Source organism: Streptomyces sp. NPDC087270, assembly GCF_044744625.1.
Lineage (GTDB): Bacteria > Actinomycetota > Actinomycetes > Streptomycetales > Streptomycetaceae > Actinacidiphila.
Window position 1 is genome coordinate 57,058 of record NZ_JBIUYR010000008.1, and the last position, 55,859, is coordinate 112,916.

Consider the following 55,859-nt stretch of genomic DNA (forward strand, 5'->3'; position numbering starts at 1 on the left):
CCCGAACGGGGCGCCCCCGCCGGTGTGGTGGGGGCGCCCCGTGCCCGTTGCGACGCGACGTGCGACGCGTGGCGTGGGGCGCGTGTGTGGGGCGCGTGGTGCGAACGGGTCGTCGCTCAGAGGCTGTTGAGCTCGATGGCGTCCGCCATGGCCTGGTAGCCCGCTCCGTTGGGGTGCAGATGGTCGCCGGAGTCGTACTGCGGGAGCATCGTCTCCGGGTCGGCCGGGTTGCGGACGGCGGCGTCGAAGTCGACCCACGCGTCGAAGGCGCCGTCGTTGTGGCGGATGAAGTCGTTGATGCCGTCGCGCGCCGCCGCCCGGCTCGGGGTGGTGCAGCCGCAGCCCCCGGTCGGCGTGAGGGTGCCGACCACGACCCGCAGCCCGTACGCGTGCAGCGTCGCGGCGACCTGCTTCAGGCCGGCGATCACGTCGGCGGCCGAGGCGTCGGAGTCGACGTCGTTGATGCCCTCCAGGACGACGACGGTGCGCACACCGGCCTGGCTGAGGACGTCGCGGTCGAGCCGGGCGGTCGCCTTGACGCCCCCGGTGCCGGTGTTCGGCAGGCCGTTGAACAGGTCGGTGAGCACCTTGTTGCCGCTGATCCCCTCGTCGGCGACGGCCGGTGCCTTCGGGCCGTCCTTGGCGAGCAGGCGCCGCGCGAGGTAGTTCGGCCAGCGCTGGTTGCCGTTGACCGCGGACGTGTAGCCGTCGGTGATCGAGTCGCCGAGGGCGACGACGGTGCGGTGCGAGGGGCCGGTGACCTCGATGCCGGACAGCACCGTCCAGAAGTCGAAGAGGTTGTGCACGGGGAAGTCGGCGCCGTCGGCCGCGTCGTCGGTGCCGCCGTCGTCGGTCGAGTACATGTCCTGCAGGCCCAGGCTGTGCGTCGGGGCGAACTGGACGGTGCCCGGCAGGTAGAGGCTGACCAGCAGGTCGCTGTCGGCGGGCACGGCGAAGGGCAGCGGGTCGCTGTACGCCTGCCCGCCGGCCGGCATCGTGACCGTCTGCCTGCCGCCGAAGGTGAGCGTGACGGGGGTGGCGGCCGGCACCGCGCCGGACGCGCGCACCGCGATCGTGGCGTGGCCCACCGTCAGCGGCTTGGGCCCGAAGGCGTTGTCGAGCCTGATCCGCACCCGGTTGCCGCCCACGCTGGTGTGCTCCACCATCCGCAGGGTGCGGTCGGTCCACACGTACGGCGCCAGGCCGTCGTCGACGGCCGCGGACCAGGTGGCGGTCCACCCGGCCGGCACCGGCCGCAACCCGAGCGCGAACACGTGCAGTTCGGGCGCCGCGGCGCCGTCCGCCCCCGCGACCGTAGGCAGCGTCACCGCGGCCGGCCGCTTGCGGGCGTCGAGCGGCACTGACACCGCGTAGAGCTTCACGTCCAACGCGGTCGGGCCCGCCGGGGTGTTGCGGCGCGAGGTGCGCACCGCCATGGCGTCGCTCGGCCCGCTGTACCAGTCCGGCGCGCTCAACCGGTAGCTCTGCCTGCTGCCGTCGGCGTAGCTGATCGTGCCGGCGCCGGCCGCGTCCGCGGCCGTGCCGGTGACCAGGAACGTCAGCGCCGATCCGGCGCCGTGCAGGGCGATGCGCTGACCGTCGGCGATGACGTTGTCGGGCCGGCCGGGGGCGGTGTCCGGCATGGTGAGCCGGGTCCCGCCGACGGTGACGGCGGCGCCGGGACCCCAGCCGGCCGCCGCCAGGTCCTCGGCGACGAAGCTGTTGCCCAGGCCGTCGAGATCCGCCGAGGCGGGCGCGGCGGCCGCGCTGATACCGGTGTTGTCGAACGCGGCGGCGAGACTCGCGTAGTGCGGGGCGCCGGCCGGACCGGCCGCCGCTGCCGGTGGTGCCATGACGGCGACCAGCGCGGCGACCGGGAGGACGACCGCTGACATGATCCTTTTCAACTCACGCTCCTGACGGGTGATCCGGTGGGGGGCGAGGTGCGAGGAGGTGCGGGTGCGGATATCGGTACGGGTACGGGTACGGGTACGGGCGAGGTGGGGCTGCGGGTGGCGGCGGTGGCGCGGGCTACTCGACGGCGATGTCGAAGACGTGCAGCCGGGTGCCGGCCTGGTCGCCGGTGACGGTGGCGGGCAAGGTGACGTAGGCGAGGGACTTGCCGGCGGCCAGCGGGACCTTCGTCGCGTAGACGCTCACCGCCGTGGCGGCCGGGTAGCCGCTGCCGGCCGGGCGGTTCCAGGTCGGCGCGGTGGCGACCAGGTCGTCACCGGGCAGCGGGGTGCTCGGCGTCCAGTTGGTCAGGCCCAGGGTGAACGGCGCGGTGCTGCCGTCGGTGTAGGTGAGCGTGCCGGTGCCCGAGCCGCTGCCGTTGTTCGCCGCGCCGAGGAACCACAGCTGCGTACCGCTCCCGCTCACCGCGATGTTCTGCCCGGCGGCGACCACGTTGTCGGGGTGGCCGGCCGCGGCGGACGGCCAGGTGAGGGCCGCCGTGCCGTGCGGGACCGGTTGCCCGGGGGTCAGGCCGGCACCGGCGAGCGACTGGGCGGAGTAGCTGTAGCCGGAGCCGTCGAAGTTCGCGGACTGCGGCGCGGCGTCGTCGCTGACCGCGGTGTTGTCGTAGGCGGCGGCGAGCGAGCCGAACAGCAGCGGCAGGTCGAGGGAGCCGCCCTGGAGCGGGTGGTCCTGCCCGGCCGCGGTGACCGTGCCGGTGAGGTCGATCGAGGCGGACGCCGCGTCGTTCCCCACGCTGACGGTCAGCTGCTTCGTCACCGACGCCCGGGGCGCGAGCACCACCGACGTCGTCGCCGGATCGACGCTCACCCCGGCCGGCGCATCGGTCCCCACGCTCACCGACACGCGCTGGTCGGCGGTGTTGCGCAGCGTCAGCGTGGCCGGGTAACTGCCGCCGATCCGGGCGAGTTTCGTCGTCGAGGAGAGCGTCGCCGCCACCAGCGGGCCGACCGTGACCTGCAGCCCGCCGCGCGCGCGGTAGCCGCCGTCCGCGGACGCCTCGGCGGTCAGCCGCCACAGCCGGTCCTGCGCGCCCGCCGCGGGGGTCACCAGCCACGACGTGGTGAGCCGGGTGCCGGGCTTCACGCTGCGGAACTCCGCGGTGGTGCGCGCCTTCGCGGTCCAGCCGGCCGGCACGTCGAGGCCGAGCCTGACGTGGCCGAGGGTCTGGGTGCCGCCGGCGGTGAGCGTGGTGGTCACCACGCCGCCGTGCGCCGGGTCGAGGGTCGCGGGAGCCTGCGCGGTCACCGCGCGGGCGCCGGTGGAGCGGCGCAGCGTGTAACTGCCGCTCAGCGGCAGGTCGCGGGAGGAGTCGCCCACGTACATCCGGTAGGTGCCGTCGTTCGTCTTCCACGCGTGCGTGGCGTCGTCCCAGGTGCGCAGGTCGGACGGGTCGATCGTGAAGGTGACCCGCTGGGACCGGCCGGGCCGCAGCGTCACCCGCTGGAAGCCCTTGAGCTGCTTGGGCGGTTCGCCGGCGCCGGCCGGGTCGCCGACGTAGAGCTGCGCCACCTCCGAGGCCGTACGGCTGCCGGTGTTCCGGACCGTCGCCGAGACCCTCACCGGCCCCGCCGCGTCGGCCGCGCCCGGCGAGACGCTGAGCCCGCCGAAGGAGAACGACGAGTACGTCAGGCCGTAGCCGAACGGGAAGAGCGGCGTCAGGTGGTGGGCGTCGTACCAGCGGTAGCCGACGTCCAGGCCCTCGCTGTAGTGGTAGTCGGTGGTGTTGGTCGCCACGTCGACGGTGCCCGGGTAGCGGGACGGGTCGGCGGTCGGCAGCTGGGACATGCTCGCCGGCCAGGTCTGCGGCAGCTTGCCTGACGGGTCGACGTCGCCGAACAGCACGGACGCCAGCGCCGCGCCGTTCTGCTGCCCGCCGTACCAGGACTCCAGCACGCCGTCGACCGAGCCGAGCCACGGCATCAGCACCGGGGCTCCGGTGTTCAGCACCACGACGGTGTGCGGGTTGGCGGCGGCGACCGCCGCGACCAGGTCGTCCTGCGCGCCAGGCAGCGTCAGGTTCTGCCGGTCGCCGTCCTCGCTCTCGTCGTCGCTCACGACCACCACCGCGACGCTGTCCTGCTTGGCGGCGGCCGCCGCGGCCGCGATCGCGGCGGTGTCGGGCACCTGCCAGCCGAGCGTGACGGAGCCGTTGCCGGGCGGTGTGGTCGGGGTGCCGGCCACCGGCCCGCTCGGGCCGTTCACCGGCTGGTAGTTCTCCACCGTGATCGGTGTCCGCACCCCGCCCTTGAGGTGGATCGCGGAGACCCCGGGACCGTACTGCGCCCAGTCCTGGAAGACCGGCTGGCCGCCGACGGTCATCCTGACCCCGCCGGTGTCGGACATCGAGAAGGTGTACGTGCCGGTGACCGGCGCGGTCAGGAAGCCGGTCCAACGCACCGAGAAACCGGCCGGGTTGACGCCCGGCCCCGGCGCGGCCGTGTAGTGGTCGTCGATGTCCGGCTCGACCCGGGTGAGCGCGGGGGCGCCGGAAAGGTCGAGGTTGTTGTAGTAGCTGGCGGTCAGGCCCTGCTGCCCGCCGGCGGTGCTGAAGCGCGCCGAGGGGACGGTCGGCAGCTTGTCGGTCACCCCCGGCACACGGACGCCCGAGCGCCCCACGGCGGTCTGCCCGCCGCTGCCGTCGGAGGTGTACGCGGTCAGCTCGGCGATCGACCACCAACTGCTCGCCGACCCGGTCTGCACGATCCTGACGTACCGCGCCTGCCGGGCGGCGAACGTCGCGGTGACCAGCCGGCCGGTGCCGGTCCCCTCGGCGACCGGGGCGCCCCAGTCCTTGCCGTCGGCGGAGAGGTAGACCTGGTAACCGCGGGCGTAGTCCGTGCCGTTGCCGGCGTCCATGGTGATCCGGTCGATCGGGTGCGAGCCGCCCATGTCGGCGCTGACCCACTGGCCGCCGGCCATCGGTGTGCCGCTGGACCAGCGGGTGCCGAGGTCGCCGTCGAACATGTTGGCCGGCTGGTCGGAGCCGCTGGCGGAGGAGGAGGCCGCCCCCGTCCAGGAGCCGATCGTGTCCACCCGGACCGAGGAGCCCGCCCGCGCCGCGATGCCGTCCGCGACGGTGACCACCGACGACGGGTCGACCGGCACGTGCGAGCTGCCGCCGCCCCCGGTGATCGCGGAGTCCTTGGCGGCCGCTCCGATCACCGCGATCGACGGGGTGGCGGAGGTCTTCAGCGGCAGCAGCCCGCCCTTGTTCTTCATCAGTACGGTGCCCTCCGCCGCGATGTCCCGCGCGGTGGCGACGTGTGCGGGTGTCGTGGCGGTGGCACCGGGGGAGCCCGCGGTGGAGTCGAACAGGCCGTAGGCGAACTCCTCGGTGAGCAGCCGGGCCACCTTGTCGTTGAGCACGGCCATGCTGACCTGGCCGGAGCGGACGGCGTCCGACAGCGGCTGCCCGAAGTTGCCGGGGGCGGGCATGTTGAGGTCCAGCTCGGCGTTGGCGGCCTGCACGGTGCTGCGCGCGCCGTCCCAGTCGGTGACCACGAAACCGTCGAAGCCCCAGTCCTGCTTGGCGGTGTCCTTCAGCAAGGTGGCGTTCTCGTTGGCGTGCACGCCGTTGACCAGGCTGGTCGCGGCCATGATCGAGGCCGCGCCGCCCTCCTGCACGGCCTGCTCGAACGCCGGGTAGTAGATCTCGTGGAGCGTGCGCTCGTCGACGATCGCGTTGCCGTTGTTGCGGTTCTGCTCGGTGTCGTTGGCGACGAGGTGCTTGATGTCGGCCATCACGCCCTTGGACTGCACGCCCTTCACGTACTGCGTGGTCATCGCCCCGGACAGGTAGGGGTCCTCGCCCGCCATCTCGAAGACCCGCCCGCCGCGCGGATCGCGCTCCAGGTTGGTGTCGGGACCGAGGTCGACGCTGATGCCCTTGGTCTTCGCCTCGGCCCCGACCACCTGCCCGTACGACCGCTCCGCCGCCGGGTCCCAGCTGGCCGCGGCGGCCACCGGTGCCGGCAGCGCGGTGGTGCCGCCCATCACCACGCCGGCGCCGCCGTCGTTGAGGTTCAGGGCCGGCACGCACAGCCGCGGAACGGGGGCCACCACCCCCGCGTAGCCGGGCAGCCCGCTGCCGTGGGTCATCGACAGCTTCTCGTCGACCGTCATCCGCGCGAGCACCTGCGCGGCGCGCTGCGCGGGCGAGGCGCTCGAACCCACCCAGGGACAGCCGGCGCCGGCGCCGTCCGCCCCGCCCGCGGCGGCGGGGACCTGCCCCGCGGTCACGGTGAGCAGCAGCGCGGCCGCCACGCCCGCGACCCCGAGGGGCAGCCGTCGGCGGATCGGCGTCCGGCCCGGCCGGTGGTCGTGGGAACGGGGCATGCCTGGTCCTCCCGGGTGCTCCTCGCGCGACGCCAGCCACTGCCGGACTGTAACGTTTCAATGCGAACGCGCCACAACCTAGAGCCGTATACAGCGGCAGTCAAGACACGTGCGAGGGCCGGTGAACCCCGGCTGGTTGAAACGTCTTTGAAATCCGGACGGTCCGGCTCAACCCCGGCGGCCGCGGGCGGTGACGTGATCGGGGCCCGCGGCCGGCGACCCGGCGGTGCGGACGGTCAGCCCTGCCCGCCCGCGCCCTCGGTGTCCTCCGCGTCGCTCGCGGGCGCGGGGCCGACCGGGGTCAGGGCGATCACGGGGATCGTGCGGGTGGTGCGGTTCTGGTACTCGGTGAAGACCGGGTTGCGATCGGCCTGGCGGCGGTACTGCTCGTCGCGCTCGGCCCCGGCCAGTTCCTTCACCTCCACATCGAGCACCTGGTCGCCGACCTCGATCCGGGCGTGCGGCCGGGCGCGGAGGTTCCAGTACCAGTCGGGATGGCGGTCCGCGCCGGCCTTGGAGGCGAAGACCAGGTAGCGCTCGCCGTCGGCCAGGTACGTCATCGGGTTGACCCTGGGCCGGCCGCTGCGCGCGCCGACGGTGTGCAGAAGCAGCAGGGGCACGCCGGCGAAGTTCCCGCCGACCTGGCCGTCGTTGGCGCGGAACTCGGCGATGGTGTGGGCGTTGAAGTCGTCGGTGCCGGACATGGTCTCCCTGTCGGTCGGAGCGGACGCGCTCGTACGGGACGAACGTAGTGGGCGGCATCCGCCCGGCGCATGTCGCGAGCGGCGCGGGGGCCGGGGCCATGGCCGGGGGCCGGGCCGGGGCCGCTCCCGGTGGCGGCCGGGCGGGAGGGCTGTTTGGCTGGAGGTATCGGCTCTCGGCGCACGGAGCGAGGCGCGACATGAACGAGAACGGCCCGGCCAACGAGCGGCACGTCAGGGAAATGCGCGAGGAGGCGTTCGCGCTGGAGACGGACGCGGAGCGCAGCGGCGACCCGAAGGAGCGCAGGCGGCTCCAACAGCGGGTCAAGCAGATGGAGTTCGACTGCGAGCAGGAGAGCATGATGGCCGCGGGGGACATCTACCCGGCGCCGTGACGGGCCGTGCCCGACGGCGACCGCAGCGCCACCGCCGCCTACCCGCGCTCGCCGGACCCGCGCTCGCCCGAGCCGGACCCGCCGGACCCGCGTTCGCCCGAGCCGGACCCGCCGGGCCCGTGGCCGCGCCTGACCCGAGGCCCGTCCGCGGCCGGACCCTTCGCCTGACCCGCCGGGAGGCCCTACGCCGGCTTCCTGGCCGCCTCGCGCCGCTGCCGCTTGCCCAGGGGCGCCTGGGAGAGGTCCTCGGCCTGGGCGCGCAGCTTCGCGTAGCCGTAGCCGCGCTCGTCGAGCCAGGCGCGCGCGGCGGCCTCCGCGCGGGCGGTCGCCGCCACGATGTCCTCCTCGGCCTCCCCGGAATCCGCGAACCGGAAGGTGAACGCGGAGCGCGCCGCGAGGTCGTAGCTGAGGTGCCCTTCGGGGGTGAAGGCCGCGCGCAGGACGTCGTGCTCGGGTGCGTGCGCCAGCAACTCCGCGCGCTGCTCGGCGCTGAGCCCGTCGAAGACACCGCGGACGGTGATACGGAACGTACGAGTGGTCACCGCGTGACCGTAGCCGCAGCCGTCCCCGGTCCGCCACGGGGTTTCCCGGCCGGGAGTACCGCACGTTTCCCGGCCGGGGGTACGGTGCTCATGGCCGCGCCGTACCGAGCGGTGCCGCCCGCAGGGAAGGCACAGGCACCGATGACGCTCACACTCGACCTGCATCCGCTCTTCCGGAGCGACCGCGACATCGACCGGGCGGTACGGGAGATCATCTTCCGGGCCGCGGCCACGAAGGCGGACCGGGTGGAGATCATCGCGGGCAAGGGCTCGGGAAAGCTCAGGTCCCGGGTGCTGGCGACACTGCGGCAGCCCCATCTGAAGCGGCTTTACCGGAGTTTCGAGACCGACCCGTCCAACCAGGGCCGGATCGTGGTCCACTTCGGGTGAGCGGGACGCCGTTGCCGGATCTTCCGGGCAGAAGCGGGGCCGGTCAGGCGGGCGGGCGGTCCAGTTCCTCGTAGGTCGGCGGGGCGGCCCCGGGCCGGGAGCAGGTGATGCCGGCGGCCCGTACCGCGTACCGCAGCGCCCCGGCCACCTCGGGCGTCAGGGTGCCGGTGCCGGTGGCGTCGTGCAGCCGGGCGCGGGTCGCGGCGGTCGCGGACGGGCCGCCGGCGCCGAGCAGGTCCCGCTGCAGCAGGCCGCTGACCAGCGCGGACATGAACGAGTCACCCGCGCCGACGGTGTCCGTCACGCGGATCGGCGGCGCCGGGACGTCGAGGTGCCCGTGCCGCCACCAGGCGCGGGCACCTCGGGCGCCGCGGGTGAGCACCACCAGGGCGGGGCCGCGCCGGGCCCAGCCGGCGGCCGCGGTGTCGGGGTCCTGGTCCGGGTAGAGCCAGCCGAGGTCCTCGTCGCTGGCCTTCACCACGTCGCTCACCTCGACCAGGTGCTCCACCCGGGCGCGCTCGCGGGCGCGGTCGCCCAGCAGGGCCGGGCGGATGTTGGGGTCGTAGGAGACGGTGGCCCGCGCCCGGGACTGCTCGGCCGCGGCCAGCACCAGGTCGGCGCCCGGCGGCAGCGCGGCCGCGATCGAGCCGATGTGCAGGTGGGAGGGCGGACCGGCGCGCAGGGCCGCGACCGTCGCCGGCGCGAGGTCCCAGACCAGGTCGAACGCGTAGCCGACGCTGCCGTCCGCGCGCAGCCGGGCGGTGGCCGTCGACGTCGGGGCGTCGCCGACGGACCCGGGCAGCAGCTCGATGCCCCCGCGCTCCAGCCACTCCCGCAGCACCGTCCCGGTGCGGTCGCGCCCGATCCGGGTGGCGAGCCGCACCGGGTGGCCGAGCCGGCCCAGCCCGAGCGCGACGTTCGCCGGACTGCCGCCGGGATGTTCCCGCCGCTCCCCGCCCGCACCGGTCAGGACGTCGGTCAGCGCCTCACCGATCACCAGCGCCGGCACCGGGGGAGACGGCAGCGGCGGTGGCGGCGGTACGGGCGGCGGCCCGGGCAGGGGCACGGTCATGGGCGTTCCTCTTCCGGCGGCGGCCTGGCGACGCGGGCGTACGGGGGTGCGGGCATACGGCGACACGGGGATGCGGGGACACGGACGGCGACGGCGCTGCGGACACGCCTTACGAGGACACGCCCTACGCCGACACGCCCTACGGCAGGACCTGGATCTTGCGGCCCACGCCCGCCTGGAAGCGTTGCAGGGCCGCCGCGTAGTCCACCAGCGGCAGCCGGTCGCTGATGAACACCTCGGGGTCGAGCACCCCGCCGGCGAACAGTTCCGCGGCCCGCTCGTAGCTGTGCAGCACCGCCATGGAGCCGGTGATGGTGATCTCCTGGTTGTAGATCTTGTACGGCTCGATGGTGGCGCGGGCGGCGTAGTCGGCGACACCGAACTGGAGGAAGGTGCCGCCCTTGCCGACCCGGCCGAGGGCGTCCTGGATGGCGCCCGCGTTGCCGGTGGCGTCGATGACCACGTCCCAGCCGCGCGGCTGGTCGAGCTCGTCGGCGCTGGTGGCGGTCGCGGAGCAGCCGAGCTGCCGGGCGGTGCCCAGCCGCTCCTCGTTGACGTCGACCATGTCCACGCTCGCCGCGCCGGTGCGCTTGGCCAGCTCCATCATCATCAGGCCCATCGTGCCCGAGCCGTAGATCAGGACGTGGGTGGCGAGCTGGGAGCGCAGGATGTCGTAGCCGCGCACCGCGCAGGACAGCGGTTCGATCAGCGCGGCGTCGCGGGTGGCTATGTGCTCGGGGAGCTTGACGCAGTTCGCCGCCGGGGCGACCGCGAACTCCGCGGCGCCGCCGGGCTTGGTGACGCCGATCGCGTTCCACTGCTCGCACAGGTTGTTGCGGCCGATCCGGCAGTAGTGGCACTCGTGGCAGTACAGCGACGGGTCCACCGCGACCCGGTCGCCGGTGCGCAGGTCGCGCACCCCGGCGCCGACCGCGACGACCTCGCCGGCGAACTCGTGGCCCGGCACGATCGGCAGCGTCGGCGCGAACTCCCCCTGGAGGATGTGCAGATCGGTTCCGCACAGGCCGCAGGCCGCGACCTGGACGACGACCTCGGACGGCCCGGGCGCCGGGTCCTCCACGGTCTCGATGCCGACCTGGCCGGGAGAGCTGATGACGGCTGCTTTCACTTGACGGCTCCAAGAGAGAGGCCCTGGACGAGCTTGTCCTGGGCGGCGAACCCGGCGGCGAGTACCGGCAGGGAGATGCAGACGGCGGCGGCGCACACCTTCGCCAGGAACAGGCCCTGGCTGGTGACGAAGCTGGTCAGGAAGACGGGCGCGGTGCCCGCGGTGACGCCGGTGAGGACCCGCGCGAAGAGCAGCTCGTTCCAGCTGAAGATGAACGAGATCAGCGCGGTCGCCGCGATGCCGGGCGCCACGATCGGCGCGACGATCCTGGTCAGGATGGTGGGCAGCCCGGCGCCGTCGATGGACGCGGCCTCGATGATCGCGCCGGGCACGTCGGCGAGGAAGGACCGCATCATCCACACCGCGATCGGCAGGTTCATCGAGGTGTAGAGGATGACCAGCAGCCAGATGTTGTCGAGCATGCCGATGTTCTTCGCGATCAGGTAGACCGGCAGCAGGCCGGCGACCACGGGGAGCATCTTGGTGGACAGGAAGAAGAACATCGCGTCGGTCCACTTGCGCACCGGCTTGATGGACAGCGCGTACGCCGCCGGGGTGGCCAGCACCAGCACCAGCAGGGTCGAGACGACGCTGGCGGTGAGGGAGTTGATCAGCGGCGGCCACGGGCTGACCCCGGTGCCGGAGCCGAAGAACTCGCGGTAGCCGTGCAGGGTGAGCGGGGCGTCGATCTTCGGCGGGTTGGTGCCGGCGTCCTGCTCGCTGTGGAAGGAGGTCAGCACCATCCACGCGAACGGCAGGAAGAAGACGATCCCGCAGATCCAGGCGCCCAGCGCCAGCAGCCGGCGGGAGCGCCGTTCCTTCCGCTCGCGCGGCGCGATGCCGGCGACGGGCACGGCGGCCCGGGCGTCGAGGGTGGTGGCGGCCATCAGTGGGTCTCCTCCCTGAGCAGCGACGAGACCGAGCGCAGCGCGAAGGTCGCCACGATGATCGACAGGATCACCACGATCACGCCCTCGGCGGACGCCTGCCCGTAGTCATGGGCCTCGTAGAAGGTGCTGTAGACGGCGTAGGGGAGGTTGGCGGTGCCCAGGCCGCCGGAGGTGAGGGTGAAGACGGCGTCGAAGTTCTGCACCACGTACACGGTGCCGAGCAGCGCGGCCAGCTCCAGGTAGCGGCGCAGGTGCGGGAAGGTCAGGTAGCGGAAGATGTCCCAGCTGCCGGCGCCGTCCACCCGGGCCGCCTCGACCACGTCGGTGGGGCGGGACTGCAGGCCGGCCAGCAGGATCAGCATCATGAACGGGGTCCACTGCCAGATCAGCGACGCCTCGACGGCGAGCTTCGGCGACGTCGACAGCCAGTCGGGCTGCGGCGCGGAGTCGCTGCCGAACAGGCTCCACAGCCAGGTGAGCGAACCGTTGATGAAGCCGTAGGTGGCGTTGTACAGCGCGTGCTTCCACAACAGTGCGGAGGCGACCGGCACCACCAGGAACGGCGTGATCAGCAAGGTGCGCACCGCGCCCCGGCCGGGGAACTTCCGGTCCATCAGCAGCGCGAGGCCCAGTCCCAGCACCAGGCTGACCAGCACCACCGTGACGGTCAGCACGACCGTGGTGGTCAGCGCCGAGCGCAGTTGCGGGTCGGTGAACTCCTCCTTGTAGTTGTCGAGGCCGGTGAAGCCCTTGTCGCTCGGGTCCAGGGCGTTCCAGCGCATGAACGAGATCACCAGGGTGCCGACGAAGGGCAGTTGGGTGACCACGATCATGAAGACCAGCGCGGGCAGCAGCGGCGCCCGCCGGGCCCAGGCACCGCGCGGCCGGCGCGGTGCCCGGCCCGCGGCGGACCGGGAGACGACCGGCGGCGCGTGGCGGTGGCGGATGATCGACGGAGTACTCATCGTGTCGGATTCCCGCTCACTTGCCGGCGTACTTGCCGGCGACCTTCTCGGCGAGCTTCTGACTGGCCTTCAGCGCGCTGTCCACGCTGGTGCGGCCGGCGATGGCCGAGGAGAGCTGCTGGGAGACCTGGGTGCCCAGGTCGGTGAACTCCGGAATCCCGACGAACTGGATGCCGGGCGCGGGCCGCGGCTGCACCCCCGGGTTGGCCGGGTCGACGGCCTTCAGCGCGTTCAGCGTCGGCGTGGCGAAGGCACTGGACGCCTTGACATAGTCGGGGTTGGTGTACGTCGAGGCGCGCTTGCCGGCCGGCACCCGGGACCAGCCCAACTGCTTGCCGACCAGGTCCTCGTAGCCCTTGCCGGACGCCCAGGAGATGAACTTCCACGCGTCGGACTGGTGCTTGCTCGCCTTCTGCACGCCCCAGGCCCAGGTGTACAGCCAGCCGGAGTTCTTGGTCTGCTCCACCGGCGCGGGCACGTAGCCGATCTTTCCGGCGACGGGCGAGCCGGAGCCCTCCAGCGAGCCGGCCGCGGAGGTGGCGTCGTACCACATGGCGACCTTGCTCTGCTCCAGGTCGTTGAGGCACTCGGTGAACCCGGACTGCGCGGCGCCGGCCTCGCCGTGCTTGCGCACCAGGTCCACGTAGAACTGCGTCGCCTTGGTGAAGGCCGGGCTGTCCACCTGCGCCTTCCAGTCCTTGTCGAACCAGGTGCCGCCCATGGTGTTCACCACGGTGGTCAGCGGCGCGATCATCTCGCCCCAACCGGGCTGGCCGCGCAGGCAGATGCCCTTCATGCCCTTCTGCGCGCCGTCGGCCTTCGCCGCGAGGTCGGCGACCTGGGTCCAGGTCGGGTTGGCCGGCATGGTCAGGTGCTTCGCGGCGAAGACGTCCTTGCGGTACATCAGGAACGACGACTCGCCGTAGAACGGCTCGGCGTACAACTGGCCCTGGTAGGTGAGGGACTGCTGCATCGCGGGCAGGATGTCGCTCTGGTCGAAGGCGGTGTCGGCCTTCGCCTCGGACGTCAGCGGGGAGAGCCAGTTGTTCTTGGCGAAGATCGGCGCTTCGTAGTTGCTGATGGTGCCGACGTCGTACTGCCCGGCCTGGCTGGAGAAGTCCTGGGTGATCTTGTCGCGGACGTCGTCCTCGGGCAGCACCGTGAAGTTCACCTTGATTCCGGTGGACTTGGTGAAGTTCGCGGCGGTCAGCTTCTGCAGGTCGACCATCTGCGGGTTGTTGACCATCAGGACGTTGATGGAGTGCGAGCCGGAGCCGCCGCCGGCCCCGCCCGCCCCCGAACAGGCGGCCGCGAGCAGCATGCCCGACACCGCCAGAGCCAGCGGGGGCAGGGTACGGCGGCGCAGTCTGCGGGCGGCGCCGGTCGAGCCGGTGGAGGATGTCATGATTCGTCCCTTTCATGACTGGAGTCGGGGTGTGCGGGAGCATCCGGCGGGCCGATGGCGGCATGCCGGAACGGGCTGGTGGAACCGGGGGGTTGGGCCGAAGTCGAATCGGTGGGGGCGGGGTGGGGGGAGCGGTGGGGGAAGGCGGCGCGGGGAGGCGGCGCGGGGGAGGACGGGTGGTGGGGGACGGGGGAACGGCGAGCGGAACGGGGGCGGGCGGTGGAACGGGGGCGGCCGGCGGAACGGCGGGGTCGGTGGCGGCTGGTCGGGTCAGGGGCAGCGGGCGGACGGCGCCGCGGGTCAGGCCCGGAAGACGCGCGGGCCGAGCAGGGTGTAGCGGTGCGCCTCGGTGCTGGACAGGCCGGTGTCGGTCACGATCGCCTCGAAGTCGGCGACTTCGGCGAAGCGGCAGAAGCTGCTCGCGCCGAACTTGCTGTGGTGGCCCACGAACACCCGCCGGCGCGAGACCTCCAGCGCCTTGGCCTTGACGTCGGCGACGACCGGATCGGGTGTGGTCAGGCCCAGTTCACGGGAGATGCCGTTGGAGCCGACGAACGCCAGGTCGATGACGAAACCGGAGAGCATGGCGCAGGCCCACGAGCCGACGGTCGCCAGGGTCCTGGCCCGGACCCGGCCGCCGAGCAGCAGCACCGTGGTGTCCGCGGACTCCGCGACCGCCGCCGCGGTGGACAGCGACGCGGTGACCACCGTCAACGGACGGTCGCGCGGCAGCAGCGAGGCGAGCAACTGCGGTGTGTAGCCCTCGTCCACGAACACCGTCTCCGCCTCGCCGAGCAGCTTGACCCCCTCGGCGGCGATCCTGCGCTTGTCGGCGACGTGCAGGTTGACCCGCTCGGCGAGCGCGGTCTCGAATCCCGCGCCCTCGACCGGATACGCGCCACCGTAGGTGCGGCGCACCAGGCCGCGGCGCTCCAGCACTCCCAGGTCGCGCCGGATCGTCTCCGGGGCGACCGCGAGGTCGGAGGCGACCGCGGTGACCTCGACCTGGCCGTGGTGGCGGGCCAGGGTCAGGATGCGGTGCTGACGCTCCTCGGCTCTCATGCCCACCTCGCTTCTCGCTCCGGTCCGGGCACGGCCTGCCCGGTATCGCCCGTAGAAGATTTATACCGCTGGGCCTTTGCCCGTCCATGGCCCACAACGGACAACAAACGGTCCGGTTCGACCTGTTCGAATGAACAGTCGGCGCAGGTCGCGGAGGGGCGGTGCCCGAAGTCGCGGCGAAAAGCACCCAAAGTCGCGGCTCCGGCGCCCGGTTCGGGCGCTGCCCGGTACCGGGCGGATACATCTTCCCGGGTGTGCCCGGCGGCTCCTCCGGCCCGTTCGCGGCAGTGACGACGGCGGCAGTGACGGCCGCGGCGGGGGAGACCGCGGCCGTTTGCCGGTGGCGGTCGGGGCAAGGCGTCCGGGAGAAGCGGTGGACGGCGGTTGGAGGACCGTATGCGGACCGGGTTCGGTGTGCTGCTCGCCCTGTGGGGCGTCTTCTTCGTGGTCTTCAGCCGGCGGTTCGCCCGCGGGCAGTACCCGCACAGCCGGGTCGCCGCCCGGGAGGCCGCCGCGGGCGGCGTCGGCCCGCGGCGCGGCACCACCGCGCTCAACGTGCTGGCCGGCGCCGCCCTGGCCGTCTGCGGAGTGCTGCTGGCGGTCGGGGCGTTCTGAGCCCCGGGGCCGCCCGCGGGCACGAGGCCGACCCGGGGCCGCCACGGGCGGCGGTCCCCAGCGGCACGGGCGCGGAACCGTAAGCCGGTTCCGCGCCCGCAGCGCGTCATCGCGCCCGTACTCCGTCATGCTGCCCGTGGCGCGTCATCCACGCCCGGACCGGACCGGATGAGACGCGCCCGGACCAGACCGGACCAGACCCGACCGGGCCGAGCCGGTCAGCCGGTCCCGTCCGGCACCCGCATCAGCACGACCGCCGCCCGCGCCTCGACCTTGAGGGTGTCCCCGGCCGCGAACCGCACCGCGGGGTCGGCGTCGCCCGCGGAGCGCTCCGCGGTGTCCACCACCACGCTCCAGCCGTGCCCGAACTCGCCCGGCGGCAGCCGGAACGCCACATGCTCCCAGTGCGCGTTGAACAGCAGCAGGAACGAGTCGTCGGTGATCGCCTGCCCGTGCGCGTCCGGTTCGGAGATCGCGTCGCCGTTGAGGTGCACCGCGATCGCGTGCGCGTCCCGCCGCGCCCAGTCGCGCTCCGCCATCTCCCGGCCGTCCGGGCGCAGCCAGGTCAGGTCCCCGGGGCCGCCGTCGCCGCCGACGCCGCCACGGAAGAACCGGCGCCGGCGGAAGATCGGGTGACCGCGGCGCAGCGCGATCAACCGCCGGGTGAAGTCCAGCAGGTCGCGCTGCTCGGCATCCAACTCCCAGTCGGTCCAGGACAGTTCGTTGTCCTGGCAGTAGGCGTTGTTGTTGCCGCGCTGGGTGCGGCCCATCTCGTCGCCGTGCAGCAGCATCGGCACGCCCTGCGAGACCAGCAGCGTGGTCAGCAGGTTGCGCTGCTGCCGGGCCCGCAGCGTCAGCACGCCGCGGTCGTCGGTGTCGCCCTCGGCGCCGCAGTTCCAGGACCGGTTGTGGCTCTCGCCGTCCTGGTTGCCCTCGCCGTTGGCGTCGTTGTGCTTGTCGTTGTACGACACCAGGTCGCGCAGCGTGAAGCCGTCGTGCGCCGTCACGAAGTCCACCCCGGCGCGCGGCCTGCGGTGCTCGCCCGCGTACAGGTCGGAGGAGCCGGTCAGCCGGGAGGCGAACTCCGGCAGCACGCCGTCGCGGGCCCGCCAGAAGTCCCGCACCGTGTCCCGGTAGCGGCCGTTCCACTCGCTCCACAGCGGCGGGAAGTTGCCGACCTGGTAGCCGCCGTCGCCGACGTCCCACGGCTCGGCGATCAGCTTGACCCGCGACACCACCGGGTCCTGCTGCACCAGGTCGAAGAACGCGGAGAGCCGGTCCACCTCGTGGAACTGCCGGGCCAGCGTGGCCGCCAGGTCGAACCGGAACCCGTCGACGTGCATCTCGGTCACCCAGTAGCGCAGGCTGTCCATGATCAGCTGGAGCACGTGCGGGCTGCGCATCAGCAGGCTGTTGCCGGTGCCGGTGGTGTCGAAGTACGACGCCGGCTCGTCGTCCACCAGCCGGTAGTACGACGCGTTGTCGATCCCGCGGAAGGAGAGCGTCGGGCCCAGGTGGTTGCCCTCGGCGGTGTGGTTGTAGACCACGTCGAGGATCACCTCGATCCCGGCCGCGTGCAGCGCCTTGACCATCGACTTGAACTCGGTGACCTGCCCGCCGCAACCGCCCGCGGAGGAGTAGCCGTTGTGCGGGGCGAAGAAGCCGATGGTGTTGTAGCCCCAGTAGTTGGTCAGGCCGCGGCCGAGCAGATGGCCGTCCTGCACGTACTGGTGCACCGGCATCAGCTCCACCGCGGTGACGCCCAGCTTCGTCAGGTGCTCGATCACCGCCGGGTGGCCCAGGCCCGCGTAGGTGCCGCGGATCTCCGCGGGCAGGCCCGGGTGGGTCATGGTCAGCCCGCGCACGTGCGCCTCGTACATCACCGTCTCGTGGTACGGCCGCTTCGGCAGCCGGTCGTCGCCCCAGTCGAAGTACGGGTCGGCGACCACCGAGAGCATCGCGTGCGGCAGGCTGTCGGCGGTGTCGGGCGTGTCCGGGTCGCCGTCGCGGTATCCGAGCAGCGAGGGGTGGCCGTCGGCCTGGCCCTCGACCGCCTTGGCGTACGGGTCGAGCAGCAGCTTGGCGGGGTTGCAGCGGTGCCCGCGCGCCGGGTCGTACGGGCCGTGCACCCGGAAGCCGTAGCGCTGCCCGGGGCCGACGCCGGGCAGGTAGGCGTGCCGGATGACACCGTCGACCTCGGTCAGGGTCACCCGCGTCTCCTTGCGCGAGTCGTCGAGCAGACACAGCTCGACCTTCTCGGCGACCTCGGAGAAAAGCGCGAAATTGGTGCCGGTGCCGTCGAAGGTGGCGCCGAGCGGAAAGGGGTGGCCACTCCATTTGTGCATTTCCGAAACCTTACTGTCGGTACTGCCTCTCCCACTCGACATAGCGGCCCGACTCGCGGACGAGGCCCGTGACGAACCAAAGAACCACCGCCGAGTCATCCGTCCAGCCCAGCACCGGAATCACGTCCGGAATCGCGTCGATCGGTGAGAGCACGTACAGCGCGGCGAGCAGCGAGAACGCCGCCAGCCGGCGCCGGGACAGCCCCGGGTAGCGGCGGCCGAGCACCGCGGCGACCATCCGCGGCGTCGCGACCAGCCGCCGGGCCAGCCCCGGGGCCCCCGGGCGACGGGTCTCGCGGTACAGCCCCCAGGCCGAGCGGCCTGCGCTCAGGCGGGTGGGCGTCGTCGTGCGCGCGGACTTCGCCGTGCGGTCGGGCGTCGTCGTACCCGCCGGCGTGCGCACCGTCCTGGCCATGGCCGTCCTCCGTGTCCGTCATCCTTGGATTCCCCTCCGTCGTGGTGTGCCGTACCGGTCGTACGGGTCCTTCAGAGCGTTCCTGTCCGACTTCCGTGCATCCATCTACGCCGATCCGCGCAGATACCCGGGCGTCCCGGGTAGGAGAGCGTTGCAGCCGCTCATGCGGGGCAGTGGACGAGTGGTCATGGGGTGAAGGCCGTGGAGGACGTGCAAGCCCGCGGAACGGGTACCGACCGGGTGGACCTGGTGTGCCGGCCGGAAGCCGCCGCCGAGGCCAGAAGTGCGGCGAGAGCGTTCCTCGACGGACTGTCCCCCAGGGTGGGGGCCGCCGTCGCCGAGAACCTGCTGCTCATGGTCTCCGAACTCGTGACGAACGCGATCCGACACGCGGGAGGGGCACTCGAAGTCCGGTTCAGCAGCACCCCGGAGCGCCTGCACGTCGCCGTCGACGACGCCAGCCCGTCGATGCCCCGGCTGCGCCGTCCGGACTGGACCGGGCGCACCGGCGGCTTCGGCTGGTCCATGGTGCACAAGCTCGCCGACGGCCTGGCGATCCACCCGCGCGACGGCGGGGGGAAGACGGTGGCGGCGTTCCTGGCGCGGTAGCGGGGTGACCCGGTTCGGCGGCGCCGTTGCGGCGCCGCCGGCCGTAGCGCTGCTCGCCGTACCGCTGCTCGCCGTACCGCTGCCCGCCGTACCGCTGCTCGCCGTACCGCCGCCCGTCGGCGTCGCCCGGACCCGTACCGCTGCCCGTCGCCCGAACCCGTACCGGACGGCCGCACCGCCTCCGCACACGGCGACACGCCGCTCCGCGCGAGGGCGGGGCGGCGCGTGCTGCGCCGGCACCGGCCGTTACCGGTGGCTGTAGCCGCGCCGGTCCAGGGCGGAGATGCCCACGGCCGCCAGCCCGATCTGGATCAGCCACTCGATCCAGTCCACGCCGTGGGTATGGGCCACGCCCACCCAACTGGCGATCGCGGCGCCGACGAACGCGGCCACGATGCCGATCAGGATCGTCCACACCACCCCGATGTGCTGGCGGCCCGGCACGACCAGCCGCCCCAGCACGCCGATGATGATGCCGATCACGATGGCACTGATGATCCCCGAGATCTCCACGACAACCTCCGCATGTCACGTTCCGCCACGTTCTGTCATGTGCACTCTCAGGAGTCGCTTGCCCCCGCATCGGCCCCGCACACGGCCCGCCCCGCCGCGACGGCGAGTGCGCCGGCGCGTGCCCCGGGAGTATGCGGAAGGAGAGTGCCGCGGGATGTATTGACCCGTGCGGGACGGGGTATACGGCTCGCGTCGCGTACGACGAACGTACGGGGAACGGACAAGGGGCGCGGGGATGAACGACAGCACGACGGCCGAGCACGGCCGGGCCCCGGCGGCGACGCCCGACCTGTGGGTCGGCGCGGCGTACGACGGCGACACCGGCTCGATCGCGGTCGCCCGCGCCATGGCCGCGGCCTTCCTCGACCGCGCCCGCGACCGGCACGGCCTGCCCGTACCGGCCCAGGCGCACGCCGACGCCCAGCTCGTGGTGAGCGAGCTGGTCACCAACGCGGTGAAGTACGCCCCCGGGCCCTGCGTGCTCAACCTGGAGATCCGCGGCCCGGTGCTGGAGATCACCACCTGGGACACCGACGCCACGCTGCCGCTCGCCCGCGCCGCCGAGCCCGGCCGGATCGGCCAGCACGGCCTGGAGATCGTCTTCGCGCTCTGCGACGGCTTCGAGGTCCGCCGCGAACCGGTCGGCAAGCGGATCACGGTCCGCCTGGCGCTCGGCCCGATCGGCCCGTTCGACGTATAGGCCCGTTACGCCGCCGGCCCGGACCGGACCGGCCTGGCCCGAGCCCGGGCCCGAGCTCGGGCGAACCCCCTCGGCGTGCGGTGCGAACGGCGTTCAGCCGTCGCTCGTCCTGACCAGCGCTCCGTGCGCGTTGCGCTCGTACCTGCGCCGCTTGTTCTTCTCGATCTTCCGGGCGACCTCGGCGTCGAGGTCCAGCCCGTTCATCTGCGCCAGGGCGGTCAGATAGAGGAAGACGTCGGCCAACTCCTCCCCTAAGTCGGCATGCCCCTTGCGCCACGCGGTGAACGCCTCGCCCACCTCGGCGGTGAGCAGCCCGAACTCCAGGGCCACATCGTCGATGTTGAAGCCCTTGGCGAGCTTGTTCTCCCAGGCGAGCTGCTGGGCGGATGCGATGTCCACGGCTCCTCCGAAGCGGTGCGGCGCGTGCGGCCGCAGCCTAGCGGGCGCCCAGGTCCCGCCGTCTCGACCCACGCCCATCGCCGCCCGGCCGGCGGGAGTTCGCGGGTCGGCGTATCGGCGTACGCCCCGCCGCTATGATGCGGGCCATGGAGTGTTTTGCCACGTGGCGTACGCGCCGCTGAGGGACCGGCCCGACGCCGATGTCGTGGCCGGGAGCGGGCCGATGCCGTTGTTCGCTCGGTCACCACGCCTCACCGCGTCTCAGCACGCCCTCAGTCCGAAAGGCACACTCCCATGCGCATCCGTGCGTTCACCCCGCACGACCTGGCACCACTCACCGAACTGACCATCGCGACGTTCCGGCCGTTCTACGAGGACTCCTTCCGCCCGCTGGTAGGCGAGGCCGTCTTCGCCGTCCAACACGGGAACTGGCGTGAGGACTACCGCGAACAGATGGCCGAACTCCACGCGCCCGAACGGCACCGGTACGTCGCCCTCGCCGAAGACGAGGACGCCCTCGCGGGCTACGTGGCGTGGAGCGTCGACCCGACCCGCAAGAAGGGCGACGTCACGATCCTCGCCGTCTCGGCCCGGCACCGGCGGCACCGCGTGGGCACCGCCCTGTGCGAACACGCCTTTGCGCAGATGCGGACCCTCGGCGCCGAGGTCGTCGAGATCGGCACCGGGGGAGACGGGTTCCACGCACCGGCCCGGGCGCTCTACGAGGCGCTCGGGTGCACACCGGTTCCGCTCACCGTCTATTTCCGCCGGCTCTGACGCCTCCCGGACGGGCGCCTCCCCGCGCCCGTCCGGGTGCGGTACTGCCAGTGCCGGGTACGGCTCGCATCACGTCCCGGGACGCCCAGGCCGGTGTCCAGGCGGGCCACCACGGGGGGTGTCGTCGGCCGGGCAGAGCGCAGAGTCGCCGGGGTAGCCGGGGCAGCCGTCGAGGGTGTGTCGGGACTCCCGTGAGTTCTTTCTCCTCGGTCCGTCATCTTCTGACCTGCGGCGCTGCCCGTCGAAGTCGACACCCTCCGCGACATCCTCCACGACCAAGAGGTGCCCCGGGCCGCCCTGGCTGCCCTGGTCGTCTTCCACGCGCTCACCTCCGTGCAGCTGCGACGCCTGAAGACCACCGACCTGCGCGACGGACGCCTGTTCCTGCCGAACCGGACAGTCCTGCTCGCCGACCCCGTGCGTACCCGCGTGGCGGCCTACCTGGACTACCGAAACCACCGCTGGCCACGCACCGCCAACCCCCACCTGTTCGTCTCCCAGACCACCGGCTGCGGCGTCGAGCCGGTCAGCCACGTCTGGATCAACGACGTATTCGGCATGCCCACCAGTCGACTGCGGGAAGACCTCCTCCTCCACGAAGCCGAGGCCACCGGCGGCGACCCCCGCCGCATCTGCGACCTGTTCGGCCTGACCGTCGGAGCTGCCTTGCGCTACACCGGCACCACCGACCAACCCGGCATCGTCGAACACAGCCTCCGCACAGCGGGACCTGCACCGAGACCAGAGCCTGGGTAAAAGGCATGACCAGATGCGCCATAAACCCGCCCCGGTCTTGAACCTCGGATGGGCGCCCCCCGAATACGCGCTGGAGGGGCGCTGAGCGCAGTGTTCACGCCGCTCACAGCGCCGCCCTGGTCCATGCTGGGCCCCGTGAACATCGAAGACGTACGTGCGGCGCTCAGCGCGGGAGACCTTGCGGCACTGATAGGCCTCGACGAGTGCGGATGGATGGACGTGAAGTCTGCGCCCTACATGGTCGACAAGGGGCCCCACCACAAGGAAGAGCTCGTCAAGGACGTCGCCGGCTTTGCCAACACCGCGACCGGTGGGCTGCTCATCATCGGCTTCAAGGTGACCAAGGCCAACGGGGTGGAGACCGTCTCAAAAAGTCAACGCAGTGCCACGGACGCTGGTCGACACTGAGACGTACCGCAAGCTGATCGACGAGCGGGTCTACCCGCACATCGAGGGCCTGGAGCTGAGATGGGTCGAGTGCGGTGATGGCAAGGGAGTGTTGAGCATTGACGTCCCAGCTCAGCCCGCCAGCGCGCGCCCGTTCGTGATTCCGGCGCCTATCGGGACGGACTCGCAGTCAGTCACAGGTCTCGCTGTCCCCGTGCGACGGGGAGACCAGACTGTTTTCTGGAGCCGCCAGGAGGCTCACCGCCGGTTGTCCGCAGGGTGGATGGCCATCGGAGCCCCAACTGCTGACGACAGCGGCGTGCATCGGGCGACCGAGGAGTCCGTCGCACTCCACGGGAACACCGCGGACCGGTCCAAGACGCAGCGGATCCTCGCTGCGGTGCCCTTTGACGCGCCCTGGCTCCGCATGCTCCAAGGCCGGCCAACGATGCGCAGGGTCAGGGCGGACGTCACGCGAGCGATCGACACGGCCTGGGATGCCCTCATCACCGACAACGACATCAAATTCCTCGATCCTGAGCTGGCGAACGCGCACGCTACGTTCATGGACAGCCTCCGCCGACTGATCGACGAACTCGACGGCATGCACGACCCGGACAACGGCTCCAGCCCCCCGGCCTACGTAGAGGTCCCCCCGGAGTGGAAGCGCTCTGACCCCGAGCGGTACCAGCAGACGTTGGCCGACCTGTCTGGGGCTCGTGACGCCTTCCTTGAGGCGCGCACCGAACTCATGAACTCGCTGAACCGCAGGGGCCTCTTGAGCTGAGCGAGACCCAGTCCCAGTCCTGCTTCTGCAATGGACAGGGCACTTTCCCCGGCAGCGGGGCCCACGGGCGTCTGTCGGACCTGGATGGCAGAGTGACCGGTCATGGAAACGGAAGACTTCTGGCAGCTCATACAGGCCGCTCGCTCGCGCACCACGGCGGAAGGCTCCTTCGACCGGGCACTGGTCGAAACACTGACAGCACGTTCGAAGCGCGAGATCCTTGAGTACCAGGAGCGCTTCGACGCATTCCGTGGCGCCCTGTATCGCTGGGACGTCTGGGCAGCGGCATATCTGATCGGCGGCGGCTGCTCCGACGACAGCTTCACCGACTTCCGCGCCGGCGTCATTGCCGAAGGCCAGGCCTGGTATGAGCGCGTAGCCGCCAATCCCGACAGCCTGGCTGAGCACCCACTCATCGCCGCAGCAGCAGAGGCGGGCAAGGACCACGTCCTCTTCGACGAAGAAGTGAACTACGCCGCCGCCGATGCGTTCGGGCAACTGACCGGCGACAGGCACGACTTCTACGAGGCATGGGACCAGTACCGGAAGGCCCAACCTCATGAGCAGGCCGAGCAGGACATGGGCGAGGACTTCGACTTCGACGACGACGAACAGATGCACCGCCGACTGCCGCGCCTCGCTGCGCTCTACCTCCCGGGCAATTCTGTATGAGGATGGGAAACGAACACCCTGACGATCGGCCAGCTACCCGCTGATCAGCGGGTTCCGCCAGTGCCCCTCAGTTCGGCAGGCTCGGAGAAACCCAGGCCTGCTCCGGTGCCGTTCAAGAGGCACGATCCGTGAGTTCGGCTACGTGGCCCCTCCAGAAAACTTGAACCCACGGCCTTTGACCCGAACTCCCACGTGTTCGGACCCCGTCGCATGTGACTGATGGAAGGCCCTGCGGCCCCAGCAGCTGGTCTCCCCACTCCGTTCGGGTGTCCCTGGCGCTCAACAGCTCAGCTGTGTAATCCGCCGGTCGGCCGCGAGGAATCGTTACCGCCTCACCCGGCGGAGTGAGCGTGTGCGTGATCGGGCCTGGTTGTGGGCAGTGCTCGGGCTGAGAACACCGCCCCTCGAAAGGACTCGTGAGGCGTCTTCGCCATGCCGTGGCCGCCGGCCTCGGCGCGCTCACTCTCCTGGTTGCCGTGCCGTCCTCGGCCAGTGCGGCATCAGGAACGCTGACCTATCGCATCTTTGTGAATGATTCCCAAACGGTGGTCAAGGAGCTGACGGACCCAGCAACGCCGAAGGCCCCGGCGGGCGGCGCTGAGCGGAACGCGCGCAGCAGCTGACCGCGCTCGGCATCTGACCACAAGGCACGCACGAGGCAGGGCCCGGAGCCATCGGTAGTGGCTCCGGGCCCTTGGGATTCTCCAGCGCTCGGCTGAGGGGCCGCCCATCAGCCCAGCCCGGGGTCAGGCCGGTGTGGCGGTGCGGAGGGTGTTCATGGCGCGAGCGCACGGCTCTCAACCAGGGAGTGACCGTGCGGCGCGGCCAGGGCTACACCTTTCGCGCAGGGCGACGCCGGTTACCCGAATTGAGCCACCAGCCCTGGGTTCGACGGCCCGGATGAACCCAAGTCCACCCCGGTACCGCTCCGGACACAGCACCCGCGAGTTCGGTCACGAACCGCCTGGGGAAATCTCGAACCCACGGCCTTTCCCCGGAACGCGAAGAACCACCAGCCCCGCGGCGCCGTCGTGAGGGCCACCAGCAGTGCCGCGGCGCAGGCGCGCACCGGCGCCGGGGCGCGCCGGGCGAGGTGCAGGGTCGCGGCACACGTCGAGCCGCCGAGGACGACGCCGGCGTGCTGCCCCGCGGTTGCGGCAGCGCGAGGAGGCGCGGGTCGCGTACCGGCCGTTCCGCCGCCGGATACCGGGACAGCGTCTCAGTCGGCGTGCAGGACGAAGAACAGGAAGCACAGGAAGCGGGAGCGGGCGGCGACTTCGTCGGGGAACAGGTCGCGGGCGGCCGGATCGGGCGCCGGCTCGCTGATGGCCGTGATCCGGAAGCCGGCCGCCGTGAACGCGTCGGTCATCGCGTGCAGCGGCCGGTGCCAGCGGCTCACCGGGGCGCTCTGGTCGCCGAAGGTCCACTCCTCGACCCAGTTGGTGGTGTCGAAGTACCCGTACTCGTCCTGGCGGCCGGCCTCGCGGTGCATCAGGTTGATGGCGAAAGGGTGCTCCACGGCCGTGATCAGCCGGCCGCCGGGCTTGAGTACGCGCCGCAGCTCGGCCAGCGCCGGACCCCAGTCCTTCAGATAGTGCAGCACCAGGGCCGCTGTGACGTCGTCGAACGTGTCGTCGGCGTAGGGAAGGGGGCTGCCCAGGTCGGCCAACTGAAGGTCCGCGTCGTCGCCGAGACGCTGCCGGGCCAGCTCCAGCATCCGGGTGCTCGCGTCGAAACCGCTCACGACGGCGCCGCGGTCGCGCAGTTCGGCGATCAGAGGGCCGGAACCGCAGCCCGCGTCGAGAATCCGGCGCCCGGACACCTCTCCGGCGAGGGCCAGCATCGCGGGCCGCTGGTAGTAGGCATTGATGAGGCCGGCTTCGTTCGCGGCCGTGTACCCCTCGGCGAAGACGTCGTAGGGGTTCACTTCCGGCCTATCCACAGGCGCGGCGGAGGGCGAGGCAAGCCCGGCGGAGGGTGTGTTCACCTGTTGGTGGTCCGAAGTCATGGTGCGAGAGACGTGTGCCGGCGTCCCTTCGGTTCCTGGCCGCACACCGTCTCCTCCCCTCGGGTAGGACCGACTCGCCCTACGCCACCGGGAAGTTCTCGGCGCGCTGGGTCCTCACACGCTGGGCGGCCAGACGGGCGGCCACTGGTCGCCGTCCTCCTGGCAGAACCGTCGCCCGGACACGTGCATGGCCAGTTCCGGCCGCCACTCCTCGCGATAGTCCGGGTCATCGTGGAACGCCAGCGCCAGGCGCCGGACACGCAGGCAGGGCCACTGCTCCACATCGATCTCGACGTAACTGGAGAACTCCGAGCCCGGCTCGATCCGTGAGCACGTGACGCAGCCCGTGAACATCACCATCCTCGACTCGAACCGCCCTCCGCCCCGCTCCACGTACCAGGCGGGCATGCGCTTCGGCTCGTGGTCGAGGAGCGACGCGAACCCGTCCTCGTCGATCCGCGACAGCAGGAAGCCGAGCAGCGCCTCCGCGTACGGCTCGAAGCTGGACACAGCGGAGTCCTTCGGGGGAATGGTGGCATCAGCAGCCCTGACGGCGTGGTGTGAGGGTGGGGGCGGCTGGACCGCGAGGCGGGGAGAACGGTTCGGGTCGGTCCTGTTGGTGTGACGCCGTCCCTGGCTCGTGCGGTTCCCTCGCGTGGTATCCGCAGGGGCATCTCGCGCCGACTCAGCGCGCCCAGAGCGGAGTCGGCGCCCGGGCGGACTGCCCACTGAGGCGTTCTCGGCAACCTGACTGTTGCGTTGCGTGACGATCGTCGGGCGGGCAAGACTCGCGGCTGGCTGACACCGAAGGGAAGCTGCGCCCGCTTGGTCAGTTCTCGTCCTTTGCCGGTCAGCACGATGACCTTGATCCGGCGATCGGTCGGGTGCTGCTGGCGCACGGCGAGACCGCGTTGTTCGAGGGCGCCGACCAGCAAAGTCACGTAGGAGTTGTCGCATCCGAGTCGCTTGCGAGCTGCCGCATGGGGATCGGTTCGTCCAGGGGGAGGACGAGCAGTGCCCGCAGGGGTGGCGTGGCTTTCGTGTTCATCCCCAGCCAGGCGGCGTCGATGGCCACCATCACCAAGGCGCGGACGGGGCAGGCGTCCTCGATCTTCAACGCCGGCAAGCAGCTGGGAGGCGCCATCGGCGTCGCGCTGCTCAGCGCCGTACTCGCCGCCGTGGGCCCGACCCAGGAGGAGGCCGTCCATGTCGACGTCCACCTGACCGCCTACCACGACGCGTTCCTCGCCGCGGCCGCAGCAGCCACACTCGCCGTCGCGGTCGCTCTCGCCATCCATGATGCTGACGCCTCCACCACCATGACGCGTCGCCGAAACCCCCGTGCGGCCGAGCGCCAGGCCGAGGAGCCCGCGGTCGCCGCCAAAGACGGCTGAAAGCACACGCAATTCGGGGTCTTCTCGGCAACGTGACAATCACGGTGCGAGAGGGCCTGTCGGATGGCTGGTTGGTGACCTGGCATCAGATATGCGTGACAGGCACCACGGAGAGAACCCGCAGGTCATCTCCGCCCCGGACGGCTGGCCGCTGTGGGTCTCACCGGTCCGCCCGGGCCGCGAGCACGACACCGCCTGCGCCCGCGCGCACGGCCTGGTCGACGCCCTGAACCGGGTCGCCGACGCCCTCGGCATCCCCACCCTGACCGACCTCGGCTACGAGAACGCCGCAGATGGCTTCCGCCACCCGGTCAAGAAGCCCAAGCGCGGCGAACTTGCCAAGCCCGACAAGGCGTTCAACGCCGTGATGCGCGGCGTCCACGCCCTCGCCGAACGTGCCAACGCACTGCTGAAGGTCAGCTTCAAGGCCCTGCTCCGGGTCAGCCTCGACCCTGCGGCCATCACCCGGATCGCCCGCGCCGCACTCGTCCTGAGGTTGCTCCGATGCTGCTGACCAGACACGCAAGGGCCCGACCACGGGGCCCGTCCCGGTCCGCGCCGAAGATCCCTGCGCCGTGTCCAGGTCTGACAGCGAGACAACCCCCGGGCTGCCGTCGGACAGGAATTCCTCGATGACCGGTCCGAGATCCTCGGAGGGAACATAGGCGCCGCCGAACGGCAACTCATCCGGAAGCACCGATCCGGTCGAACACCGTAGCTGTCCGGCCATCTTGTCGTGCCACACGTAGAACGTCGCCGGCCCTGAAACCCCCATGCGGCGAACCCGTCCTCGCAGCGCCTCCGCAGTCGACTCGAAAGCAGCCGCCACCTCGGCGACGGACAAGGACTTCCTGTCCTCCGCGTTCGCCCCCAGCCACCAGGTATTGGTCTCCCGCTCCACCTGACGGTCGGTCGGTTCCTTGGACGAGGCGTCCAAGAAGGACATCGTCAGCCGCGTGGAGCAAGCCGTGACCCAGCGGGAGTGGGCAGGTTCGCCGGCGGAGGCGATCACACATCAAGACCAGTCCAGTGTTGACATTGACCGGGCGGTCAATAATATTGGCCACATGGTCAATAGCGATGCGACTCGCGCACCTCATCAACTCGGTGCAGTCAGCGTGCTGGTCGGGGTCTACGCCGCCGCCATGGTCGGAACGGTCGTGGCGCTGGCGGTCATGGCGTCCACGGCCCCGGAGAAGGCGACCAATGAGGCGTGGGGGCACGCCCTGATCGTCACGTTCTTCGCAGTCCTCCTTCTGGTGCGACTCCGGTCCGCCCGATTGGGCAGCACCACGGCAGTCCGGGCACTCGGCATCATCGCCGCGGCGATGCTCGTCGCGAACCTGGTGGAAGCCGCCCTGCCGGGTGCCTTCCCAGGGTGGATGCGGGTCGAGATGGTGGCGATCGCCCTGTGGATGTCGATACTGCTCACCCTGCTCCGTCGTTCGGCACGCCGCTGATTGGTGCCTCTCGCAAACTCCCCGCTAGGAATGATGGTGTGAAAACTCCCCACCGAGAGCCTCACCCCCATCCGCGCACTCGTCAGCGCCTCAGCGAGGAGGTACGTCGGACACAGATCATCAAGGCCACCATCGCGGTGGTTGCCGAACTCGGCTACGAGGGTGCCTCCCTGGCCCGGATCGCTGAGCGGGCGGACGTTTCCAAAGGCTTGATCTCGCACTACTTCACAGACAAGGATCGCCTCATGGAAACGGTTGCCAGGACCACTCTGGCGACCCTCAGGCAGACCATTGCCGACTCTCTCGTCCTGACCGACCCGGTTCCCGAGGTCATCCGTGCCGCGATTCGCCGGGTGGCCCGCTTGGGCGCAACGCACCAAGCCGAGCTGACCACGATGCGACAGATCAGCACCAACCTGCGTGAGGCCGACGGGACCCTACGGCTCGGCCTCACCGACTACGAGGAGACCTACCAAGGCCAGGAAGCCCTGTTCCGTCGCGGTCAGGAAGAGGGCAGCCTCCGCGACTTCGACACTCGGGTCATGTCGGTCACCTACCAGGGCGCCATCGACACGATGGTCACCTACCTCCATGAGCATCCCGAGGTCGATGCCCACCTCTACGCGGATGCACTCGCTGACCTCGTCGTCGCTGCTATCAGGCGCTGCTGAAGAGATGCCACGGAACTGAGTGCGTTGTGGCAAAGGGAGTCCGTGTTCGATGAGTAGGGGCTTCTTCGTGTGCGGGGCATGATCGCGGAGGGGTGGGGGGAGGCAGCGGGCGGCTTGTTGTTGATCGAGGGGGGTGCGATGCCGTCGGTGCTGGGGTTGATGGAACGGCGTGAGGCGCGGGGGAGGCAGGATCTGGAGTCTTGGACGGAGGATCTGGATCAGGCTCAGGCGAAGGTCGATGCCGCGCGGGAGCGAGTCGAGCGGGCTCGGGTGGGGCGCGAGGAGCTCGCGTCGGTGCTGGCTGAGGAGAACGCGGTTGATACGCCGGTTTCCGTGCCTTCGGGTGGTGGGGTGGTGACCGCTGTGGGATCGAGCGGCTTGGGCGCGGGGCATGGCGAGCGGCCGCCGGTGTGGCGGCCGGGCACGGGCGAGGAGGTGCTCAGCGGCCTGTATCGGGAGGTGTTCGCCGCAGTGGTGGCTGCTTCGGGGCCGGTGAACGGGGTGGAGTTGACGCGGGCGGTGGGCCGGGATGCGGACACGAAGAACGAGGTGGAGAAGATCCGGCATCGTGCCTACGTGCTGGAGAGGCGGGGCTGGCTGGTGCGGGCGAAGGACGGACGGTTCACGCCCGCGCCCGCGCCCGGGGCCGCCGGCCGGGGCGTTTCTCCGGCCAGCGCGGAGCGTCTCCGGCCAGGCGACGAGACAGCCTGATCACGGCGGCCCACCACACCATCTGGGCGTGTTGGTCGGGGCGTCGTTCGTGGTCGCGGTTGAGGCGGCGTGAGCGGGAGAGCCAGCTCAGCGTGCGCTCCACCACCCGCCTGCGGGCCAGTACGACAAATCCGCGTTGCCCGTCGGAGCGGCGCACGACCTCGACACGCACTCCGTGACGGGCGAACGCCGCTGCGAGCGTCGGGCCCTGATAGGACCTGTCGACCCACACCAGTTTCAGCAGCCGGCCCGGCTGCCCCCATGAACGTCTCCAGCAGCGCGGGGGCGGCCCTGGAGTCGTGCACATCAGCCGTGGTCACGATGACCTCCAAGAGCAGACCCTCGGTGGCGGTCAGGACGTGACGCTTGCGCCCGTCACGTGACTTGCCGCCGTCGTATCCGCGGCTGTCCTCACCGACGGTCTCGGAGGCGTCCACCGGCTGGCTGTCGATGGCTCCCGCGCTGGGCTCGGTGTTGCGGCCTGAGCGTTCCCTCGCCGTGCGGCGCAGGCGTTCGTGCAGTTCACACACGTAGCCGCAGGTCCGCCAGCGGCGGAAGAAGTCGTAGACCGCCTGCCAGTACGGGAAGTCGACGGGCAGGGCCATCCACTCCGCATCCGTTATGTCACTCGGATAGCACCGCACGCGCCGTCCTGGAGCGATCGAACCGAACCTGTGGACGTAGCAGTCACACCCAGGGGTGACCGTGGGGGACGCAGGCACAGCGATACTGCGCAACTGATCGGGCAACGGGCTTCCTTGGTCGTGCTGGTGTCGTAACCGCGTCACTACCAAGGGGCCCGTTCTTTCATGCCCACGGCCGCACCCGTATCTCCGTCCGGGTGACCACCCGCGCCGCACACCTCGAACGAAATCCGTTCTGCCACAACGCACCGAACCTCGCAATCTGACTGTCCGTCAGATCACGAAGTATCACTGGACTACCAGGACCGTCAAAAGCCTCTTTCCAAAGAGTCTTTCGATGCCTACAGTCACCCACATGGACGGATCAGAACGTAAGCTTCGCGACCCGCGGGAACTGCAAGCACTCGCCCACCCTGTCCGCATGCGTCTGTGCCAGGCCCTGTATGAACGCGGCACAGCGACGGCCACGGAACTCGCCGAGATGGTCGGAGAAAGTCAGGCGAACTGCTCCTGGCATCTGCGCCAGTTGGCCAAGTACGGCTTCGTCGAGGAGGCCGGCGGGGGCAAAGGCCGAAATCGTCCATGGCGACCGGTGCCGCATCCATTGTCGTGGGGCGACAGCGACGAGGCAGGGGAGGTGGCGGCCGCCAGTGACGCACTCAGCACCCAGTTCTTCGAGCAAGAGTTCGCAGGACTGCGTGACTGGCTGACATGGTGGCGCACCGACCCGCCCGGCTGGCAGGACGCCGCGAACTGGGTACAAAACATCGACTGGCTCACGATCGACGAGCTTAAGGAGCTCAACGAGGCGCTCAGCAAGATCATCATTCGCCGCCGCGAACGCCGGGACCCTGCGAACCGGCCCGCCGGGTCCCGTCAGATCCGGATCTTCGCCTGGGCGGTCCCTGCGGCCCCCTGCGGGGACGACTCATGCGTGCCGCACTGAAGATACCGGGGTTCCGGCTGCTCTTCGCCGGCTTGTCCGCGAGCATGCTCGGCGACGCCCTGCTCGTACTGGTCTTCGCGATCTGGGTCAAAAGCCTCACCGGATCGAACGGCTCGGCCGGGCTGGTCACACTTTTCATGGCGGTGCCATACACCCTGGCGCCGCTAAGCGGTTGGCTGGTCGATCGTTTCCGACATCGCCCCTTTCTGATGGTCGCCAACCTGGGCTCGGCGTTGATCCTCCTCCCACTGTTCGCCGTGCGAGATGCCGCAGAGGTCTGGATCATCTACGTAGTCGCCGCGCTCTACGGCTTCTCCTCAGTGACGATCGCGGCGTCGCTCAACGGGCTGATCAAGGAGATGCTCTCCGAGGAGCTGATCGCCGATGCGAACGGCATGCTCCAGACGGTTAAGGAAGGGACGCGGCTGGTCGGTCCGCTCGCTGGCGCCGCGCTCTTCGCGACCGTGGGCCCCATGGCCATCGCCGCGATCGACGCTGTCACGTTCCTGGTCGCCGCAACCGCGGTCGCCCGTATCCGGTTGCGAGAGGAGCCGCCTGCACGCTCAAGACTGCACTGGCAGAGCGAGCTGACCGCCGGCCTGGTTCATCTCAGGGCAGAAGCAGCCCTACGCCGCATGTCGATCGCCATGGCGACTAGCTATCTGGTTATAGGCATCAACGAGACGGCAATATTCGCAGTCGTCGACAGGGGTCTGCACCGAACGCCGGCGTTCGTTGGCGTGCTCGCATCTGCCCAAGGCGTCGGTGCTATCGCCGGAGGGCTGCTCGCTGGCCGGCTCATCGGGAGAGCCGGCGAGTTCACGGCCATCGCGATCGGCATGGCAGCGGTCGGACTCGGGAATGCCCTGTTCGCCCTGCCATGGCTGCCCGTCATCTTCGTGGGCATCGTCGTCAGCGGCCTAGGGCTGGCCACGGTGATCGTCGGGTACACCACCGCGATCCAACTCCACACGCCCAGGCCCCTCATCGGCCGCGTCTCCACGGCCGTCGAGTCACTCATCGGCGGGCCGCAGATGATCTCGATCGCGGCCGGGGCCGCGCTGGTGTCCCTTGTCGACTATCGGCTTCTACTCCTCGTCGTCACAGCGGGGACACTCACAAGCGCGTTCTATCTGTGGCCGGCACGCAGGTTGACTCCGGCACGTCCCCCGAAGGATCACCCTGTCAAAGGGACGCCCCTCTTCTAGTGCCGCATCAGGCAACGTTCGCCTTCCTGTGACCTGACGCGCCGCTCGGGTTCCGTCCTGGGCGGTGTTCGGCCGTCAGGCTGTGCGGGTGGCTGAACGAGTACGTGTCCGTGAGATTGATGACGATGAGGGCGGACGGTTGCTGCGGATCATTCGCCGTGGCACCGGGTCGGTGGTGACCTGGCGCCGGGCCCAGATGGTGCTGCTGTCTGCGCAGGGCATGGCCGTGGCGAAGATCGCCGAGGTCACGTTCACGAGCGCGGACCGGGTCCGGGACGTGATCCACAACTTCAACACCGACGGCTTCGACTCGCTCTACCCGAAGTACGAAGGTGGGCGGCCGAAGACGTTCACTCTGCCCGAGCGCCGGGAGATCAAGAAGATCGCCAAGTCCAAGCCGGCCGAGCATGGCCTGCCGTTCTCGACCTGGAGCTTGGTCAAGCTGGCGGACTTCCTGGTCGCCGAGGGGGTGGTCGACGACATCAGCCATGAGGGCCTGCGCATCCTCGCTCCGCGAGGAAGGCGTCTCCTTTCAACGCGTGAAGACCTGGAAGACCTCTCGCGATCCGGACTACGCGGCCAAAAAGCGCGAGTCGAGCACCTGTAGGCGATTGCCGACGGCGAGGTCATACCCGAGGACGGAGAGCCTGGGGTGGTCTCCTGCATGGACGAGTTCGGCCCGCTCAACCTCCAGCCCCACCCCGGACGCCAGTGGGCTGAACGCGGCGGCAAGCACAAAAACCCCGAGCGGGAACCCCGCCCCCGGCGGCGGGCGACCTACACCCGCCCGCACGGCGTCCGCCACCTGTTCGCCGCCTACGACCTGACCAAGGACAAGCTCTACGGGCACATCAAGAAGACCAAGAACCGGTCGAAGTTCCTGGAGTTCTGCCGCTACCTGCGCACCCTCTACCCGGCCACGGTCCGCCTCGCAATCGTCTGCGACAACTACTCCCCGCACCTGGCCACCAAGCGGTGCCGCCGGGTTGCAGACTGGGCCGAGGCCAACAACGTCGAGATCGCCTACACCCCGACCAACAGCTCGTGGCTGAACCGCATCGAAGCCCAGTTCACCGCCCTGCGCTACTTCACCCTCGACGGCACCGACCACGCCAGCCACAAAGAGCAGGGCAGCATGATCCGCCGCTACATCATCTGGCGAAACCGTCACGCCAACGACGAGCGCCTGCGACACGTCGTCGCCCGGGCGGACGTCGCTTGAAGTCAGCCACCTCAGCTCGTGGGCTCCGGCGAACGCTTGCAGATACAGAATGGGTGCCCAGCCGGGTCGAGCATCACCAGGAGCCCACTTGCGCGATTCGACTGGTACTCAGCCGTAGTGGCTCCGAACCCGATCAGTTCATGCTCCGCCACGCTGAGGTCGTCGACGTAGAACTCCATGTGGATCTGGAGCGGCACATCCGCCGAAGGCCAGGTCGGGGGCTGGTAGTTCTCGACCCGACGGAAGATCCACAGTGTCCCGGCGATCCTGACCCAGGCCGAGTCGGCCTCTGATCGAACGGTCTCGCCACCGGCGGCAGCCTGGTAGAAAGCAGCAATCGGGGCAGGGTCTGGGCAGTCAACCGTGATGGCCGCGAGTTCGACCGTTGCAGACATACGCACTCCTCCGCCGGAACATGAAATCGCCCTTATGTTCCCACGCAGAGCCTGCCTCCTCTCGGGAAACGGCCGGCATCAAGCAGCGTCCGGAAGATCTCCCCACCTGAGCGACGAACGTGAGGGGAAAAGCACCAACTACGGGGCGAACGTTGCCTGATGCGGCACTAGCCTCCGCTTTTCGGTTGGGGTTGGTTGCGCTGGGCTGATCGGCTCGGGCGGGAGCTGTCGTTGCTTGTCGGCGGGTGGTGTGGCTGGGGCCCGACGCTCGGGTCGGGTGCTCCTGGTTCCTCGGGTCGTGGGCGGACAGCGGCTGATCTTCAGGTCAGGTGGCTGGCCTGGGCAGGGCCGCGAGGCGGGTGAATGCCGTGATCAGCTGGTTGCGCCAGGGCCAGGTGGCGGAGATCCGCAGGTGGAGGCGTCGCCCGCCGCGAGTAAGGCGGGCGGCTGCGTGCAGCAGGCGGTAGCGGAGCTTCTTCGGCTCTGCGGTGGCCAACTCGGCGTCCAGCAGGAGAGTCTGGGCCCAGGCGAACAGATCGATAGCGGTCAGGGCCAGCTCCAGCCACGCGGTGTTGATCGCGAAGTGGCGGGAGGGAAACCGGCCGAAGCCAGTGGTTTCCCGCAGCGGATGCGGTCTTCGACGCGGGCGTGGCCGCGGCGGCGGACCTCCAGATGCTGCAGGGACCCTTCGCCGACGGGGTGTCGGTGAGGAACGCCTGGTGGCGCATGCCCTCGTCCAGGTCGAACACCGACAACTACGCTTCGGGGTACGGGCGTTCACGCCGGACGATGACCCGCGTGCCGTCGGGAGTCCGGTCAGGTCGACCATGCCGGTCAGTTCTGCGGCCTCGGCGCCGGCCCGCAGTGTTCCGTCCTGCTCCAGCGCCAGGTGCCAGAACTGGTCGGGCAGGGTCCGGATCGCCCGGCGGACCGGCTCGGTGATGGCGTATCCGACGGAGAAGGACGTGTGGATGCCCCGCTGCCGAAGGGAACGCAGGTGGGCGAGGAAGTTTTTGGCGCCGCCGGCGCTGTCGGCGCGGACCAGGATGTGGGTGCCGTGGCGGTGCGCGTCGGGGATCTGGGCCAAGGCTCGGTCGAGGACGGTGATGTGGTCGGTTGCGGTGTTGGCGCCTGCGTTGCCAGGCCGTAGCACGCCGGCCAGTACCTCGCCGGTGTTCGAAGAACCCGAAGACGTCGAACCCCTGCGCCTCGCCTACGACCTGCTCCGCGACACCGCCCTCACGCCGACGGACACCCTGACTTTCCTCCGCACCACGCTGGACGAGCACGCCGCGCCCGGGGCAGGCGGCAGCGGGGACCAGGCGCCGTGAGCACGGCACGCCTCGTCCCCGCCGCCAAACGCAGGCGACCTACTTCGCGCCGGTCACCGAAAGGGACACCAGGCGGGCGGCGCCGTTCGGGGAACCGTGCGGAGCACCGTCCGGCACGGCGAGCGCGACGTAGCGCGCGGAGCCCTTCAGCCGCAGGGACGAGGTCGCGCGGGCGGGCAGCGTACCGGCCTGCTGGTAGGTCAGCCCGTCCCCGCTGGTCTCGACCCGCGCCGCGGGCACGCGCCCACCGGTCCAGCGAGCCGTGACCGTGCCGAGCGGGACGACCGCGCCGAGGTCGACGACCATGCGCCCGCCCGCCCCCGGCGTCCACGAGGTGTGCGGGTCGCCGTCCACCGCGGCGGCCGGGGAGGACATGCCCGGCGGCAGGGGCGACGTCGGGAAGGTGACGCGGCCGAGCGCGAGGTCGTCCAGCGGATACGGTGCGGCCCCCGGCAGAGCGACGGTGCGGGCGCGCCCCGAGCGGAGCGTGACGCGGACCGTACGGCCACCGGGAGCGGTGAGCTCCACCCGGCAGGACGGGCCGCGCAGGACCACGGTCGCGGCGTCGCGCACCTCGGCGGTCAGCCCCGCGGGAAGCCGCCCGGAGGCGGCCCGCAACACGGCCCTCGCGGGCGCCAACTCCGCACCCGCAGCGCCGAGTTCGGCCCGGAAGGACGTGCCGTGCGCGGTCACCGTCTGGCTGCCCGCGTACAAGGTGACCGCGCGGGTGTCCTGCGCCAGCGCCACCTGCGCGGTCACCGCCGAGCCGGAGAGGTTGAACAGGCTCAGGTGGCCGCCGGCCGTGGAGGCGCGCACCGCGTCGTGGTCGGTGCTCGGGGCCGGTCGCGCGGCCGCGGCCCGTACCGCCGCCGGGCTGCCGTCCGGCACGCCCTCGACCAGCAGCGGCTCGGCCGGCCCGTCCGAGAGGATCAGCGTGTCGCCGTACACGGACAGCGGGTTGGCCGCGCCGCGGACCACGAACCCGGCCCGGCCGTCGACGCTGATCCAGCCGCCCCGGCCGGTGAGGTCGGCGGGCGGGTAGGCGACCAGGTCCGTCCAGGTCGAGCCGTCCGTCGAGCCCTGCACGGTGTACGCCTGCCCGGCCGCGGCCTCCCAGCTCAGCGTGGCGCGGTCCACCGTGGCCGCCGCGCCGAGGTCCACCTCCAGCCAGCTGTCGCCGCGCGCGCGGTCCGCGACCGACACCGCCCAGCGGGTCGCCGGGTCGCCGTCCACCGCCAGCGCCGCGCCCTTGCCGCTGTCCGAGGAGGACGCGGTGGCGGTGCCGCCCCGCGCCAGGTCGGGACCGGAGGCACCGTCGCGGACCTCGAACGCGTAGACGGAGTAGCCGTATTGGGGGTTGCCACGCCGCCCCTGCATCCGCAGGTAGCGGTAACTGCCCGCGGTGAACGTCAGGTTGTCGGTACGCGGCCCGGACGTCGGGTGCCCGGACTTGCCGCTGTCGACCGCCGGCACGGTGACCGAACCGTCGGCGGTGGTGTACGTGCGGCTGCCGTCCAGGCCCGCGACGCCGGGCATGGTCAGGTTGAAGACCTCGACGTGGCCCTCGCCCGTGCCGGTACCCGCGGTGGCGTAGACGACCTCGCCGCCGGGCAGCGTGGTGAAGCCCGCGTACCCGCTGTCCAGGGCGAGCAGCACCGCGGACGCGTCGAGGCCGTCCCGCAGTTCGGTGTACGTGGCGACGTTGCGGCCGGTGACCTTGCCCGCCGTGCTCGGCAGGAACATCGGCGTGCTGCCGCTGAGCGAGAACAGCCAGTCGTCGTGGGCGGGTTGCCAGCAGAACTTCACGAAGCCCGGCTTGGTGACGGATGCGGCCCACGCGTTCGGCGTCTGGTGGGCGACCAGCCCCGGCCCGGTGCCGAAGTCGGTGACGCCGGAGGCCAGTCGGAAGAGTTCCTCCGCGGTGAGCGCGGTGACCGTCTCGCGCTGCGCGGCCCGCCACTCGTGCAGCAGGTAGCTGATCGCGACTTCGGCGCGCGCCTCGGGCTCGTACTTCGGTTCCCCGGAGAACTTGGTGATCCGGTCGGCCGGGGCGTACGCCTGATACGCCGTCAGCCGCTCGGCGAGCGCGGTCTCGGCGCGCGCGGCGGCCCGGTCGCCCAGCACCTGGGCGAGGAACGCGACGGGGATGACGTCCCGCCCGTACAGGTGCTCGCGGTCGTTGACCATTGGCATCAGCGGCTCGCCGGCGTCGCTCATCACCGTGAGCAGGGAGGCCCACAGCCGGTCGGCGTTCGGCTGGGCGGCGAGGACCTCGGGCATGGGGCGGCCGGCGGTCAGGAAGTGGGCGGTGTTGCGGCCGGAGGTGCGCCACAACTCGCACTGGTAGTGCGGGCCGAACGAGCCGTGGTTCTCGACGATGAAGGTGTCGTACAGGTTCTGCGCGGTGTTGGCGCTGATCGGGACGCCGTCCACGACCGTCGGGTTGGCGAGGTCGGCGGCCGGCAGGCCGGTCTCGTTGCGGCTCCACTTGCCGTACCACGACGCCCAGTCGGGGTAGCTCGCGTTGTCCGAGGCCCACGCCAGCGCGGGCGCCAGGGACTGCGCGTAGACGCCCATCTCCTCCAGCTTGGTGTCGCCGACGTGGTTGCCGAGCAGCCCGTCGGGCGTCCAGGACCCGGACAGCGGGTCGTTGCCGGTGCCCAACGACGTGGTGTACGCGGCCTGTTCGCGCACGATCGTGTCGACGTGCCCTTGCGTCACCGCGTCCAGCTGGTCCCACAGCAGGCGCGCGGCGAGCACGAAGTACAGCTGGAAGGTGGTGTCGAAGAAGAGCGTCTTGCCCCATTCGGTGCCGCCGGTCAGGCGGTTGGAGCCGGCGAAGTGCGAGATGGTGGCGAGGGTGCGCGAGCGCAGGGTGTCCTCGTCGATGCCGGTGACGGCGGCGTCGTAGCCGCCGCGGGTCAGCAGCAGCGCGTGGCCCAGCACCACGGCGAAGCCGAAGTCGGTGACCGTGTAGTGGCCGGCCTTGTCGTCCCACTGCGTTTCGGTCCACCGCGTGTGGCGCAGCAGCACCTGGTGGTACGTCGCCGCGATCGCGTCCGGCGGGGTGCTCGACGGCGTGATCCCACCCGCCGCCGGTTTCGCGTCCCCGGCCGCGGCCGACGCGGCCGACGCCGGCGCCGCCGCCACCGCCGTCGGTACGGCCGCCAACGCGGCGGTGATTCCTGCCAGTTGGGTGAACCTGCGCCGGCTCATGGGGGAGGTGCGGTGCTGCACGGGTGGCTCCATCCTCGGTGCGGGACGCCGTCGCGCGACTCGACAACGTTGTCAGGCGTGGGCCATTCTTCGCATCGCCGCGCGACGGCGTCAACCCCTGTGCGGGGGTGGGTGCCTGTACGGAGGTGGGTGGATGGGGGTGCCCGGCGAGGCGGGCGGCGGGTGGGACGGGGGACGCGGTGGGGTGTGGTGCGGCGCGGCCCGGTCCGGGAGACCGGCGAGAAGTTTTCCGGAAGGTGCGCATGAGGGCCGGAAGGCGGGGCAGGCGGAGGTCAGCCCTTGCAGGGGACTCGCAAGGGAGGGTCCGATCGGTGGTGCGTCAGCCGACCCGGCGGACCCACGACCGGCGGCGCAACCCCCCCGCGGCGCCGGTCCGCGCCCGGCCGCCGACTTGCCCCCCAGGATGGCGGCCGGGTGCCCCACCCGGCTACGGGCCGATGACCGTCCGGCTGCCGCACCGACGAGACGACACCGGGCAGAACGCCTGCTCGCCTTCACCGCGATCGCCATCATCGGATCACCGAGCGCACCGAGCCCACCAACTCACGGTTCGACGCCTTCCCGAGCGCCTTTCCTTCCCCCCACCGTGCCCTCGCGGCCGGTGGTGAGCCGGTGGTGAGCCGGCGGCGAACCGGCGGCGAACCGGCGGCGGAAGGGGGTCGGCGGGGGGGGGCTTGGGACTGGCTTGTTTCCGGGGGTGCGGGGAGCGGTGGGCGTCGTAGCGTGCGTGCCGGGCGCCCTGGAGCCGGGCTCGTGCCGCCGGTTCGGGGGTATCGCGTGCATCGGGCATGGAGGGGGAGAAGTGCGCGGATCATGGGGGATGACGGAGAGCGGCATGTGGCGGCTGGTGAGGGGAGCGCCGAGCCCTCGCCTGGGGGAGGGGGTGTCGGACTACCGGGGGTTCCATCTCGCCCTGGACCGCCCGCAGCGGCGGATCGAGTTTCCCAGCGGGATGATCACGATGGTGATCAACTTCGGTGACCGCATCCGTATCGGACCGGTGGCCACCGAGGAGACGTCAGGGAGCGGGCCCCGCCCTGAGCCGTACCGCTCGCTCGTCAACGGGCCGCGCAGTGACGCGACGATGGGGGAGCACGACGGCCGTCTCGAAGGCGTCGAAGTCCATCTCGCGCCGTGGATGGCGTACACGGTCCTGCGGGTCGACATGCACGAGTTGCGAGGTCGGATGGTGCCACTGGCCGACCTGCTCGGGCCGGAGGGCGACGAGTGGGAGGGCCGCCTCGCCCAGGCGGTGAGCTGGGCGGATCGTTTCGCCCTGCTGGACACGATGCTGCTGCGCAGGTGCGCACGCGGCCGGGCCGCCGCCCCGCAGGTGGTGTGGACCTGGAACCGGCTGGTCAGGTCGGAAGGAGCGGTTCCGGTCGGCCCGTTGGCGACCGCGGCCGGCTGGAGCGCGCGCCATCTCGAACTCCGGTTCCGCGAGCAGATCGGCATGTCGCCCAAGACGGTCGCCCGGGTGCTCCGGATGCAGCGCGCGCTGCGCATGCTGACCGCCGGCACCGCCCCGGCCCGGACGGCGGCGGCCTGCGGTTTCTACGACCAGGCGCACCTGCACCGCGACTTCAAGGTGATGACCGGCGTCACCCCCGGGACGTTCCTCCTGCACCGCGGCGGCGCCGGGCGCCCGGTGGACCGCATGCCGGGAAAGGTCACCAGCACCCTCCTGCGGTGAACCGGTCATCTCGCGGGGGTTGCGGTTTTTTCCAATACCCCGCCACCGGCCGGCTGTGAGCATGGCGTCCCTCGATCGGAACTTCCCTTCGGAAACGGAGATTCCCATGCGGATCAGGAAGAACGCCGTGACCCTGCTGGCGGCGACCGCGCTGCTGACCGGTCTCGGGGCCGTGGTCGGCACCACGAGCGCCTCCGCCGCGTCGCCGTGCGACTCCTACGGCTACACCAACAACTCCAGCGGCTACGGGCACATGCTCGGCACGTACCACCTCAAGTCCGAGCCCGCGGCGGCCTGTTCCAACACCGGCACGGCCACCAACGGCAGCGGCTTCTACATGTGGTGCTACGTGTACAACTACTACGGCAACGTGTGGGTCTACGGCCGGGTCCAGGGCACGGAGACCAAGGGCTGGATGTCGGGCGACAACGTCACCTGGGAGAGCGGCAGCCTCAACTACTGCTGAGGTCGAGGCCGAAGCCACGGGCCCGGCCGCGCCGCGCGGGTCCGGCCGCTTGCGGGTCGGGTTCGGGAACGGGGGCGGGCGCGGGTTCGGGGGCGGGCTGGTGGCCTGATCGGTCCGTGCGTCTTGATCACCGCCGAGGGCGCTGATTGGCTTGCGGGTATGACCGAACTCGGACCAGTCCCCTGGCCACCCGCTCCGATCAGGACCGAGCGGCTCGTGCTCCGTGCGCCCGAGGCCCGGGACCGTACGGCCTTCATCGAGCTGCTCGCCTCGCCCGAGGTGCACACCTACCTGGGAGGCCCCCGGCCGCGTGACGAGCTGGAGCGGGAGATGCCCGAGGTGCCCGAGCGGTGGCGGGGGAGTTTCGTCGTCGAGCGCGACGGGGCGATGATCGGGCAGATCCTGCTCAGGAGAGCATCGGAGCAGCATCGTCCGGCTGCCGCGGGGAAGGCCGATCTCGGCTATCTGTTCCTGCCGCGCGCGTGGGGGTTCGGGTACGCCGCCGAGGCGTGCGCGGCGGCACTCGACTGGTTCGACGGCGTCCTTCCGGGCGAGCCGGTGGTGCTCGCCACCCAGACCGCCAACGCCGGGTCGCTGCGCCTCGCGGCGAAGCTGGGGTTCACCGAGGTGGAGCGGTTCCGGGCCTGGGACGCCGAGCAGTGGCTCGGCATGCGCTCCCCGGTCACGCCGCGCGATTGAGCTCGTACGCGTCACCGCGTCACCGCGTCACCGCGTCACCGTGGACCATCGAATCGGGGGAGCCCACGGCGGCGGCGCCGACCGACCCCGCTGAGGTGAGCGCCAGCCCGCCTCGTCACCCACCGCGAAGGCCGGGGACCGGAAGCTCCTGGTCCCCGGCCTACGCCGGTCGCGGGTCAGCACATCACGCGGCGCACCCGACAGTGCGGCTCGCGCCGTCGCACCGGTCGCGCGGCTCCGGTCCCAGCCGACCGGGTCGGTCAGCTCGGCCCGTCGCGCGTCCCAGCCGACCGGGTCGGTCGGCTCGCGCCGTCGCGCCGCTCAGCTCGCGCCGCTCAGCCGACCGCGTCGGTCAGCTCCGCGAACTCCGCGTCGGTCAGCTCCAGTCCGGCCGCCGCGATGTTGTCGTCCAGGTGCGCCACCGAGGACGTGCCCGGGATCGGCAGCATCACGGGGGAGCGGCGCAGCAGCCAGGCGAGGGCGAGCTGGGAGGGGCTCGCGCCGTGCCGCTCGGCCAGTTCGGCGAGCGGCCCGCCGGGCTTGGCCAGCTCGCCGGTGGCCAGCGGGAACCACGGGATGAAGGCGATGCCCTGCGCCTCGGCGTGGTCGAGCAGCTTCTCCGCGGAGCGGTTGGCCAGGTTGTACAGGTTCTGCACCGACGCGATCTCGGCGACCGCCCGGGCCGCCTCCAACTGGTCCACATCGACCTCGGAGAGCCCGATGTGCGCGATCTTGCCCTCCTCCTGGAGCAGCTTCAGCTCGCCCACCTGCTCCTCCAGCGGCACCTTCGGGTCGATCCGGTGCAACTGGAAGAGGGGTATACGGTCCAGGCCCAGGTGCCGCAGGCTCATCTCGGCCTGCTGCCGCAGGTATTCCGGCCGCCCGACCGGCCGCCAGTCGTTCGGCCCGGAACGGGTCAGCCCGGCCTTCGTGGCGATCACCAGGTCCGCCGGATACGGGTGCAGCGCCTTGCGGATCAGCGGCTCGGCCACCACCGGCCCGTACGAGTCGGCCGTGTCGATGAAGTCGACGCCGGACTCGACGGCCCGCCGCAGCACGCGCACCGCCTCGTCGGGGTCCTTCGGGTCACCCCACACCCCGGGTCCGGTCAACTGCATCGAACCGAACCCCAGGCGGGTGACCGGCAGCTCCCCGGAGAGGGAGAAGGTCCCGGACGCCTTGGCGGGCTGGGTCTGGGTGCTCACGATGACATGCTCCTTCCGCGGTTGCCCGGCCTGGCCCGGTGCGCACCGCTGGGATGGTCCGTGCGACCGGGTCCGCCCGGTCACGCCTGCGGAACAACCGCGTACCGGGTGCCCGCTATTCCGGACGCCGACATTCCGCAAGACGGGATTCCGCATGCCGGACCAGGCGGTTCCGCGACCCTGACCTCCGTCTGGTTGCATGGGCAGCGGTATCCACGAAACCGATGGCACACACACGTACGGACAGCACGTACGGATACACCGAGGAGGCGGCCTCATGCGCTTTACGCGACTGGGCGCGACCGGTCTTGAAGTGTCGGCGATCAGCCTGGGCTGCATGAGCTTCGGCGAGCCGGACCGCGGCAACCACGAGTGGACCCTCGGGGAGGACCCGAGCCGGGACCTCATCAAGCGGGCCCTCGACGCCGGGGTGAACTTCTTCGACACCGCGAACGTCTACTCCGCCGGCAGCAGCGAGGAGATCACCGGCCGCGCGCTGCGCGACCTCACCGACCGCGACGAGGTGGTGATCGCCACCAAGGTGCACGGCCGGACCCGGCCGGGACCCAACGGCGGCGGGCTCTCCCGCAAGGCGATCATGACCGAGATCGACCACAGCCTGCGCCGGCTCGGCACGGACTACGTGGACCTCTACCAGATCCACCGCTGGGACTACGACACGCCGATCGAGGAGACCATGGAGGCGCTGCACGACGTGGTGAAGGCCGGCAAGGCCCGCTACATCGGCGCCTCCTCGATGCACGCCTGGCAGTTCTCGAAGGCGCAGTACACTGCGGACCTGCACGGCTGGACCCGGTTCTGCTCGATGCAGAACCACTACAACCTGCTCTACCGCGAGGAGGAGCGCGAGATGCTGCCGCTCTGCGCGGACCAGGGCGTCGGCGTCATCCCGTGGAGCCCGCTGGCCCGCGGCCGGCTCACCCGCCCGTGGGACGAGACCACCGCCCGCGCCGAGACCGACGAGTTCGGCCGCACCCTCTACCACTCCGCCGACCGCGTCGTGGTGGAGCGGGTCGCCGAGGTCGCCGCGGCGCGCGGCATCCCCGCCGCGCAGGTCGCGCTCGCCTGGATGCACCGCAACCCGGTGGTCACCGCCCCCATCGTCGGCGTCACCAAGGCGCACCACCTGGACGACGCGGTGGCGTCGCTGGAGGTCGAGCTGACCGACGAGGAGGTGGCCCGGCTGGAGGAGCCGTACGCGCCGCACGCGGTGGCCGGCTTCCACTGACCGGTCGGCGGTTGTCGGTCTGACCGGTTCGCCCCGGCCGAGGTCGACCGGCCGCGCCCGGAAGCGGCGCGGCCGGTCAACTCCGGCCGGACCGGCGGCTGCCAGGGGTGAACGCGGCGGTCGCGGGCAGACGGCCACGGGAGACCGAGGAGGCCATCATGCCCGTGACGTTCCGCAAGTCCTTCCACATCTTCCCCGGAGTGCGGCTCAACGTGAACCGCAAGTCGCTCTCCCTGACGCTGGGCCGCAAGGGCGCGCACCGCACCTGGTCCACCACCGGCCGCCGCACCACCTCCGCCGACCTGCCCGGCCCCTTCGGCTACCGCCACACCGAACGCTGAGGCGCGCCGCGGCCGGAACGGCAGGCGGCTACTCCTTGCCGCCGTGCCAGGACGACCAGAGCGCGGCGTAGGCGCCCCGGGCCGCGACCAGCTCCTCGTGGGTGCCGAGTTCGGTGAGCCGGCCGCCCTCCATCACGGCCACCCGGTCCGCGTCGTGGGCCGTGTGCAACCGGTGCGCGATGGCGATCACGGTACGGCCGCGCAGCACGCTCGCCAGCGCGCGCTCGGTGTGGCGTGCGGTGCTCGGGTCGAGCAGCGCGGTCGCCTCGTCGAGGATCAGCGTGTGCGGATCGGCCAGCACGACCCGTGCCAGGGCGAGTTGCTGGGCCTGCGAACCGTCGGTGCGGTGGCCGCCGTCACCCACGGCGGTGTCCAGGCCGTCCGGCAGGTCGCCGACCCAGTCCGCCCCCACGGCCGCCAGCGCCGCGAGCAGTTCGTCGTCCCGCGCGGCGGGCGCGGCGATCAGCAGGTTGTCCCGGATCGTGCCGAGGAACACGTGGTGCTCCTGGGTGACCAGCACGACATGGCGGCGCAACTGCTCGGGGTCCAGGTCGGCGACCGGGACCCGGCCCACGGTCACCGACCCCGCGTGCGGCGCGTCGATCCCCGCCAGCAGCCGGCTCAGCGTGGTCTTGCCGGCACCCGAGGGGCCGACGAGCGCCAGCCGCTCGCCGGGACGCACGGTCAGATCGACACCGCGCACCACCTCGGCCCCGCCGGCGTAGGAGTAGCGGGCGCCGACGACGTCGATCCGGTCGTCGACGGGGGAGGGGGCCGCCTGCGGCGCGACCTGCGCGGCCCCGCCCAGGCCCTCGACCCGGGCGAAGGACGCGCTGCTGCTCTGCAACTGCTCGACCCACATCATGATCGAGTCCAGCGGCTCGGACAGCTGCCGCAGATACAGCGCCGCGCTGACCACCGCGCCCAGGCTCATCACGCCGTGCGCGTGCAGCAGCCCGCCGACCATCAGCACCGCGACGACCGGGACGATGTACGAGATGTCCACCGCGGGGAAGAACACCGTGCGCAGGTTGAGCGTACGGGTCCGGGCCCGGCGGGAGACCTCGATCGCGTCCCGGCTCGCCGCGACGCGCCGCTCCTGCAGCCCGAACGCCTCGACCGTCCGCGCGCCGGTGACCGTGGCGGCGAGGATCTCGGTGACCGCCGAGTTGGCCGCGCCCTCCGCGAGGTAGGCGGCACGCGCCCGGCGCAGGTACCAGCGCAGCGCGAACCAGATCCCGCCCAGGCCGAGCAGGCCGCAGCAGCCGAGCAGCGGATCGAGCACGAAGACCGCGCCGAGGATGAACAGCGCCTGGACCAGGGCGATCAGCACCTCCGGCGCCGCGTCGCGAAGCGTGGTGCCGACCATGGCCACGTCCGTGGTGCCGCGCGCGGTCAGGTCGCCGCTGCCGGCGCGTTCCACCACCGAGGCCGGCAGGGTCAGCGCGCGGTCGACGAACTGCTCGCGGACCCGGGCGAGGGTGCGCTCGCCGAAGCGGTGGCCGAGGTAGCGGGCGTAGCGCGCGAGCAGGAACTGCGCCACCGCGAAGAGCAGGATGACCAGCGCCAGCCGGTCCACGGCACGCACCTCGCCGCCCTTCTGCACCTCGTCCACGATCCGGCCGACCAGCCACGGCCCGACGAGCCCGGCCGCGGCGGCCAGCGCGTTGAGGGCGAGTACGGCGGCGAAGGCCCGGCCGTCGGACCGGATCAGCCGCCCCGCCGCCCGCCCCACGGCCGACGGCTCGGCGACCGGCAGGTGCCCGCTCATCAGACCACCTCCCCGGACCCGGACCGGTGCGCGTCGCCCGCGTCGCCGGTGCCGTGCTCGTCCCGGCTATCCCGGTTGCCGTCGGTGCCGCGTGCGCCGGGCCGTCCGGCCGCCGCGGGTGGCCCGTCGCCTGGCGGTTGCCCGCCGGTCGCGGGGTCCGCGCCGGGCCGGTGGTCGCCGGCCGCCTCGCGTGCTGGGGACCTGTTGTCCCCGCCCGGACCTCGTCCGCCGGTCCGGTCCACGCCCACGCGCGCGCCCGTCCCGCCGCCGTCCGCGCCGCCGTCGGCAACCCCGGCTGCGGCCGGCACGGACGCGGTACCGCCCGGGGCCTGGTCCGTACGGCCCGGATCGTCCCCGTCCGCGGGTGAGAGCTGCGCCGGGACCTGCGGGGCGTCGGCCTCGGCCGCGCTGCGGTCGACCAGCGACCGGTAGCCGGGCTCGCGGCGCAGCAGGTCGCGGTGGCTGCCGGAGGCGACGACCTTGCCGTCGACGAGGTAGTGCACGGTGTCGGCCTGGTCGAGCAGGACCGGCGAGGTGCCGGTGACCACGGTGGTGCGGCCGGTGCGCGCCGTGCGCAGCCGGGCCGCGACGGCCGCCTCGGTGTGCGCGTCGAGCGCGGAGGTCGGCTCGACCGCCATCAGCACCTCGGGTTCGGCCAGCAGCGCCCGGACCAGGCGGATGCGCTGGCGCTGGCCGCCGGAGAGGTTGCGGGCCTGCGCGTCCATGGCGGTGCCGAGCCCGTCGGGCAGCCCCTCGACGATGTCCTGCGCGACGGCGGCGTGCACCGCGCGGGCGACCGCCTCGTCGTCGTGGTGGCGGCGGCCGGAGACCATCTCGCGCAGCGGACCGGCGAACAGGTCCGCCTCGTTGTCGGCGACGAGGATACGGTCGCGGACCTGCGCCGCCGCGACCTCGTCGAGCCGGACCGGCCCCCAGGTCACGGCGCCGGGCGTGAACCCGCAGAGCCGGTCCACCACCTCGGCGGACTCGGCGGGCCGTCCGCTGACCAGCGCGGTGAGCGTGCCCGGCGCCACCTCGACGCCCGAGCCCGGGTCGCGCAGCGCGGACGGCGCGGCGGGCGGGTCCGTACGGGCCTGGCGCAGGGCGGAGTCGGGCACCAGGGACAGGAAGCCCACCACCCGTTTGGCGGCCACCAGCCCGCGCGTGACGTCGTACCCGCACTCGATGAAGAACGCGACCGGCACCACGAGCACCGCGACGTATCCGTAGACCCCGACGAACTCGCCCACCGAGATGGACCCTTCGACGGCGAGGCGGGCCGCGAGCCAGGTGACGAGTGCGAGGAAGACCATCGGCAGCCCGACGCCGAGCGCCTGCACCCAGCTCGTCACCGCCCCGACCCGGTAGCCCTGGCCGGTCAGCTCGCCGGAGTCCCGGCGGAAGGAGTCGGCGAACAGCTGCTTCCCGCCGAGGCCGTTGAGGACCCGCAGCCCACCGGACAGGTCGCCGATCCGGGCGGTCAGACCGCCCTGCTGCTCGCGGTAGACCGCCTCCGCCCCGCGCAGCCGCCCCAGCAGCGGGCCGACCAGCACCGCGATGACCGGCACCCCGAGCAGCACCACCAGCGCGAGCGACACGGAGACCGACAGCAGCAGGCCGGCCACCACGAGGTAGGCGATCACCGAGCCGAAGCCCGGGCCGGTCATCGTAAGGGACTGGCTGATCTGCTGGACGTCGGTGACGCCGATCGTGACGACCTCGCCGGCCCTCGCCTGCCGCGGCAGCGCCGCACCCAGCCGGGTGGCCTGGCCCACCACCGACTTGACGGTGCGGAAGGTCGCGTCCATCCGCAGCCGGGTCATCGTGCGGTGCCGCATGATGCTCACCCAGGCGTTGACCACGCCCAGGCCGAGCAGGACCCCGCTCCACGCGGTGAGCGCGCCCATCCGGCCCGGTTCCAGGCCGTCGTCGATCGCGCGGGACAGGACGTAGGGCGTCAGGGTGATGAGGACCATCCAGACGGTGCCGAGCAGGGCGCCCCCGGCCGTACGGCCGCGCTGGCTCATGAGCAGCCACCACAGGTAGCGGCCCGCGCTGCGGTGGTCGGGGGTTCCGGGGTCCGCGTACGAGTCGATCACCGGCGGCATCCGCGGGTCTCGCGGTACGACCGGGGCGGGGGCGGCTGCTGGGGTGGGTGCATGGCCGCCACCTTCGCAGAGCACCCCGCCGGCGGGCCAACGTATATCTCGCCTTTTCGGGCGCGGCGGGGGCTCCGTCCGGGGGCTGGTCGGCGCTTCGGCCGGGGGTTGCCACCGCTCCTTTCGAGTGCCACCGCCCCGGCCGCGTGGCGCGTAAGTCCCGTCCGCGTCGCGGGTACGTCCCGGCGCCGTAACAACCCTCCATCCGGCGGGTCTTGCGGTGTGTCCGGCGAATCGCGGGGCATATGGCCAGCATGGGACTCATCGGTTGGATCATTCTGGGACTGCTCGCCGGGGCGATCGCCAAGCTCCTGCTGCCCGGGCGTGACCCGGGTGGGGTGCTGGGCACCATCGTCATCGGCATCGTCGGGGCCTTCCTCGGCGGCTGGCTGTCGGCCAAGCTGCTGGACAAGCCCGTGCCGCACCACTTCTTCGACGGCCATACCTGGCTCGCCGCGATCGGCGGCTCGCTGGTGCTGCTGATCGCCTACCGCCTGCTGTTCGGGGACTCCCGAGATCGCCGAAGCCGACGCTGAGCGGCCCGGCCGGGCCCGACCCGGCCGCCCCGCTCCTCACGGCCCGGCCAGGCCCGCCCAGCAGCCTCGGCCGGGCCGCGCCGTACCCCCGAACGGCCCCGGTGCGCGGGCCGGCCGGCCGCCGGACGAGCACAATGACCGGAGCGGCATCCACGGCCCCCGCAGCGGCACCAGGAGCGGAACATGAGCGCAACCGCCGACATCGGCGTGACCGGACTCGCCGTCATGGGCAGCAATCTCGCCCGGAACTTCGCCCGCCACGGGTTCACCGTGGCACTGCACAACCGCACCACCGCCAAGACCACCGCCCTCGTCGACGAGCACGGCGACGAGGGCGCCTTCGTGGCCACCCGCACCCCCGAGGAGTTCGTGGCCGCCCTCGAACGCCCCCGCCGGCTGATCATCATGGTCAAGGCGGGCGACCCCACCGACGCGGTGATCCGCGAGTTCGCCCCGCTGCTCGAAGAGGGCGACGTGATCATCGACGGCGGCAACGCGCACTTCGAGGACACCCGGCGCCGCGAGCGGGAACTGCGCGCGCAGGGCATCCACTTCGTCGGCACCGGCATCTCCGGCGGCGAGGAGGGCGCGCTGAACGGCCCGTCCATCATGCCCGGCGGCTCCGCGCAGTCCTACGAGTCGCTCGGCCCGCTGCTGGAGCGGATCGCCGCGAAGGCCAAGGACGGCACGCCCTGCACCACCCACATCGGCCCGGACGGCGCCGGCCACTTCGTGAAGATGGTGCACAACGGCATCGAGTACGCCGACATGCAGCTCATCGCCGAGGCGTACGACTTGCTGCGCGCCATCGGCGGCTACACGCCGGCCCAGATCGCCGACATCTTCCGCACCTGGAACACCGGGCGGCTCGACTCGTACCTGATCGAGATCACCGCCGAGGTGCTGGCCCACACCGACGCCGCGACCGGCCGCCCCTTCGTGGACATCGTCGCCGACCAGGCCGAGCAGAAGGGCACCGGCCGCTGGACCGTGCAGACCGCGCTCGACCTCGGCGTGCCCGTCTCCGGGATCGCCGAGGCGGTCTTCGCCCGTTCGCTCTCCGGCCACGCCGACCTGCGCGCCGCCTCCCGCGGCCTGCCGGGCCCGCAGGCGAAGGCCCTGTCCGGCCAGGCCGCGGCCGACTTCGCCGACCAGGTCGAACAGGCCCTGTACGCGTCGAAGATCGTCTCCTACACCCAGGGCTTCCACCAGATCCAGGCCGGCAGCGACGCCTACGACTGGGACATCGACCTGGGCCGGATCGCGGCCATCTGGCGCGGCGGCTGCATCATCAGGGCCGCGTTCCTGGACCGGATCACCGCGGCCTACGACGGCCGCCCCGACCTGCCCAGCCTGCTGTCCGACCAGCGGTTCGCCGACGAGATCGGCGCCGCGCAGGACGACTGGCGGGCCGTGGTGGCCGCGGCCGCGGCGGGCGGCGTGCCCGCCCCCGGCTTCTCGGCCGCGCTCGCCTACTACGACGCGCTGCGCGCCGAGCGGCTGCCCGCCGCCCTCACCCAGGGCCAGCGCGACTTCTTCGGCGCCCACACCTACCGGCGGATCGACCGCGAGGGCGTGTTCCACACGCTGTGGGGCGGCGACCGCGACGAGGTCGACGCCGGCTGAGCGTAATGCCCCGGAACGGGGGAATGCGACCACGCACAGGGCACCGGGCGTGCCCCGGCGAAAGGTAGGTTGGGGAATGATCGAGTCCGCTGATCTGCGCGAGTGGCGCGACCACGACGTGGTCGACGAGGACAGCCACAAGATCGGCGCCCTGGAGGCGGTCTACGTGGACACCACCACGGACCTGCCCGCGGTGGCAACGGTCCGGGTCGGACTGCCCACCCGGCACCGGCTGGTGTTCGTGCCCGTCGCGGAGGCTGTGATCGGCCCGGGCTACGTACGGGTCCCCTACGCCAAGGCGCTGGTGAAGTCGGCCCCCTCGATCGGGACGGACGACGTCCTTCCGGTCGAGGACGAGGAGGCGATCTACCAGCACTACGGGCTCCCGTACGAGCCGGGGGCGAAGGGCACCCGGCTGCTCGCCCGTCGCTGACCGAGCCCCCGTACCGGCGACGGGAGCCACCGGTCCGGCCGGCATCCGGCGGCGTTCCGGTCGCGACCGGAACGGGACCGCCGGCCCGGTCGCCCTCCGCCCCGAAAGGACATCGGACCATGAGCCTGTTCCTCTTCCTGATCATCGTGGCGATCGTCCTCGGCCTGATCGGCGCGGCCGCCGGGGGCCTCGGCTTCCTGCTCGCGATCGGCATCGTGGTGTTCGTCGCCGACCTGGCGTGGGGCTTGTGGCGGCTGCTGCGCCGCAAGCGGCCGCGGCCGGTCCGCTGAGGCGGCCGGCGGCCGTATGAACTCCATCACCGACTGGCTCTCGCGTTCCTCGGGCACCGCCGTCTACGCGATCGTCGGCGCCCTCGTCTTCTGCGAGGACGCCCTCTTCTTCGGCTTCGTGCTGCCCGGCGAGACCGCGGCGGTGCTCGGCGGGGTCGTCGCCAGCCAGGGCCGGGTGTCGGTGTTCTGGCTGTGCGTGGTGGTGGTGCTCGCCGCGGTGGCCGGCGACAGCGTGGGCTACGAGGTCGGCAAGCGGTTGGGGCCGCGCATCCTGGAGACCCGCGCGCTGCGCGGGCACCGCGAACGCATCGGCCACGCCGAGGAGTTGATTCGCCGGCGCGGGCCGGCCGCGGTCTTCCTCGGCCGCTTCATCGCCTTCTTCCGTGCCCTGATGCCCGCGCTCGCGGGCATCTCCCGCATGCCCTACCGGGTCTTCCTCGCCTTCAACGCCGCCGGCGGCCTCATCTGGGGGGTCGGCTTCACACTGCTCGGCTACTACGCCGGCGACGCCTACAAGCGGGTCGAGCACACCGCGGGCACGGCCGTCGCGATCGTCGTCGCGGTGGTCGTGGTCGCGGCCCTCGTCTACTGGCACTTCAGGCGCAGGCGGCAGGAGGCGGGGGAGGAGCAGGCGGGGCAGGAGCGGGCGGAGGAGGCCGAGCGGTCGGACCCGGACAGCGGGACCGACGGGACCGACCGGACCGATCGGGCGGACGGCGGGACCGATCGGGCGGACGGCGGCGGGTCCACCCGGGCCGACGACCCCGACGACCCCGACGACCCCGACCGCTGACCCGTCCACGGCGGAACGCCCGCCCCGCGCCGTACGAGAGCGCCGCCTGGTGACGACCGTGCCGACCCGGACGGCGGGCGCCGTGGGAGCGGCGCCCGCCGTACCGCGGGCCGTCATTCGCTGTGCAGCACCTGCGAGATCGTCAGCCGAGCCGCCTGGCGGGCCGGTACGAGCGCGCCGAGCGCGGCGATCACCACCCCGGCCAGGGCCAGCCCCGCCAGTTGAGGCGCGTGCCACACGTCCCGCATCGACGCGGGGAAGGCGATCATCGGGACGTGGTCGAGCACCGTCCGGTGCGCGAGGATGCCCAGCGGGATGCCGAGCAGCCCGCCGACCAGGCCGAGCCCTGCCACCGACGTCACCGTCATCACCACCACCTGGCGCGGTGTCATCCCGATCGACTTGAGCATCCCCAGGTCCCGGCGCCGCTCCCGCGTGGTCAGCAGCACCGTGTTGAACACGCCCAGCGCGGTGACGGCGGACAGCAGCACCGTGAAGATCGTCGAGAAGCCGACGACGGTGATGACCGGCGCCCCCGCGCTCTGCCGGCTGAGCGTGGGGCGCAGCTGCGGGTCGATGCGCTTGGCCGCGGAGACGTACGCGGCACCGTCGGCGTCCGGCGCGAGGCCGACCGTGTACTGCATCGCGCGGGTGCCGGGTGCGAGGACCGCCATGGTGGCCCAGTCGGAGTCCACCGAATTGGAGTTGCCCTCCAACAGCTCGCCGACGATCCGCACCGGCACCGTACGGCCGTCGGCGTCCAGGCTGGTGCGGTCGCCGACGGAGAGCCCGTGCCGGTCGAGGAAGACCGGGCCTGCGGCGATCTCGCCGGGACCGCTCGGCCGGCGGCCCTTGACGATCTCGTCGGTGGAGCCGCCCACCGCGCCCCGGTAGAAGTTCACGAAGGAGGCGCTGGTGTCGCCGGCCACCCGCGCCCGGCCGAGCGCCCGCACGGCGACCCACTTCGCGCCGGGCAGCGACCCCAGCCGCTGTTCGACCTGGAGGTCGGCGAGTTTCGTGCCCGCGCCGCTGAGGCTGTGCTGTCCCGGCCCGCCGACCTCGATGTCGACCCGCCGGCCCCCGTAGTTGTCCGAGGGGTGCCCGAGCCGGGTCATGGTGCTGGTCAGGCCGGTCGCCAGCGTCACCGTGGTGACCCCGAGCAGGATCGCCGCCATCGTCATCAGCGAGCGGCCCGGCCGGGCGAAGGGCAGGCCGAGGCCGAGGCTGACCGAGCGCGGCAGCCGGGTGCCGCCGAGCGCCCGCTGCACGCGCAGCCCGCGCCCGGTCCGCGGCGCGCTGCCCGCGCTGATCGCCCGGGCCGCGGACAGCCGGTGCGCCCGCAGCGCCGGGACCAGGGCGGCCACCACCGCGATCAGCGGCACGCCGAGCAGTCCGAGCAGCACCGGCCACAGGTCGACCCGAAGGTTCGCGGTCCCGGTCAGCACCCCGCTGAACGCGACCCGCAGGATCGGTCGGGCCAGCGCCCGCCCGGCCAGGGTGCCGACGGCCGCACCGATCACGGCGGGCAGCGACACCATCACCAGGTACACCGCGACGACCTGGTTGGGGGTGAACCCGAGCGCCTTGAGCACGCCGATGTGCCGGTTGCCCGAGACCACCGCGCCGCTCACCACGTTGCCGACGATCAGCACCGACACCAGCAGGCCCAGCACACCGAAGAGCGTCATGAAGAAGGAGTAGCTGTCGGCCTGCGCGGAGAACGTGCGCCGCAGCGAGGCCGCGGACTGCGAGCCGGTCAGCGCGCCCGCGGGCAGCCCCGCCGTGGCCTGCGCCAGGTGCGCGCGCGACCGGGACTGCGAGAACGGCGACGACGTGAACCGGTAGAGCATCTGACGGGCGACCGGGTGCAGCGCGGCGATCTGGCTCGGCGCGACCCAGGAGTCCGCCGACCTGCTCATGCTCACCGCGAGGCCGACCACCGTGAGGGTCGGCCGGCCTGGCACCGTCAGGCGGGTACCGAGCCAGTGCGGGCCGGGTGCACCGTTGCCCGAGTAGTTCACCACGATCTGGCCCGGCCCGGTGGCCCAGTGGCCGGACAGCAGTTTGATGTCGTCCACGGGCCCGCCCGGGTCGGCCCGGCCCACCACGGTGATCGCGCCCGGCGGCATCCACAGCCAGTCCTTCGGAATCCGCAGCACCGCCTGCTCGAACGGGCCGGCCGCCGCCCGCACCCCGGACCGGCCGGCCGTGGCCGCGAGTTGCGGGTCCGACACCTTCGCCGGGTCGAAGCTCGCCACCTCGTGCGCGCCGCGCTGCCGTGCGAACGCCCTGTCGAACGGCCCCGACGCGGCGTCGAGCACCACCAGCGCGAGCACCGTGGTCAGCGTGGAGCACATGACGACGAGCCCGATGATCACCGTCTGGAGCCTGCGCCGCCGTACCGCGGCGCGCGCCGCCCGCCACACCGCGCTCACGAGCGCGGCTCCATCGTGCGCTCCCCGGCCACCCGGCCGTCGGCGACCTCGACCAGGCGGCTGGCGCAGCGGGTGGCCAGGCGCGCGTCATGGGTGACGATCAGCAGGGTCTGGCCGATCTGGTTGAGGTCGATCAGCAGGTCCATGACCTGCTCGCCGGAGCGGCTGTCGAGGGCACCGGTCGGCTCGTCGGCCAGCAGCAGGGCCGGACGGTTCATCAACGCCCTCGCGACGGCGACCCGTTGGCGCTCGCCACCGCTGAGCGCGGCCGGGTAGTTGTTCCGCCGGTCGGCGACACCGAGTTCGTCCAGCAGTTCCAGCGCGCGGCGGCGGGCCTGCCGGGCCGGGCTGCCGGTGAGCTGCGCGGCCAGTGCCACGTTGTCGAGCGCGGGCAGGTCGTCGATGAGGTTGAAGAACTGGAAGATCATCCCGACCTGGTGGCGCCGGAAGAGCGCGAGCGCGGTCTCGCCGAGCCCGCGCAGGTCCTGGCCGTTCACCTCGACCAGCCCGGAGGTGGGGCGGTCGAGCCCGGCCACCATGTTGAGCAGCGTCGACTTTCCGCAGCCGGACGGCCCCATGACGGCGACCGCGTCGCCCTGGCGGACTTCGAGGTCGAGGCCGTCCAGGGCCTTGGCGTCGCCGTATTCCTTGTGCACGCGGTCCAGTCGTACGACGATCCGCCGCGTGCCGTCTTGGTCTGTGGTCACGGCCTCACCGTAGGAGCGGGCCCGGACCGGCCGCGTCCGTCCCCGGAGGTAACCGCGGCCGGGCGTCAACCCGGTGATGTACGTGGCCCGTCCTGGGGGATGATGCCGGGCGCGGGACCTGGTGGGAGGGTGTGACGGTGGCGGTTTCAGGGGTGGACGTGCTGGTCGGCGCGCTGGTGGCGGTGTGCGTCGCCGCGGCGTGGCTGGCGGCGGCGCTGGTGCGGGCCCGGCGGGCGCACCGCCGGGCGGTGGGGGAGCGCGGCTGGCTGCTGGAGCGCGAGCGGGAGAGCGCGGCGCGGGCCGCGGTGTCCGCCGAGCGCGCCCGGATCGCGGCCGAGCTGCACGACGTCGTGAGCCACACCGTCAGCGTCATGGTGATCCAGGCCGGCGC

52 protein-coding genes and 5 pseudogenes (1 of these 57 running past the window's edge) are annotated in these 55,859 nt (G+C 71.8%); 30 read left to right on the top strand and 27 right to left on the bottom strand.

Translation table 11 applies throughout. The features are described from left to right. Positions 1-116 precede the first annotated feature (116 nt). The 3 genes from ACIPAE_RS17605 to ACIPAE_RS17615 all read right to left on the bottom strand — a co-directional run bounded on the left by ACIPAE_RS17605 (position 117) and on the right by ACIPAE_RS17615 (position 7,016). Positions 117-1,895, bottom strand: a complete 1,779-nt coding sequence (locus tag ACIPAE_RS17605) for an SGNH/GDSL hydrolase family protein (RefSeq protein ID WP_402446021.1) — start codon at positions 1,893-1,895, stop codon at positions 117-119. A 136-nt stretch (positions 1,896-2,031) separates the two neighbouring features. Beyond that, positions 2,032-6,312 carry a glycoside hydrolase family 3 C-terminal domain-containing protein gene (locus ACIPAE_RS17610; RefSeq protein WP_402446023.1) on the bottom strand — a complete coding sequence of 1,427 codons (4,281 nt, stop codon included), beginning with the start codon at positions 6,310-6,312 and terminating at the stop codon, positions 2,032-2,034. Between the two features lie 236 nt (positions 6,313-6,548). Continuing rightward, positions 6,549-7,016: a nitroreductase family deazaflavin-dependent oxidoreductase gene (locus ACIPAE_RS17615; protein WP_366411781.1), complete on the bottom strand. Its 468-nt coding sequence runs from the start codon at positions 7,014-7,016 to the stop codon at positions 6,549-6,551. A 197-nt stretch (positions 7,017-7,213) separates the two neighbouring features. Here ACIPAE_RS17615 and ACIPAE_RS17620 point away from each other — a divergent pair, with 197 nt between their 5' ends. Beyond that, complete coding sequence (locus ACIPAE_RS17620) at positions 7,214-7,408, top strand: DUF6381 family protein (RefSeq protein WP_328473187.1); 195 nt, start codon at positions 7,214-7,216, stop codon at positions 7,406-7,408. 182 nt (positions 7,409-7,590) lie between these two features. Here the strand turns inward: ACIPAE_RS17620 and ACIPAE_RS17625 are convergent, their stop codons facing one another. Further along, a complete protein-coding gene (locus tag ACIPAE_RS17625; RefSeq protein ID WP_366411782.1) occupies positions 7,591-7,950 on the bottom strand; it encodes a DUF6204 family protein in 360 nt (119 codons plus the stop codon). Positions 7,951-8,091: 141 nt separating this feature from the next. On the opposite strand from ACIPAE_RS17625, the gene ACIPAE_RS17630 reads away from it, so the two are divergent. After that, on the top strand, positions 8,092-8,340 hold the full coding sequence (locus ACIPAE_RS17630; RefSeq protein ID WP_329361567.1) for a Smr/MutS family protein: 249 nt from the start codon (positions 8,092-8,094) through the stop codon (positions 8,338-8,340). A 43-nt stretch (positions 8,341-8,383) separates the two neighbouring features. Here ACIPAE_RS17630 and ACIPAE_RS17635 read toward each other — a convergent pair whose 3' ends face one another. The 6 genes from ACIPAE_RS17635 to ACIPAE_RS17660 form a co-directional block, all read right to left on the bottom strand. Then, positions 8,384-9,412 carry a carbohydrate kinase gene (locus tag ACIPAE_RS17635; RefSeq protein ID WP_402446028.1) on the bottom strand — a complete coding sequence of 343 codons (1,029 nt, stop codon included), beginning with the start codon at positions 9,410-9,412 and terminating at the stop codon, positions 8,384-8,386. A 139-nt stretch (positions 9,413-9,551) separates the two neighbouring features. Next, positions 9,552-10,541, bottom strand: a complete 990-nt coding sequence (locus ACIPAE_RS17640) for a zinc-dependent alcohol dehydrogenase family protein (protein WP_402446032.1) — start codon at positions 10,539-10,541, stop codon at positions 9,552-9,554. Further along, entirely contained in the window at positions 10,538-11,428 is an 891-nt protein-coding gene (locus ACIPAE_RS17645) for a carbohydrate ABC transporter permease (RefSeq protein WP_402446034.1), read from the bottom strand. Before ACIPAE_RS17645 ends, ACIPAE_RS17640 begins: the two co-directional genes overlap by 4 nt. Further along, complete coding sequence (locus tag ACIPAE_RS17650; RefSeq protein WP_329361561.1) at positions 11,428-12,396, bottom strand: sugar ABC transporter permease; 969 nt, start codon at positions 12,394-12,396, stop codon at positions 11,428-11,430. Before ACIPAE_RS17650 ends, ACIPAE_RS17645 begins: the two co-directional genes overlap by 1 nt. Before the next feature lie 16 nt (positions 12,397-12,412). Next, positions 12,413-13,801, bottom strand: coding sequence for an ABC transporter substrate-binding protein (locus tag ACIPAE_RS17655; protein WP_402446038.1), 1,389 nt, complete (start codon positions 13,799-13,801; stop codon positions 12,413-12,415). A gap of 300 nt (positions 13,802-14,101) precedes the next feature. Further along, entirely contained in the window at positions 14,102-14,863 is a 762-nt protein-coding gene (locus ACIPAE_RS17660; protein ID WP_328473201.1) for a DeoR/GlpR family DNA-binding transcription regulator, read from the bottom strand. 396 nt (positions 14,864-15,259) lie between these two features. Between ACIPAE_RS17660 and ACIPAE_RS17665 the strand changes: the two genes are divergently transcribed. Continuing rightward, on the top strand, positions 15,260-15,478 hold the full coding sequence (locus tag ACIPAE_RS17665) for a hypothetical protein (RefSeq protein ID WP_329361559.1): 219 nt from the start codon (positions 15,260-15,262) through the stop codon (positions 15,476-15,478). A gap of 218 nt (positions 15,479-15,696) precedes the next feature. On the opposite strand, the gene glgX is transcribed toward ACIPAE_RS17665, so the two are convergent. Further along, complete coding sequence (gene glgX / locus ACIPAE_RS17670; RefSeq protein WP_366411784.1) at positions 15,697-17,823, bottom strand: glycogen debranching protein GlgX; 2,127 nt, start codon at positions 17,821-17,823, stop codon at positions 15,697-15,699. A gap of 10 nt (positions 17,824-17,833) precedes the next feature. Then, the gene (locus ACIPAE_RS17675; RefSeq protein WP_329361556.1) at positions 17,834-18,238 is read right to left on the bottom strand and encodes a YkvA family protein; all 405 of its coding nucleotides are present in this window, start codon (positions 18,236-18,238) and stop codon (positions 17,834-17,836) included. 201 nt (positions 18,239-18,439) lie between these two features. Here ACIPAE_RS17675 and ACIPAE_RS17680 point away from each other — a divergent pair, with 201 nt between their 5' ends. Beyond that, a complete protein-coding gene (locus ACIPAE_RS17680) occupies positions 18,440-18,847 on the top strand; it encodes an ATP-binding protein (RefSeq protein WP_329361554.1) in 408 nt (135 codons plus the stop codon). A gap of 246 nt (positions 18,848-19,093) precedes the next feature. Here ACIPAE_RS17680 and ACIPAE_RS17685 read toward each other — a convergent pair whose 3' ends face one another. Next, positions 19,094-19,360, bottom strand: coding sequence for a GlsB/YeaQ/YmgE family stress response membrane protein (locus ACIPAE_RS17685; protein ID WP_328473210.1), 267 nt, complete (start codon positions 19,358-19,360; stop codon positions 19,094-19,096). A 235-nt stretch (positions 19,361-19,595) separates the two neighbouring features. Here ACIPAE_RS17685 and ACIPAE_RS17690 point away from each other — a divergent pair, with 235 nt between their 5' ends. Continuing rightward, the gene (locus ACIPAE_RS17690) at positions 19,596-20,060 is read left to right on the top strand and encodes an ATP-binding protein (RefSeq protein WP_402446044.1); all 465 of its coding nucleotides are present in this window, start codon (positions 19,596-19,598) and stop codon (positions 20,058-20,060) included. A gap of 93 nt (positions 20,061-20,153) precedes the next feature. Here the strand turns inward: ACIPAE_RS17690 and ACIPAE_RS17695 are convergent, their stop codons facing one another. After that, the gene (locus tag ACIPAE_RS17695) at positions 20,154-20,459 is read right to left on the bottom strand and encodes a MazG-like family protein (protein ID WP_402446047.1); all 306 of its coding nucleotides are present in this window, start codon (positions 20,457-20,459) and stop codon (positions 20,154-20,156) included. 294 nt (positions 20,460-20,753) lie between these two features. On the opposite strand from ACIPAE_RS17695, the gene ACIPAE_RS17700 reads away from it, so the two are divergent. The 5 genes from ACIPAE_RS17700 (at position 20,754) to ACIPAE_RS17720 (ending at position 23,838) form a co-directional block, all read left to right on the top strand. Continuing rightward, positions 20,754-21,236 (top strand): GNAT family N-acetyltransferase, encoded by a 483-nt coding sequence (locus tag ACIPAE_RS17700; protein WP_402446050.1) that lies wholly within the window; start codon positions 20,754-20,756, stop codon positions 21,234-21,236. 282 nt (positions 21,237-21,518) lie between these two features. Beyond that, positions 21,519-21,992 (top strand): hypothetical protein, encoded by a 474-nt coding sequence (locus ACIPAE_RS17705; protein ID WP_366411789.1) that lies wholly within the window; start codon positions 21,519-21,521, stop codon positions 21,990-21,992. 135 nt (positions 21,993-22,127) lie between these two features. Next, positions 22,128-22,400 (top strand): hypothetical protein, encoded by a 273-nt coding sequence (locus ACIPAE_RS17710; protein WP_366411790.1) that lies wholly within the window; start codon positions 22,128-22,130, stop codon positions 22,398-22,400. Continuing rightward, complete coding sequence (locus tag ACIPAE_RS17715) at positions 22,375-23,166, top strand: hypothetical protein (protein ID WP_366411791.1); 792 nt, start codon at positions 22,375-22,377, stop codon at positions 23,164-23,166. Before ACIPAE_RS17710 ends, ACIPAE_RS17715 begins: the two co-directional genes overlap by 26 nt. 102 nt (positions 23,167-23,268) lie before the next feature. Continuing rightward, positions 23,269-23,838: a DUF4240 domain-containing protein gene (locus ACIPAE_RS17720; RefSeq protein WP_402446054.1), complete on the top strand. Its 570-nt coding sequence runs from the start codon at positions 23,269-23,271 to the stop codon at positions 23,836-23,838. Positions 23,839-25,057: 1,219 nt separating this feature from the next. Here ACIPAE_RS17720 and ACIPAE_RS17725 read toward each other — a convergent pair. The 3 genes from ACIPAE_RS17725 to ACIPAE_RS17735 all read right to left on the bottom strand — a co-directional run bounded on the left by ACIPAE_RS17725 (position 25,058) and on the right by ACIPAE_RS17735 (position 26,976). Continuing rightward, the gene (locus tag ACIPAE_RS17725; RefSeq protein WP_402446056.1) at positions 25,058-25,846 is read right to left on the bottom strand and encodes a class I SAM-dependent methyltransferase; all 789 of its coding nucleotides are present in this window, start codon (positions 25,844-25,846) and stop codon (positions 25,058-25,060) included. A 114-nt stretch (positions 25,847-25,960) separates the two neighbouring features. Then, entirely contained in the window at positions 25,961-26,314 is a 354-nt protein-coding gene (locus ACIPAE_RS17730; protein WP_402446486.1) for a hypothetical protein, read from the bottom strand. Next, on the bottom strand, positions 26,200-26,976 hold the full coding sequence (locus ACIPAE_RS17735) for a MarR family transcriptional regulator (protein WP_402446488.1): 777 nt from the start codon (positions 26,974-26,976) through the stop codon (positions 26,200-26,202). Before ACIPAE_RS17735 ends, ACIPAE_RS17730 begins: the two co-directional genes overlap by 115 nt. Between ACIPAE_RS17735 and ACIPAE_RS17740 the strand changes: the two genes are divergently transcribed. The 5 genes and pseudogenes from ACIPAE_RS17740 to ACIPAE_RS17760 all read left to right on the top strand — a co-directional run bounded on the left by ACIPAE_RS17740 (position 26,878) and on the right by ACIPAE_RS17760 (position 30,082). Next, positions 26,878-27,240 (top strand): hypothetical protein, encoded by a 363-nt coding sequence (locus ACIPAE_RS17740; protein ID WP_402446059.1) that lies wholly within the window; start codon positions 26,878-26,880, stop codon positions 27,238-27,240. The two genes, ACIPAE_RS17735 and ACIPAE_RS17740, sit on opposite strands and share 99 nt — an antisense overlap. Before the next feature lie 16 nt (positions 27,241-27,256). Next, positions 27,257-27,754: pseudogene (locus tag ACIPAE_RS17745) on the top strand (transposase family protein); the annotation flags it as partial. A 406-nt stretch (positions 27,755-28,160) separates the two neighbouring features. Next, a complete protein-coding gene (locus ACIPAE_RS17750) occupies positions 28,161-28,700 on the top strand; it encodes a hypothetical protein (protein ID WP_402446062.1) in 540 nt (179 codons plus the stop codon). Positions 28,701-28,738: 38 nt separating this feature from the next. After that, the gene (locus ACIPAE_RS17755; RefSeq protein ID WP_366411797.1) at positions 28,739-29,371 is read left to right on the top strand and encodes a TetR/AcrR family transcriptional regulator; all 633 of its coding nucleotides are present in this window, start codon (positions 28,739-28,741) and stop codon (positions 29,369-29,371) included. Between the two features lie 114 nt (positions 29,372-29,485). After that, positions 29,486-30,082, top strand: a complete 597-nt coding sequence (locus tag ACIPAE_RS17760; protein ID WP_402446065.1) for a hypothetical protein — start codon at positions 29,486-29,488, stop codon at positions 30,080-30,082. Here ACIPAE_RS17760 and ACIPAE_RS17765 read toward each other — a convergent pair. Beyond that, positions 29,994-30,389, bottom strand: coding sequence for a transposase (locus ACIPAE_RS17765; RefSeq protein ID WP_366411799.1), 396 nt, complete (start codon positions 30,387-30,389; stop codon positions 29,994-29,996). The genes ACIPAE_RS17760 and ACIPAE_RS17765 overlap by 89 nt on opposite strands. Before the next feature lie 19 nt (positions 30,390-30,408). Further along, positions 30,409-30,687: pseudogene (locus ACIPAE_RS17770) on the bottom strand (transposase); the annotation flags it as partial. A 394-nt stretch (positions 30,688-31,081) separates the two neighbouring features. On the opposite strand from ACIPAE_RS17770, the gene ACIPAE_RS17775 reads away from it, so the two are divergent. From ACIPAE_RS17775 to ACIPAE_RS17785, 3 genes and pseudogenes are all read left to right on the top strand, one after another. Beyond that, on the top strand, positions 31,082-31,672 hold the full coding sequence (locus ACIPAE_RS17775; protein ID WP_366411800.1) for a helix-turn-helix domain-containing protein: 591 nt from the start codon (positions 31,082-31,084) through the stop codon (positions 31,670-31,672). Continuing rightward, entirely contained in the window at positions 31,657-32,880 is a 1,224-nt protein-coding gene (locus ACIPAE_RS17780; RefSeq protein WP_366411801.1) for an MFS transporter, read from the top strand. Before ACIPAE_RS17775 ends, ACIPAE_RS17780 begins: the two co-directional genes overlap by 16 nt. A gap of 88 nt (positions 32,881-32,968) precedes the next feature. Next, positions 32,969-34,102 (top strand): annotated as a pseudogene (locus tag ACIPAE_RS17785) (IS630 family transposase). An 11-nt stretch (positions 34,103-34,113) separates the two neighbouring features. Here the strand turns inward: ACIPAE_RS17785 and ACIPAE_RS17790 are convergent. Both ACIPAE_RS17790 and ACIPAE_RS17795 read right to left on the bottom strand, forming a co-directional pair. After that, on the bottom strand, positions 34,114-34,497 hold the full coding sequence (locus ACIPAE_RS17790) for a VOC family protein (protein WP_366411802.1): 384 nt from the start codon (positions 34,495-34,497) through the stop codon (positions 34,114-34,116). A gap of 325 nt (positions 34,498-34,822) precedes the next feature. Next, positions 34,823-35,674 (bottom strand): annotated as a pseudogene (locus ACIPAE_RS17795) (transposase); the annotation flags it as partial. Here ACIPAE_RS17795 and ACIPAE_RS17800 point away from each other — a divergent pair. Then, the gene (locus tag ACIPAE_RS17800; protein WP_402446072.1) at positions 35,670-35,828 is read left to right on the top strand and encodes a hypothetical protein; all 159 of its coding nucleotides are present in this window, start codon (positions 35,670-35,672) and stop codon (positions 35,826-35,828) included. The pseudogene ACIPAE_RS17795 and the gene ACIPAE_RS17800 sit on opposite strands and share 5 nt — an antisense overlap. Before the next feature lie 39 nt (positions 35,829-35,867). Here ACIPAE_RS17800 and ACIPAE_RS17805 read toward each other — a convergent pair whose 3' ends face one another. Then, on the bottom strand, positions 35,868-39,077 hold the full coding sequence (locus ACIPAE_RS17805; protein WP_402446075.1) for a discoidin domain-containing protein: 3,210 nt from the start codon (positions 39,075-39,077) through the stop codon (positions 35,868-35,870). Between the two features lie 790 nt (positions 39,078-39,867). Here ACIPAE_RS17805 and ACIPAE_RS17810 point away from each other — a divergent pair. From ACIPAE_RS17810 to ACIPAE_RS17820, 3 genes are all read left to right on the top strand, one after another. Continuing rightward, positions 39,868-40,758, top strand: a complete 891-nt coding sequence (locus tag ACIPAE_RS17810; RefSeq protein WP_329361532.1) for a helix-turn-helix domain-containing protein — start codon at positions 39,868-39,870, stop codon at positions 40,756-40,758. 106 nt (positions 40,759-40,864) lie between these two features. Further along, positions 40,865-41,224, top strand: coding sequence for a hypothetical protein (locus ACIPAE_RS17815; protein WP_329361530.1), 360 nt, complete (start codon positions 40,865-40,867; stop codon positions 41,222-41,224). A gap of 159 nt (positions 41,225-41,383) precedes the next feature. Beyond that, the gene (locus tag ACIPAE_RS17820) at positions 41,384-41,923 is read left to right on the top strand and encodes a GNAT family N-acetyltransferase (protein ID WP_329361528.1); all 540 of its coding nucleotides are present in this window, start codon (positions 41,384-41,386) and stop codon (positions 41,921-41,923) included. Between the two features lie 335 nt (positions 41,924-42,258). Here the strand turns inward: ACIPAE_RS17820 and ACIPAE_RS17825 are convergent, their stop codons facing one another. Beyond that, positions 42,259-43,128 carry an aldo/keto reductase gene (locus ACIPAE_RS17825; RefSeq protein WP_328473239.1) on the bottom strand — a complete coding sequence of 290 codons (870 nt, stop codon included), beginning with the start codon at positions 43,126-43,128 and terminating at the stop codon, positions 42,259-42,261. 277 nt (positions 43,129-43,405) lie between these two features. Between ACIPAE_RS17825 and ACIPAE_RS17830 the strand changes: the two genes are divergently transcribed. Beyond that, positions 43,406-44,377: an aldo/keto reductase gene (locus tag ACIPAE_RS17830; protein WP_329361524.1), complete on the top strand. Its 972-nt coding sequence runs from the start codon at positions 43,406-43,408 to the stop codon at positions 44,375-44,377. Between the two features lie 158 nt (positions 44,378-44,535). Beyond that, positions 44,536-44,718 carry a DUF4236 domain-containing protein gene (locus ACIPAE_RS17835; RefSeq protein WP_329361522.1) on the top strand — a complete coding sequence of 61 codons (183 nt, stop codon included), beginning with the start codon at positions 44,536-44,538 and terminating at the stop codon, positions 44,716-44,718. A gap of 28 nt (positions 44,719-44,746) precedes the next feature. On the opposite strand, the gene ACIPAE_RS17840 is transcribed toward ACIPAE_RS17835, so the two are convergent. Together ACIPAE_RS17840 and ACIPAE_RS17845 are read right to left on the bottom strand one after the other, a co-directional pair. Further along, a complete protein-coding gene (locus ACIPAE_RS17840; RefSeq protein ID WP_402446082.1) occupies positions 44,747-46,489 on the bottom strand; it encodes an ABC transporter ATP-binding protein in 1,743 nt (580 codons plus the stop codon). 395 nt (positions 46,490-46,884) lie between these two features. Next, positions 46,885-48,588 (bottom strand): annotated as a pseudogene (locus ACIPAE_RS17845) (ABC transporter transmembrane domain-containing protein); the annotation flags it as partial. 314 nt (positions 48,589-48,902) lie between these two features. On the opposite strand from ACIPAE_RS17845, the gene ACIPAE_RS17850 reads away from it, so the two are divergent. From ACIPAE_RS17850 to ACIPAE_RS17870, 5 genes are all read left to right on the top strand, one after another. Further along, positions 48,903-49,184, top strand: a complete 282-nt coding sequence (locus tag ACIPAE_RS17850) for a GlsB/YeaQ/YmgE family stress response membrane protein (RefSeq protein WP_328473247.1) — start codon at positions 48,903-48,905, stop codon at positions 49,182-49,184. Between the two features lie 183 nt (positions 49,185-49,367). Continuing rightward, positions 49,368-50,810 (top strand): NADP-dependent phosphogluconate dehydrogenase, encoded by a 1,443-nt coding sequence (gndA, locus tag ACIPAE_RS17855; protein ID WP_329361517.1) that lies wholly within the window; start codon positions 49,368-49,370, stop codon positions 50,808-50,810. A 76-nt stretch (positions 50,811-50,886) separates the two neighbouring features. After that, positions 50,887-51,243, top strand: a complete 357-nt coding sequence (locus ACIPAE_RS17860; protein ID WP_329361515.1) for a PRC-barrel domain-containing protein — start codon at positions 50,887-50,889, stop codon at positions 51,241-51,243. A 119-nt stretch (positions 51,244-51,362) separates the two neighbouring features. Next, a complete protein-coding gene (locus ACIPAE_RS17865) occupies positions 51,363-51,533 on the top strand; it encodes a hypothetical protein (RefSeq protein ID WP_328473253.1) in 171 nt (56 codons plus the stop codon). 16 nt (positions 51,534-51,549) lie between these two features. Next, complete coding sequence (locus tag ACIPAE_RS17870) at positions 51,550-52,326, top strand: DedA family protein (RefSeq protein WP_402446087.1); 777 nt, start codon at positions 51,550-51,552, stop codon at positions 52,324-52,326. Positions 52,327-52,439: 113 nt separating this feature from the next. Here the strand turns inward: ACIPAE_RS17870 and ACIPAE_RS17875 are convergent, their stop codons facing one another. Then, complete coding sequence (locus ACIPAE_RS17875) at positions 52,440-54,761, bottom strand: FtsX-like permease family protein (protein WP_329361510.1); 2,322 nt, start codon at positions 54,759-54,761, stop codon at positions 52,440-52,442. Next, a complete protein-coding gene (locus ACIPAE_RS17880; RefSeq protein WP_402446090.1) occupies positions 54,758-55,468 on the bottom strand; it encodes an ABC transporter ATP-binding protein in 711 nt (236 codons plus the stop codon). The genes ACIPAE_RS17875 and ACIPAE_RS17880 overlap by 4 nt, the downstream gene beginning before the upstream one ends. A gap of 137 nt (positions 55,469-55,605) precedes the next feature. Here ACIPAE_RS17880 and ACIPAE_RS17885 point away from each other — a divergent pair, with 137 nt between their 5' ends. Beyond that, positions 55,606-55,859: the 5' portion of a sensor histidine kinase gene (locus ACIPAE_RS17885; protein ID WP_402446093.1), read on the top strand. 709 nt of this gene lie beyond the right edge of the window; the window shows 254 of its 963 coding nt (coding positions 1-254); the start codon lies at positions 55,606-55,608; the stop codon falls past the right edge of the window.

Coding starts and splice junctions, on each gene's coding strand:
- ACIPAE_RS17605 (WP_402446021.1), bottom strand. CDS start 1,895: ATGTCAGCGGTCGTCCTCCCGGTCGCCGCGCTGGTCGCCGTCATGGCA.
- ACIPAE_RS17610 (WP_402446023.1), bottom strand. CDS start 6,312: ATGCCCCGTTCCCACGACCACCGGCCGGGCCGGACGCCGATCCGCCGA.
- ACIPAE_RS17615 (WP_366411781.1), bottom strand. CDS start 7,016: ATGTCCGGCACCGACGACTTCAACGCCCACACCATCGCCGAGTTCCGC.
- ACIPAE_RS17620 (WP_328473187.1), top strand. CDS start 7,214: ATGAACGAGAACGGCCCGGCCAACGAGCGGCACGTCAGGGAAATGCGC.
- ACIPAE_RS17630 (WP_329361567.1), top strand. CDS start 8,092: ATGACGCTCACACTCGACCTGCATCCGCTCTTCCGGAGCGACCGCGAC.
- ACIPAE_RS17635 (WP_402446028.1), bottom strand. CDS start 9,412: ATGACCGTGCCCCTGCCCGGGCCGCCGCCCGTACCGCCGCCACCGCCG.
- ACIPAE_RS17645 (WP_402446034.1), bottom strand. CDS start 11,428: ATGGCCGCCACCACCCTCGACGCCCGGGCCGCCGTGCCCGTCGCCGGC.
- ACIPAE_RS17650 (WP_329361561.1), bottom strand. CDS start 12,396: ATGAGTACTCCGTCGATCATCCGCCACCGCCACGCGCCGCCGGTCGTC.
- ACIPAE_RS17655 (WP_402446038.1), bottom strand. CDS start 13,801: ATGACATCCTCCACCGGCTCGACCGGCGCCGCCCGCAGACTGCGCCGC.
- ACIPAE_RS17660 (WP_328473201.1), bottom strand. CDS start 14,863: ATGAGAGCCGAGGAGCGTCAGCACCGCATCCTGACCCTGGCCCGCCAC.
- ACIPAE_RS17665 (WP_329361559.1), top strand. CDS start 15,260: ATGCGGACCGGGTTCGGTGTGCTGCTCGCCCTGTGGGGCGTCTTCTTC.
- glgX (WP_366411784.1), bottom strand. CDS start 17,823: ATGCACAAATGGAGTGGCCACCCCTTTCCGCTCGGCGCCACCTTCGAC.
- ACIPAE_RS17675 (WP_329361556.1), bottom strand. CDS start 18,238: ATGGCCAGGACGGTGCGCACGCCGGCGGGTACGACGACGCCCGACCGC.
- ACIPAE_RS17690 (WP_402446044.1), top strand. CDS start 19,596: ATGAACGACAGCACGACGGCCGAGCACGGCCGGGCCCCGGCGGCGACG.
- ACIPAE_RS17700 (WP_402446050.1), top strand. CDS start 20,754: ATGCGCATCCGTGCGTTCACCCCGCACGACCTGGCACCACTCACCGAA.
- ACIPAE_RS17720 (WP_402446054.1), top strand. CDS start 23,269: ATGGAAACGGAAGACTTCTGGCAGCTCATACAGGCCGCTCGCTCGCGC.
- ACIPAE_RS17725 (WP_402446056.1), bottom strand. CDS start 25,846: ATGACTTCGGACCACCAACAGGTGAACACACCCTCCGCCGGGCTTGCC.
- ACIPAE_RS17765 (WP_366411799.1), bottom strand. CDS start 30,389: ATGTGCACGACTCCAGGGCCGCCCCCGCGCTGCTGGAGACGTTCATGG.
- ACIPAE_RS17775 (WP_366411800.1), top strand. CDS start 31,082: ATGGACGGATCAGAACGTAAGCTTCGCGACCCGCGGGAACTGCAAGCA.
- ACIPAE_RS17780 (WP_366411801.1), top strand. CDS start 31,657: ATGCGTGCCGCACTGAAGATACCGGGGTTCCGGCTGCTCTTCGCCGGC.
- ACIPAE_RS17790 (WP_366411802.1), bottom strand. CDS start 34,497: ATGTCTGCAACGGTCGAACTCGCGGCCATCACGGTTGACTGCCCAGAC.
- ACIPAE_RS17805 (WP_402446075.1), bottom strand. CDS start 39,077: ATGGAGCCACCCGTGCAGCACCGCACCTCCCCCATGAGCCGGCGCAGG.
- ACIPAE_RS17815 (WP_329361530.1), top strand. CDS start 40,865: ATGCGGATCAGGAAGAACGCCGTGACCCTGCTGGCGGCGACCGCGCTG.
- ACIPAE_RS17820 (WP_329361528.1), top strand. CDS start 41,384: ATGACCGAACTCGGACCAGTCCCCTGGCCACCCGCTCCGATCAGGACC.
- ACIPAE_RS17830 (WP_329361524.1), top strand. CDS start 43,406: ATGCGCTTTACGCGACTGGGCGCGACCGGTCTTGAAGTGTCGGCGATC.
- ACIPAE_RS17835 (WP_329361522.1), top strand. CDS start 44,536: ATGCCCGTGACGTTCCGCAAGTCCTTCCACATCTTCCCCGGAGTGCGG.
- ACIPAE_RS17840 (WP_402446082.1), bottom strand. CDS start 46,489: ATGAGCGGGCACCTGCCGGTCGCCGAGCCGTCGGCCGTGGGGCGGGCG.
- ACIPAE_RS17850 (WP_328473247.1), top strand. CDS start 48,903: ATGGGACTCATCGGTTGGATCATTCTGGGACTGCTCGCCGGGGCGATC.
- gndA (WP_329361517.1), top strand. CDS start 49,368: ATGAGCGCAACCGCCGACATCGGCGTGACCGGACTCGCCGTCATGGGC.
- ACIPAE_RS17860 (WP_329361515.1), top strand. CDS start 50,887: ATGATCGAGTCCGCTGATCTGCGCGAGTGGCGCGACCACGACGTGGTC.
- ACIPAE_RS17865 (WP_328473253.1), top strand. CDS start 51,363: ATGAGCCTGTTCCTCTTCCTGATCATCGTGGCGATCGTCCTCGGCCTG.
- ACIPAE_RS17870 (WP_402446087.1), top strand. CDS start 51,550: ATGAACTCCATCACCGACTGGCTCTCGCGTTCCTCGGGCACCGCCGTC.